Source organism: Paenibacillus xylanivorans, from assembly GCF_001280595.1.
Lineage (GTDB): Bacteria > Bacillota > Bacilli > Paenibacillales > Paenibacillaceae > Paenibacillus > Paenibacillus xylanivorans.
On record NZ_LITU01000075.1, the window covers coordinates 73,890 to 131,560 of the forward strand.

54 protein-coding genes and 1 pseudogene (1 of these 55 only partly in view) are annotated in these 57,671 nt (G+C 48.6%); 8 read left to right on the forward strand and 47 right to left on the reverse strand.

The features are described 5' to 3' along the window. Positions 1 to 68: 68 nt before the first annotated feature. From AMS66_RS23655 to AMS66_RS23675, 5 genes are all read right to left on the reverse strand, one after another. Positions 69 to 740: a ferric reductase-like transmembrane domain-containing protein gene (locus tag AMS66_RS23655; RefSeq protein ID WP_053783132.1), complete on the reverse strand. Its 672-nt coding sequence runs from the start codon at positions 738 to 740 to the stop codon at positions 69 to 71. A 33-nt stretch (positions 741 to 773) separates the two neighbouring features. After that, the gene (locus AMS66_RS23660) at positions 774 to 1,817 is read right to left on the reverse strand and encodes an FAD:protein FMN transferase (RefSeq protein ID WP_053783133.1); all 1,044 of its coding nucleotides are present in this window, start codon (positions 1,815 to 1,817) and stop codon (positions 774 to 776) included. Next, positions 1,814 to 2,209 carry a hypothetical protein gene (locus AMS66_RS23665; protein WP_053783134.1) on the reverse strand — a complete coding sequence of 132 codons (396 nt, stop codon included), beginning with the start codon at positions 2,207 to 2,209 and terminating at the stop codon, positions 1,814 to 1,816. Before AMS66_RS23665 ends, AMS66_RS23660 begins: the two co-directional genes overlap by 4 nt. 182 nt (positions 2,210 to 2,391) lie before the next feature. Then, positions 2,392 to 3,381 carry an MBL fold metallo-hydrolase gene (locus tag AMS66_RS23670; RefSeq protein ID WP_053783135.1) on the reverse strand — a complete coding sequence of 330 codons (990 nt, stop codon included), beginning with the start codon at positions 3,379 to 3,381 and terminating at the stop codon, positions 2,392 to 2,394. A gap of 18 nt (positions 3,382 to 3,399) precedes the next feature. Further along, positions 3,400 to 4,143, reverse strand: a complete 744-nt coding sequence (locus AMS66_RS23675; RefSeq protein ID WP_053783136.1) for a class I SAM-dependent methyltransferase — start codon at positions 4,141 to 4,143, stop codon at positions 3,400 to 3,402. Between the two features lie 313 nt (positions 4,144 to 4,456). On the opposite strand from AMS66_RS23675, the gene AMS66_RS23680 reads away from it, so the two are divergent. Next, positions 4,457 to 5,332, forward strand: a complete 876-nt coding sequence (locus AMS66_RS23680) for a DUF72 domain-containing protein (protein WP_053783137.1) — start codon at positions 4,457 to 4,459, stop codon at positions 5,330 to 5,332. A 123-nt stretch (positions 5,333 to 5,455) separates the two neighbouring features. Here the strand turns inward: AMS66_RS23680 and AMS66_RS23685 are convergent, their stop codons facing one another. The 7 genes from AMS66_RS23685 to AMS66_RS23715 form a co-directional block, all read right to left on the reverse strand. Then, complete coding sequence (locus tag AMS66_RS23685; protein WP_236703609.1) at positions 5,456 to 7,648, reverse strand: glycoside hydrolase family 88/105 protein; 2,193 nt, start codon at positions 7,646 to 7,648, stop codon at positions 5,456 to 5,458. Between the two features lie 89 nt (positions 7,649 to 7,737). Beyond that, a complete protein-coding gene (locus tag AMS66_RS23690; RefSeq protein WP_053783139.1) occupies positions 7,738 to 8,559 on the reverse strand; it encodes a polysaccharide deacetylase family protein in 822 nt (273 codons plus the stop codon). 103 nt (positions 8,560 to 8,662) lie between these two features. Further along, on the reverse strand, positions 8,663 to 11,992 hold the full coding sequence (locus tag AMS66_RS23695) for a glycosyl hydrolase (protein WP_053783140.1): 3,330 nt from the start codon (positions 11,990 to 11,992) through the stop codon (positions 8,663 to 8,665). A gap of 233 nt (positions 11,993 to 12,225) precedes the next feature. Next, entirely contained in the window at positions 12,226 to 13,731 is a 1,506-nt protein-coding gene (locus AMS66_RS23700) for an extracellular solute-binding protein (protein WP_053783141.1), read from the reverse strand. A gap of 18 nt (positions 13,732 to 13,749) precedes the next feature. Next, positions 13,750 to 14,637 carry a carbohydrate ABC transporter permease gene (locus AMS66_RS23705; RefSeq protein ID WP_053783142.1) on the reverse strand — a complete coding sequence of 296 codons (888 nt, stop codon included), beginning with the start codon at positions 14,635 to 14,637 and terminating at the stop codon, positions 13,750 to 13,752. Between the two features lie 56 nt (positions 14,638 to 14,693). Continuing rightward, on the reverse strand, positions 14,694 to 15,623 hold the full coding sequence (locus AMS66_RS23710) for an ABC transporter permease (RefSeq protein ID WP_053783307.1): 930 nt from the start codon (positions 15,621 to 15,623) through the stop codon (positions 14,694 to 14,696). A gap of 337 nt (positions 15,624 to 15,960) precedes the next feature. After that, on the reverse strand, positions 15,961 to 18,363 hold the full coding sequence (locus AMS66_RS23715) for an AraC family transcriptional regulator (protein ID WP_053783143.1): 2,403 nt from the start codon (positions 18,361 to 18,363) through the stop codon (positions 15,961 to 15,963). 230 nt (positions 18,364 to 18,593) lie between these two features. Between AMS66_RS23715 and AMS66_RS23720 the strand changes: the two genes are divergently transcribed. Beyond that, a complete protein-coding gene (locus AMS66_RS23720; RefSeq protein ID WP_053783144.1) occupies positions 18,594 to 19,949 on the forward strand; it encodes a dipeptidase in 1,356 nt (451 codons plus the stop codon). 391 nt (positions 19,950 to 20,340) lie between these two features. Here AMS66_RS23720 and AMS66_RS23725 read toward each other — a convergent pair whose 3' ends face one another. The 4 genes from AMS66_RS23725 to AMS66_RS23740 form a co-directional block, all read right to left on the reverse strand. Next, on the reverse strand, positions 20,341 to 20,712 hold the full coding sequence (locus tag AMS66_RS23725; RefSeq protein WP_053783145.1) for a hypothetical protein: 372 nt from the start codon (positions 20,710 to 20,712) through the stop codon (positions 20,341 to 20,343). 114 nt (positions 20,713 to 20,826) lie between these two features. Further along, positions 20,827 to 22,041 (reverse strand): N-acetylglucosamine-6-phosphate deacetylase, encoded by a 1,215-nt coding sequence (nagA, locus tag AMS66_RS23730; RefSeq protein ID WP_053783146.1) that lies wholly within the window; start codon positions 22,039 to 22,041, stop codon positions 20,827 to 20,829. After that, positions 22,038 to 22,766 (reverse strand): glucosamine-6-phosphate deaminase, encoded by a 729-nt coding sequence (gene nagB, locus AMS66_RS23735; protein ID WP_053783147.1) that lies wholly within the window; start codon positions 22,764 to 22,766, stop codon positions 22,038 to 22,040. Before nagB ends, nagA begins: the two co-directional genes overlap by 4 nt. Positions 22,767 to 22,770: 4 nt before the next feature. After that, positions 22,771 to 23,634: a MurR/RpiR family transcriptional regulator gene (locus AMS66_RS23740; protein WP_053783148.1), complete on the reverse strand. Its 864-nt coding sequence runs from the start codon at positions 23,632 to 23,634 to the stop codon at positions 22,771 to 22,773. Between the two features lie 244 nt (positions 23,635 to 23,878). On the opposite strand from AMS66_RS23740, the gene AMS66_RS23745 reads away from it, so the two are divergent. Next, positions 23,879 to 24,232: a hypothetical protein gene (locus tag AMS66_RS23745; protein ID WP_053783149.1), complete on the forward strand. Its 354-nt coding sequence runs from the start codon at positions 23,879 to 23,881 to the stop codon at positions 24,230 to 24,232. Between the two features lie 507 nt (positions 24,233 to 24,739). Here the strand turns inward: AMS66_RS23745 and AMS66_RS23750 are convergent. From AMS66_RS23750 to AMS66_RS23775, 6 genes are all read right to left on the reverse strand, one after another. Next, positions 24,740 to 24,964 (reverse strand): helix-turn-helix domain-containing protein, encoded by a 225-nt coding sequence (locus tag AMS66_RS23750; RefSeq protein ID WP_017692532.1) that lies wholly within the window; start codon positions 24,962 to 24,964, stop codon positions 24,740 to 24,742. Positions 24,965 to 25,270: 306 nt separating this feature from the next. After that, positions 25,271 to 26,236, reverse strand: a complete 966-nt coding sequence (locus tag AMS66_RS23755) for a YhcN/YlaJ family sporulation lipoprotein (protein WP_053783150.1) — start codon at positions 26,234 to 26,236, stop codon at positions 25,271 to 25,273. A 235-nt stretch (positions 26,237 to 26,471) separates the two neighbouring features. Beyond that, on the reverse strand, positions 26,472 to 27,491 hold the full coding sequence (locus AMS66_RS23760; RefSeq protein WP_053783151.1) for a DUF4340 domain-containing protein: 1,020 nt from the start codon (positions 27,489 to 27,491) through the stop codon (positions 26,472 to 26,474). Further along, positions 27,488 to 28,882 carry a GldG family protein gene (locus AMS66_RS23765; RefSeq protein ID WP_053783152.1) on the reverse strand — a complete coding sequence of 465 codons (1,395 nt, stop codon included), beginning with the start codon at positions 28,880 to 28,882 and terminating at the stop codon, positions 27,488 to 27,490. Before AMS66_RS23765 ends, AMS66_RS23760 begins: the two co-directional genes overlap by 4 nt. Positions 28,883 to 28,886: 4 nt before the next feature. Next, complete coding sequence (locus AMS66_RS23770; RefSeq protein WP_053783153.1) at positions 28,887 to 29,603, reverse strand: ABC transporter permease subunit; 717 nt, start codon at positions 29,601 to 29,603, stop codon at positions 28,887 to 28,889. Next, complete coding sequence (locus AMS66_RS23775; protein ID WP_082350879.1) at positions 29,600 to 30,730, reverse strand: ABC transporter ATP-binding protein; 1,131 nt, start codon at positions 30,728 to 30,730, stop codon at positions 29,600 to 29,602. Before AMS66_RS23775 ends, AMS66_RS23770 begins: the two co-directional genes overlap by 4 nt. A gap of 240 nt (positions 30,731 to 30,970) precedes the next feature. On the opposite strand from AMS66_RS23775, the gene AMS66_RS23780 reads away from it, so the two are divergent. Then, entirely contained in the window at positions 30,971 to 32,044 is a 1,074-nt protein-coding gene (locus AMS66_RS23780; protein ID WP_053783155.1) for a glycosyltransferase family 4 protein, read from the forward strand. 85 nt (positions 32,045 to 32,129) lie between these two features. On the opposite strand, the gene AMS66_RS23785 is transcribed toward AMS66_RS23780, so the two are convergent. Both AMS66_RS23785 and AMS66_RS23790 read right to left on the reverse strand, forming a co-directional pair. Next, positions 32,130 to 33,617, reverse strand: a complete 1,488-nt coding sequence (locus AMS66_RS23785) for a DHA2 family efflux MFS transporter permease subunit (protein ID WP_053783156.1) — start codon at positions 33,615 to 33,617, stop codon at positions 32,130 to 32,132. 241 nt (positions 33,618 to 33,858) lie between these two features. Beyond that, on the reverse strand, positions 33,859 to 34,206 hold the full coding sequence (locus tag AMS66_RS23790) for a hypothetical protein (RefSeq protein WP_053783157.1): 348 nt from the start codon (positions 34,204 to 34,206) through the stop codon (positions 33,859 to 33,861). Between the two features lie 187 nt (positions 34,207 to 34,393). On the opposite strand from AMS66_RS23790, the gene AMS66_RS23795 reads away from it, so the two are divergent. Continuing rightward, positions 34,394 to 35,632 carry a glycosyltransferase family 4 protein gene (locus AMS66_RS23795; protein WP_053783158.1) on the forward strand — a complete coding sequence of 413 codons (1,239 nt, stop codon included), beginning with the start codon at positions 34,394 to 34,396 and terminating at the stop codon, positions 35,630 to 35,632. Continuing rightward, positions 35,629 to 35,802 (forward strand): hypothetical protein, encoded by a 174-nt coding sequence (locus tag AMS66_RS32985; protein WP_170867946.1) that lies wholly within the window; start codon positions 35,629 to 35,631, stop codon positions 35,800 to 35,802. Before AMS66_RS23795 ends, AMS66_RS32985 begins: the two co-directional genes overlap by 4 nt. A 132-nt stretch (positions 35,803 to 35,934) precedes the next feature. On the opposite strand, the gene AMS66_RS23800 is transcribed toward AMS66_RS32985, so the two are convergent. The 18 genes from AMS66_RS23800 to AMS66_RS23885 all read right to left on the reverse strand — a co-directional run bounded on the left by AMS66_RS23800 (position 35,935) and on the right by AMS66_RS23885 (position 50,801). Next, positions 35,935 to 36,651 (reverse strand): glycosyltransferase, encoded by a 717-nt coding sequence (locus AMS66_RS23800; protein WP_053783159.1) that lies wholly within the window; start codon positions 36,649 to 36,651, stop codon positions 35,935 to 35,937. 286 nt (positions 36,652 to 36,937) lie between these two features. Then, entirely contained in the window at positions 36,938 to 37,654 is a 717-nt protein-coding gene (locus AMS66_RS23805; protein ID WP_053783160.1) for a glycosyltransferase, read from the reverse strand. Continuing rightward, a complete protein-coding gene (locus AMS66_RS23810; RefSeq protein ID WP_053783161.1) occupies positions 37,651 to 38,592 on the reverse strand; it encodes an NAD-dependent epimerase/dehydratase family protein in 942 nt (313 codons plus the stop codon). Before AMS66_RS23810 ends, AMS66_RS23805 begins: the two co-directional genes overlap by 4 nt. Next, complete coding sequence (locus AMS66_RS23815; protein ID WP_053783162.1) at positions 38,574 to 39,401, reverse strand: dTDP-4-dehydrorhamnose reductase family protein; 828 nt, start codon at positions 39,399 to 39,401, stop codon at positions 38,574 to 38,576. The genes AMS66_RS23810 and AMS66_RS23815 overlap by 19 nt, the downstream gene beginning before the upstream one ends. Beyond that, positions 39,398 to 40,384: a polysaccharide biosynthesis protein gene (locus AMS66_RS23820; RefSeq protein ID WP_053783163.1), complete on the reverse strand. Its 987-nt coding sequence runs from the start codon at positions 40,382 to 40,384 to the stop codon at positions 39,398 to 39,400. The genes AMS66_RS23815 and AMS66_RS23820 overlap by 4 nt, the downstream gene beginning before the upstream one ends. Next, positions 40,377 to 41,468: a non-hydrolyzing UDP-N-acetylglucosamine 2-epimerase gene (wecB, locus tag AMS66_RS23825; RefSeq protein WP_053783308.1), complete on the reverse strand. Its 1,092-nt coding sequence runs from the start codon at positions 41,466 to 41,468 to the stop codon at positions 40,377 to 40,379. The genes AMS66_RS23820 and wecB overlap by 8 nt, the downstream gene beginning before the upstream one ends. Positions 41,469 to 41,482: 14 nt before the next feature. Next, positions 41,483 to 43,057, reverse strand: coding sequence for a glycosyltransferase family 4 protein (locus AMS66_RS23830; RefSeq protein WP_201782219.1), 1,575 nt, complete (start codon positions 43,055 to 43,057; stop codon positions 41,483 to 41,485). Between the two features lie 82 nt (positions 43,058 to 43,139). Further along, positions 43,140 to 44,279, reverse strand: a complete 1,140-nt coding sequence (locus tag AMS66_RS23835; RefSeq protein WP_236703595.1) for a CgeB family protein — start codon at positions 44,277 to 44,279, stop codon at positions 43,140 to 43,142. 62 nt (positions 44,280 to 44,341) lie between these two features. Continuing rightward, positions 44,342 to 45,436, reverse strand: coding sequence for a CgeB family protein (locus AMS66_RS23840; protein WP_053783165.1), 1,095 nt, complete (start codon positions 45,434 to 45,436; stop codon positions 44,342 to 44,344). Between the two features lie 258 nt (positions 45,437 to 45,694). Next, positions 45,695 to 46,036 (reverse strand): hypothetical protein, encoded by a 342-nt coding sequence (locus tag AMS66_RS23845; protein ID WP_144424594.1) that lies wholly within the window; start codon positions 46,034 to 46,036, stop codon positions 45,695 to 45,697. Position 46,037: 1 nt separating this feature from the next. Further along, the gene (locus AMS66_RS23850) at positions 46,038 to 46,337 is read right to left on the reverse strand and encodes a hypothetical protein (RefSeq protein ID WP_053783166.1); all 300 of its coding nucleotides are present in this window, start codon (positions 46,335 to 46,337) and stop codon (positions 46,038 to 46,040) included. Beyond that, positions 46,334 to 46,672, reverse strand: a complete 339-nt coding sequence (locus AMS66_RS23855) for a hypothetical protein (protein ID WP_053783311.1) — start codon at positions 46,670 to 46,672, stop codon at positions 46,334 to 46,336. Before AMS66_RS23855 ends, AMS66_RS23850 begins: the two co-directional genes overlap by 4 nt. Before the next feature lie 23 nt (positions 46,673 to 46,695). Continuing rightward, positions 46,696 to 46,983 carry a nucleoside-diphosphate sugar epimerase gene (locus tag AMS66_RS23860; RefSeq protein ID WP_053783167.1) on the reverse strand — a complete coding sequence of 96 codons (288 nt, stop codon included), beginning with the start codon at positions 46,981 to 46,983 and terminating at the stop codon, positions 46,696 to 46,698. 120 nt (positions 46,984 to 47,103) lie between these two features. Then, positions 47,104 to 47,856 carry an amino acid ABC transporter ATP-binding protein gene (locus tag AMS66_RS23865; protein ID WP_053783168.1) on the reverse strand — a complete coding sequence of 251 codons (753 nt, stop codon included), beginning with the start codon at positions 47,854 to 47,856 and terminating at the stop codon, positions 47,104 to 47,106. Then, complete coding sequence (locus tag AMS66_RS23870; RefSeq protein ID WP_053783169.1) at positions 47,853 to 48,563, reverse strand: amino acid ABC transporter permease; 711 nt, start codon at positions 48,561 to 48,563, stop codon at positions 47,853 to 47,855. The genes AMS66_RS23865 and AMS66_RS23870 overlap by 4 nt, the downstream gene beginning before the upstream one ends. A 4-nt stretch (positions 48,564 to 48,567) precedes the next feature. Then, positions 48,568 to 49,311, reverse strand: coding sequence for an amino acid ABC transporter permease (locus tag AMS66_RS23875; RefSeq protein WP_053783170.1), 744 nt, complete (start codon positions 49,309 to 49,311; stop codon positions 48,568 to 48,570). A 26-nt stretch (positions 49,312 to 49,337) separates the two neighbouring features. Continuing rightward, positions 49,338 to 50,177: a transporter substrate-binding domain-containing protein gene (locus tag AMS66_RS23880; RefSeq protein ID WP_053783171.1), complete on the reverse strand. Its 840-nt coding sequence runs from the start codon at positions 50,175 to 50,177 to the stop codon at positions 49,338 to 49,340. 294 nt (positions 50,178 to 50,471) lie between these two features. Beyond that, on the reverse strand, positions 50,472 to 50,801 hold the full coding sequence (locus AMS66_RS23885; protein ID WP_024632565.1) for a hypothetical protein: 330 nt from the start codon (positions 50,799 to 50,801) through the stop codon (positions 50,472 to 50,474). A 265-nt stretch (positions 50,802 to 51,066) separates the two neighbouring features. Here AMS66_RS23885 and AMS66_RS23890 point away from each other — a divergent pair, with 265 nt between their 5' ends. After that, entirely contained in the window at positions 51,067 to 51,603 is a 537-nt protein-coding gene (locus tag AMS66_RS23890) for a GNAT family N-acetyltransferase (protein ID WP_053783172.1), read from the forward strand. Positions 51,604 to 51,749: 146 nt separating this feature from the next. Here AMS66_RS23890 and modB read toward each other — a convergent pair whose 3' ends face one another. Continuing rightward, on the reverse strand, positions 51,750 to 52,433 hold the full coding sequence (gene modB, locus AMS66_RS23895; protein WP_053783173.1) for a molybdate ABC transporter permease subunit: 684 nt from the start codon (positions 52,431 to 52,433) through the stop codon (positions 51,750 to 51,752). Next, positions 52,430 to 53,302: a molybdate ABC transporter substrate-binding protein gene (gene modA / locus AMS66_RS23900; RefSeq protein ID WP_053783174.1), complete on the reverse strand. Its 873-nt coding sequence runs from the start codon at positions 53,300 to 53,302 to the stop codon at positions 52,430 to 52,432. Before modA ends, modB begins: the two co-directional genes overlap by 4 nt. Before the next feature lie 328 nt (positions 53,303 to 53,630). Here modA and AMS66_RS23905 point away from each other — a divergent pair, with 328 nt between their 5' ends. Continuing rightward, positions 53,631 to 54,689, forward strand: a complete 1,059-nt coding sequence (locus tag AMS66_RS23905) for a substrate-binding domain-containing protein (protein WP_053783175.1) — start codon at positions 53,631 to 53,633, stop codon at positions 54,687 to 54,689. Positions 54,690 to 54,825: 136 nt separating this feature from the next. Here AMS66_RS23905 and folE2 read toward each other — a convergent pair. The 3 genes and pseudogenes from folE2 to AMS66_RS32470 form a co-directional block, all read right to left on the reverse strand. Next, a pseudogene (gene folE2, locus AMS66_RS23910) lies at positions 54,826 to 55,712 on the reverse strand (GTP cyclohydrolase FolE2). A gap of 104 nt (positions 55,713 to 55,816) precedes the next feature. Further along, positions 55,817 to 56,149 carry a DUF3024 domain-containing protein gene (locus tag AMS66_RS23915; protein ID WP_053783176.1) on the reverse strand — a complete coding sequence of 111 codons (333 nt, stop codon included), beginning with the start codon at positions 56,147 to 56,149 and terminating at the stop codon, positions 55,817 to 55,819. A 25-nt stretch (positions 56,150 to 56,174) separates the two neighbouring features. Beyond that, positions 56,175 to 57,671, reverse strand: partial view of a nucleoside recognition domain-containing protein gene (locus AMS66_RS32470; RefSeq protein WP_144424595.1) — the 3' portion only. Its footprint extends 174 nt past the window's final position; the window shows 1,497 of its 1,671 coding nt (coding positions 175-1,671); its start codon lies beyond the right edge, outside the window — the gene reads right to left on this strand; its stop codon occupies positions 56,175 to 56,177.

Sequence of the window (57,671 nt, forward strand, 5' to 3'; positions counted from 1 at the left end):
TACATTCAAGACGATTCTAATCATGACAAAAAGGCGGCCACCAGGCCGCTTCTTTTGGATATATTCGCTTATTTCGTAATACGCCATTTCAAATACTCCTGTCTTCCCGCTCCCGACAGACGATACACTTCTCTCCAATTCTGTTCGGCTGATGCCGGCTTAGACTGTACACGACTGGGGCCAATCGTAATATCCGGGCCTTTGCGTTCTCGCAACAAACCACGAAGTACCGTAATACCAATGATGCTCAAGCCAGTAAATACATACATCAGACGCATAAGCACATTACCTGAATCAGAGCCGGTAACCATGCCATGAAACAATAAACCGATGAATACGGGATAAGACAACATATGGAATATAAACCACCATTTGCGACCGAGCTTGTTACGCAGGTCACTGGATAGCAGGACGATCACCAAACCATAAAAGGATAACGTGCCCAGTCCGCTGCCAATTGGATGCACTGAAGCAGTAAATGGAATGAGCAATTCACTCCAAGTGAACGGGCTATAGTGATCAATATATAGGGTTAACGCATGCACAAGTCCAAGTCCGAAGGCGAGCCAAGTCGTCCGTGTATGCCATTTAAACATGGCCACTTTGGGTTTGCCTTTGGCCATGGGCATCCCTTGGGCGATTCCCAGAAATACACCCGTAAAAAGCAGCAAATAAGCGGCTATCCCACTAATTCGAATGATATTCCACGTCGGCAGGTCATTTACAATCCATTGTGCCATAGCCGGCTCCCCCATATCTGATAGACTTGTCGTTTATATAAGACTGAAGCGGTGATCCGGATCGAAACCAGGCCAGCGTTCAGCGAGCGTATCGGTATTCCCCCTAAAATAAGTACTCCCATCCCGAGTCATCCACAGGACGTCATGCCGATCGTAATGTCGGTTTAACCAGCCTACCGCTTCGATGCTCCCCAAGATACAAACGGTCTTGGCAATAATCTCACATTGCGATGCATGCTGGCCCAGAACGGTACACTGTAAAACATCCGTATCCGCGGGCTTCATCGTCCGGGGATCAATCAAATGATGCGAAAGGTTACCGTCCGTATTCTGCCACTGTCTTCGCACAATACCAGAAGTGGCAACTGCACCTTTCCTCAACTGAATATTCCCTATCAGATTACGCTCCTCTTGAGAAGGATCGGTGACTTGCACGGACCACATCGGATGATCCGTTGTCCCCCACGCCTGTATATCTCCACCTGCATTAATTAACCCGGCCGGAATATGAAGTGTACGTTGCAACCAATCGGCAATACGCTCAACGGCCCAGCCCTTAACAATGCCCCCAAGGTCCAGCTCAGTTCCAGGGTCCTTATGAACCATTCTACTACCTTCCCTTTGAATCCAACGTGGGCGACTATAGTCATATTCGTCTCTCAACATATCTTTTATATCCGAATGTCGGATGTCCAATCTGCGTTCGGTTCCTGATGGATGAAGCTCTCTTTGTTGCAGTTGCTCGAAGCTGACATCGTAACCAGAAGCTCGCAGAGCCTGAGAGATACCTGGCTGAAAAATCCCTTCCGTCTGACCAATATAACCGTATGCCAAACTTAACACTTCATCCATTGCTGCGGAGATTGGCATCCAGCCTGTGCAACGATTCAGACGATTCAATTCACTGTCTGCCGCAAATCGGCTGAAACGCTGTTCCTGCGTTTCGAACCAATTTTTCACCAGCGCTGCCGCATGCTCAGCCTCTTCCCGTCCCGCAGCCAACTGGACTTCCACGTCCGTGTTCATCGCCCGGAAGCGGAACCTAAGCAGACGGAAGGCTTGCTTCGTGCGGCTCATGATGCACCTGTGCGTGACTGATAGTTGCCACGGCTAAAACCGGAGTCTGTATCCTGATTGCTGCTCTGATCTGATATCCAGCCGCCCGACGATCTGTCTTGATTTGGAATGATGCCGTTGCTTCCATCAGTCGTTCCCTCATCTGGGCTATAGCCCTCAATCGACGAGGCATTAGAACTGCTATCTGTGTTGTTCGTCCATTCGTCCATGACTTCATCCTGGGTATCCACCTGGGTAGAAGCTGTACTGCTTATATCGGAACCATTAGCCGCCGCATAAGCGACATCAAAGGCATCAGAAGTTCTTACATATTGAAAGAGTGCAGCCACGGTCAACGTTGCTGCCGCTGAGGCTTGCCATTTTCTCCATTGGTTTCGTTCTTTCCTGGTCATCGCTCTTCCCTGCTTTCTATGGCGAAGTTCATGCATTTATCATAGAAGTGCTGGCTTAAAAGAAGATGAATGAACCGTTAAGGGAGACTAAAGCTTTATTTTATTTAAGTCATTATTTAAGTCGTTACACGCAAAAAAAAAGACTCTGACCAGGAAGAACTCCTGCCTCAAAGTCTGTAAACCTAAGTATTTTCTATAAATAAGAACACTCCGTCGGGCTGCTGCTTCTGTACAATAACCTCCCGCCGGATCAATTCCTGCAGATGCGCCAACGTCTCGCTCATCGCAAAGCGAAGCTGATGTGTTCCCAATCGGTCGCCGAACATCAATACACAGACATCATACGCATTCGTCGGTGCTTCGCGGATTCGCTCCATCATTTTCTGAAGGCGCTCTTCATGATGAGTGAGCAGATGGACCGTTCGATCGGCAAAATGATTAAATGGATTCCGATGCCCTGGATATGCCACCTCTACATCCAAAGCCCCCAGTCGATGCAACCCTTCCATATAAGATAATAAGGGCTGGTCGTCACTTCCCGGCTGCAGGCTGATATTCGGTGAGATCTGCGGCAATACCGCATCTCCACACAGGATCTCCCTGGAGTCCGGCGCATAGAAGGATAGATGTCCTGGCGCGTGACCACCTGTCTCTACAGCAAGCCACTTTTTCCCGCCCATAACCAGCCATTCGTCATCTTCAATCGGTGTTACAACCGGAAGTGGCGTAATCTGCGAGTTGAATCCTTCCATATGTCCGCCGATCTGCTCCGTCTTGTCTTCCGGCATCCCGTGGCGACCATAGTATTCCGGCAGCAACCTGTTAATCGTCGCATCAGGACCCCACATATAATCTGCCTCCTGGCGGGATCGTGTGGACATTCGAACAGGCGCACCCGTTTGCTGCTGTATCCAGCCGGATAGCCCCAGATGATCGGGGTGATGGTGAGTCAGCACAACTTGCTTAATATCCTGAAAAGTTAAATTCAAACCTGCGAGTGCTTCGTACCACTCCTGTTCCGTTTCAGCACTGCGTGGTCCCGGGTCAACAATCGTTATTGTTCCGTCCGGTTCATGAAGTACATAGCTGTTCACCCAGCGCAGGGGAAAAGCCATAGTAATCTTGACCCGATGCATGCCTACTGGCATGGAAATGGATTTCGTTTGCTTCATTAATATTCTCCTCCAACTCTACTGCACAGGCCGATGACCGACAAAAATCATCCGCGGCGATGTCTGCTCATCGTACTTTTCTTCATCATAACCGCCATGTACCTGATCCACCATAAGCCCTGCCTCGTGAAGCAGATCACGTAGTTGTTCACGGGTGTACAGCTTGACGCGTTCCTGATAGATTCGTGGTTTTTGGCCCGATGCGGTATCGGTGATGTGAATTTCTTTTTGCACAAATCCATCCTGGATCTTGCGAAACTCCTCAATATTCTGTCCTTCGCTTTCACGTGTTGAATGCTGCACCAGATGACGAGTCACATAAGCTGTGTTCATAAAATCAATGATATAACTGCCTCCCGGCTTCAGCATCCGATGAATGGCGCGTAATACTCGAAGTTGCTCTCCATCCTCTCGGAAATAACCAAACGAGGTAAACAGATTGACCACAGCGTCAAATCCGCCTTTCAGTGGAAGCTCGCGCATATCGGCGTGATACCACTCTACACGATTTTCGGTGTCCATGTTGCGTGCTTCACGCAGAAGCACATCAGACAGGTCGATTCCGGTCACATGGAAACCAGCGTCAGCAAGGGCGAGAGAATGTCGGCCCATACCACAGCACAGATCCAGTACCTGGGATTTTGGCTGAAGCTTTAACCAGTTTATCATTTTATGTACTTCCTGATATGCACCTTGTACATCCCGATGTTTGTACACAAGAAGGTAGTCTTCTCCAAAACTCTTTTCATACCATTCCGTCATTACGTATCGCCCTCCACATGGTCACTGGCCCAACTATCCGTAATACGCTGTTATTCCAGCCGGATTATATCTCTATAGTTTTTAGCCATTGTACCGTCTTTATCCTTCAAACTCAAAAATCCCCAAGGATTGTCCGCATTGAACGGCCGCAAACCACACGATATAATGTTAAACATAGTCAAGCCCCTGCGAATCGGTTAACTATACATAGAAGATTAATATCGAAACAATACGCCATTTTTTATATGATGAATGAGATGAATGAAATGAATGAAGAGAACGCTGACAGGAGAAGCAGCAGGAGGTGTTATTTATGATTCGGATTGGACTTACGGGCTGGGGAGATCAGGAAGATTTATACCCGAACCGTACCAAAGCGAAAGACAAGCTCCGTCTGTATGGACAATATTTTACGACTGTGGAGGTAGACAGTTCCTTCTATGCGGTTCAGCCTCGGGACCGGATGGCACGCTGGGCAGCGGAGACGCCGGAATCCTTTTCTTTTATCATCAAAGCCTATCAAGGGATGACAGGACATCTACGGGGAAAGCCCTATTTCACCAGCACCTCGGAGATGTATAAGGCTTTTCGCGAATCGTTGGAACCTGTCATGGAAGCAGGAAAGATGCAAGCAGCCTTGTTTCAGTATCCACCATGGTTTGAATGCAATCGGGACAACGTCAATGAACTGCGTGAAGTGAAGATGAGAATGGAAGGCACACCGTGTGCCCTCGAATTCCGTCATCGTAGCTGGTATGAAGAAGGCATGCGAGAGCGGACGCTGGCTTTTCTGAAGGAGCAAGGCTGGATTCACAGCGTCTGTGATGAACCTCAGGCAGGGCTAGGCTCTATCCCTATTGTACCCGAAGCTACCGACGCAGAGATGACGCTGGTACGTATGCATGGGCGCAATGTATCAGGCTGGCATCAGAATGGTGCACCTAATTGGCGAGAGACCCGTTATCTGTATCGCTACAACCAGGAAGAGCTGCTGGAGTGGAAGGGTTATCTGGAGCAACTGCAAGAGCAGAGCAAGGATGTTTATGTGATTTTCAACAACAACTCGGGCGGCGACGCCGCTGCCAATGCACAGATGATGATGGAGCTGCTGGAGCTGCCCGTGAAGCCCTTCCCCGACCGTACGGAACCGGAGGAGGAAGAGGGACCGGAGCAATTGGAGCTGTTTTAACCACACGTTTAATTCGGAATCTGAATAGAATATTTCCATCCATAAGGAAAAAGCGGCAAGCCTTAGGGCTCTGCCGCTTTATTTGTCGTTAGGCTACATGCAGATGAACTCATGGTTGCTGTATTAGCGTTGTGAGGCTTTAACCGTTGAGTCGAGCGAAATCCGGCTCAACTGCTGGTTCATTTTATATGCCTCAATTCCTGCCAAGAGCACAATGCCGATACCGTGCGTATCGTTCAGAATCCAGCCCAGATCGTCCCGGTAATAGAGTGCGGTAAAGGAATAACCCGAACCCCGGCATACACCGTACACATTGCCTTTGTAATCAATGGACAGACGAGTCATGCCTTCCCATCCTTTGCGCACCGCATCCAGGAAGGCCGCGGGCTGCTCCAGCCAGCCTTCACGAATGCCGCGGGCATAGGCGTAGATGAACATCGATGTGCAAGAGGTTTCCTCATACGAATCCGGGCGGTTCAGCACCTGATGCCAGAGTCCATTTTCACCTTGCAGCGCCAGATATCCCTGACATAAATCCCGGTAGAAGCTCAGCATTTCCGGGCGTTTAACGTGATCACTTGGCAGAATCGATAGCAATTCGGTTAGCGAAAACAGAACCCATCCATTTCCGCGCCCCCATGGAATGCCTGTCGCCCGCCCACGCACAAAATCATACACATGGGACATGATCTGCTGTTCGGGAATATAGAGATATTTGCGGAACATGAGAAACTGGTTGATCGCATCATCCCAATAAGAAGTATCTCCCGTTAACTGACCGTAACGCATCAGAAAAGGCGTGCTCATATACAGGTCATCACACCACATCGTTTCCTGACGCATCTCGCCGCTGCCACGAACACGGTAAAAGGCTCCGTCCTCCAGACGTTCCTGTTCATCTGTAATGTAGTCCGCAATACGATCTGCGGTATCCCTGCCTCCACGAATGTCGCCGAGTTCCATCGCTGCGAGCAGCGTAGAGCCAAATGAACCGCAATCATCCAGACTGTCGATTGCAGACAACTGATTATTGATTCCTGCGGCGCCATACCGTTCCCGATCCCATAGACTATAACGATCAAACGATGTACTCAGGCCGATATGGTCCCGCACATACTGAACATAGTCATCACGTCCCAACTCCTGTCCAATCTGTAGAAGGCCAAGCAGGGTAACACCTAGTGGATAATTCCATTTCCCATAATGGGTATTTTCCAAATAGGGACGAACACTGGTTTCGGGAAGATCTACATGCCAGTACACGCCTTGGGCTCCATCATCAAATACGGTATCTGTTACCACGATGTCATCGGGAGACGGTTCAGAGCCTGGAGAAAATACGCCCGTATACAGCCACGCATCAGGACATCCCGCAACTGGATGAGGAGGTCTCAATCTCCAGCCTTTTGAATCTGAGGTTTCCCCAGTATTCAATGTAAATCCCCAGGAGCCGTTCCCAGCCTTCGTTTCGCCTTTGGCTACGAGATCACAAGCGCCATAACGACGAGGTAGCTCAACATGGAAAGTTCCGGTAGCTCCAGCAGTGTATACTTCCCTGCCGTCCACATATAAAGTCAGTGCACCGTCATGCGTTCCTTGTAAAATTACTGGTGACGATCCAGGCTGGATTACATCGAGCTTGGACCAAGCATAAGCCACCATCGGCTGTTCGTTGTCGGAAGGATCTGCTGAACCTGATTTATCTATCGTATCTGCGATGCCTGTCAGAACTCTGGCGAAACAACCCATGTCCTGTTCCTCTTCTGTCCAGTCCCTGCGAGGATACCAGGAAAGGCCTGTTTCTGCTTCGGTCATACCGTCACGGGGAAGTGACGCTATAGGCTCATCGACGGGTTCCGAGTACAACCAGCCCTCCTGACCTTGGCGATCCACACCCGGGGTGAGGAAGTGAAGCGGAAAATTTTTAAATGAGGCCGTTCCGTAAATCCCGCCGAATCCGACCTCTGTTTTTACAAAACAAAGCAACACATCGTTCCAGCCATATTTCACGGCAATTGGGATCTGGGTTCTTCGCTCGGGAAATAATTCCTGCAACAGCTCGGATTTGAAAATTTCTTCTCCGTTCACATAGACCGTCACCGGACTATAACAGTTCAGTCCCGTATTTAACGCGGCCTCCTGCTGGCTCCACAACTTGCCCCATACGTACACATACTGTCCTGCACGAGCCTCTTTCCACTTGGCATCCAGATTCAGATCATAACGATAATCCCCAAGTCTGCGGAAGCCTCCCCGGTGGTATGCTCGGAACAAAAAGGAGTGTTTCGGATGGTCACCAATATAACGTTGAGCCACCGTAGTCAAAATATCCGGAATTGAATCATACACCTTGCCTGCAATCGCCTCGTTCTCATGAAAATAACGAATGATCTTCAGCTCCCTTCCTATACCTTGATTCGTTCGGTTAGTCGCAATGTCTCTCCGGCTTTCACTTCCACGACTTGCTGATCCACCGTAAACCAGACGGAGATGGCAGAAGGATTATGGATCATCGATCGATCTGCTGAACATTCCAGACGTTTGACCGCTTTCCAGTAAGCCATCACTTCAACGTTCGTTGCGTACCATATGTCATCCCGGCCGCCAATCTGCTCAGCAAACTGTTCTATAATCTCCCAATTATCGTTATCATTGAATTCGTAACTGTGACCCCATACATATAACAACAGTGGCGTACCTGTCTTCGTATGCTGGATAAAACGTTCAGCATGGGCTGCCAAATCATGATTGTGGTGGCAGGTTGGATGCCATTCGAGCGGCCGTTCAGGCAGTGTGTACCTGCCATGGGATTCAACCGTGCGTGCATAATCGATACCGAGCCACTCCAGCTTGGTGCTGAGCGAGCGATCATAACCCCCGTTCGGGTAAGCCATGCCTCGTACCGGATAACCGACAAGCTGTTCCAGCGCTCTCCGATCCTCCATAATCTCTTCGGTCAGCAGCTCATCCGGGACATAGGGCAATGTGGGATGGGTGACCGTATGTACAGCCACTTCATGCCCGGCATACAATTCCGCAGCTTCTGCCGTCTCGATCCGACCAGGCTTGCCCAGAGTACCGGAGTTCAGATTGAATGTGCCCCGCAGCCCATGTCGATTGAAAAGCTCCACCAGTCTGCGGTCATATACTACCCCGTCGTCATAACTGAACGTCAATGCTTTCATCACGCCACCCGGATACCGGTCGAATTGAATGCGATGTCCCATCTTGTTCCTCCTTCTCTTGAGTAGCCAGGATCCCCAGATGAGAAAATGGTAGAGCGTAATCCCGACATACCCGTTTCTCTCGTAATGTTTATTTTTCAGTGGATCACTGACCCACTTCACGCAAGCTATGACTGGCTGAGTCAAAATACGTACCTTCCAGCAATCCAATCAATGTATTGGTAACACGTACTTCAATATCGTTGTCCCCTGCTCGAAGCCAGGAGGCTTCTCCCGGCCAGCGATATGGAGACCAGCATCGAACGCCCAAACTATGACCATTCACCCGTACCTCAACCACATCCTGTACCCGCAAGTCATTGAATTCCAGTTCAAAAGACGCGACCTCTTCAGCAGGCTCATCCAGCCAGAAGTTACGTTTATAACTCATCTCTCCTGCAAAGTAGGGATAAAGCGGTTGGGGTTCTGGCTGAATCCGAATCGCTGTATCCGGTTCAGGAACAAGAGAGATCATCCCCTCATGATGGAATTCCACACCAAATCTCCCTTGCAGATACAGCGGATCAACGATACCTTCTTCATCCCTCGTGACCTGTACGGTAACGGTCATTTCATTCAGACCACTGTGCAACAACTCCGTTATATTGCAGCCCATATTATGGTGATCGGTAATTTCAATCGTCTCGAATTGATCGGGTCCGATCTGTTGACCGTTAATTTCCATGATCCATTCACCCGATATCGCCGCCCTGTCCATGAATAACAGACATTCTGTCAATGCCGTCCTCAGCTCAAATGTAGTCGTATATTGGCACTGGATTGGATAAGCAAGGGAAGCTTTCTTCGGTGTGCCGAATACCTGATTAAACTGGAGCGGCAGATGATGGTTCTCCGATAATTCAGCCGCCTGGTCAATAAACGGTTTGACTGCAACATGATTACGTTCAAAAATTACACCGTTGTCATTGGAAGCTGTTACGTTGAACTGTCCCATTCGAAGTGTGTTGGACTGCAGCGTTTCCAGGCGCCACGGCCCCTCCGATGGAAGTTTAATGGTGTAGGGCTCTTTCTCGCTAACTAAACGACCCGTGCCAGACTTCAATCTTGTTTTGTTCAGAGCAAAAGGACTCCCCTCTGATGCCTCCTGGACGTGTTGTAAAGTAAGCCTCACAGTATGTGCTTCATAGGGTGCAAGATTTAACGAAATGCACCATTCACCACCACTGCTGGTATACGGTAATGGTTCACGCTGTCCTGTCTCCAGATCAAGCCGTTCCGCCAGCAGAGTTGTACCTGTTGAAAGATCCACACTTGTCCATAACCGCTTGGCTACCATTTTCAATTGCCCCTCAAGGTGTTGTCCTTCCTGGTTGGACAAGAAGATCATGAACTCTCCATCCGATAATTGACGGGTCTGCATAAGCAGTGACGCACTTTCTTCTTCCATGATCCAACAGATCGGTTCGGGCAGTACCTGATCCAGCAGCAGGGAGATCAATTCCAAGGAGAAGTCATCCCCGCGACCTGTTCCCGCAGGTAGAAAATAGGCATTTCCCTGTCCCTGTTGCCACATCGATTCGCTGCTGTCGTGACCTGTTTCTTCCGCATTGCCCCAATATGCCTCCTGCGGCTGATTGCCTGCACCAAAGAACTGGGCAGCCTCATTTCCCACAGGACTCCCCGGTTGGATGGCTACATGCGGGGGCATGCCTACGGATATGACCGTTCCCCCCTGTTCCACGAACTGTTTCACCTTCTGCCAGGCCGCTGCCTCTAGGTTCAGCATCGGCGGAAGAATCAGCACCTCATAACGCGCAACGCCAATCTGAATCATGCCCTCGGCCAGCACGGATTCGGCTAACAGCTCAGGGTCCAGATGATCATAGTCACGTCTGTTTTCGAGCAAATGCGAGGTGATCCGCATCCAATCGTTCGTGAGGCGGTCCAGCTTGGCCCGTTCTTTTTCGTCCTCCCCGCCATATTCGAATCCATGTAGTGGATTGCCCATCAGGCTCCAGAATGTGGTGATTGGATCAAGCACAGCAATTCGGATATCCGCTGTCCCTGTGCTCATCAGATAGCTTAGACGTCCCGTGTAATCCCCGAGCTGCCGGAAGTGACGCCAATACGGGTTCTGTATAAACTGGGAAGGTGGTGCATCATGCTTGGCAAGTCCGCCAATGGTAAAGAAAAAAGCATGGAAGTTAAAAAAGTTGGTGCCCATGGCTGCCATCCGGTCAATCATCCACTTAGCATCCTGTAAGGTCATCGACCAGCCTACACTGTGAAAACACTCAATTAGATTGCGGCTTCGTCCCAGCTGTCTGGCAAGCGAGCTGACCATCTTCGGATTGTCGCGCATTTTTTTGCCATACCGTTCCAGAATCCAGGATAAAGGGCGTCCGATTTTCTCATGCGCCGAATCTCCCCCTGGCATGTGGCTGAACAACTGCGTGGTCATCCGAACCCCCGGCACTTCTGCCGCATATTGAATCCCCGCTTCTTCGCACCAGTCATGTACCTGTTTGTGATACGACTCCCTGAGCAGCAAATGCAGCGACTGGTAATAGTCATACCGGATTCGTTCTGCATCTGGAACATCGCCATGTAACAGAGCGGGCAGGGACTCGATCAAGCTGTAACCGCAGCGTTCACTGAAATATTGGGGAAGCTGTGGAGACCACGGGATACGCCCAAGCGGCGCAATCTCATCGGAGAACATACCTTTGATTACGCTTTCAAATTGTTCTCCAACTGCCTCCTTATACCGGTCATGGGTAAGTTCAATAAAACGGCTCATCGCTTCCTTGTGACACGGGTCAACAAAGTTGCCGTAATATTTGAAATCATCCATCTCTTCTTCCTGAAATATAATTACGTCCCATTCCCCAGCGGGAGCTTTCCACAACAGTCGAAAAGCCGTTCGATATGTAAAAAACCGCTTGCGATTATACGACGTGAGTCCTGTCTCCTGATAGACCTGATCCGTCTGAATATTGCCGATATTGTTGCGCAAATCAATGGATTCATGCCACAATCGTTTGCCCTGCGTATCCTTGGGAATTGCCTTTGCGACTAGAATTCTTCCCCATGGCAGTTCATGATCCACAGCTTCTCCGCCATGAACATGGAATTGATGATGAACAAGCTGGCGCTGCTTCGCCTCGGGAAAATCAAGTGTCACTTCTCCGCCTGCCATCCCGCTTGGGTAGGGATACTCGTCATATAACCAGACTTGCATGCCGCAGGCAGCCGCCGCTTCCACTGCAATCCGTACCTTGTCAAACCATGCTTCAGCCAGATAGGGAATCTCCAGCCCCTGACGTGGACAGATGAAAAAACCACCGACGCCCTGTGCAGACATTTCGGCTATTTGCCGTTTGATTTGCCCTTCCTCCATATCCCCATTCCAAAACCAAAAGGGATGAACCCGGTATTGCGCCTCAGGATTTTCAAATGCATCCCCGTTCCACATGTCGCTTCCTCCCTGTATGTTCAAGAGTGCCCATCCATCTACCAATATCGTTCATTTAAGTTCAAATAGGTTTGTTTCGCATTGATTATACATCAAAATCCAAAGACTGGAAGCCATAATTCTCAAAAAAGAGATGAAGCTGGTTTTCAGATGGCCTGAACAATGGATATACGGAAATGCCCGGCTGCCGCCCTTACACTGCGAGCAAGGCTGCCGGGCTCTGGAACATCAATCTATTTCAGTGCAGCGTACAGCGCATTCACTTCTTTGACATAGTCATCGCCACCACTGCTTTTCCACAACGCAACAGCATCCTGGAAGCCTTTTTCATCAATTTGCCCCACGATGAACTTGATACGTGCATCATTCATGATGTTATCCAGCTGTGGACCTTTCTGGGCATACACGTCGGAAATCAGCGGTTCGCCAGGATTCGCAATGACGATTTCCTCATTGGCTTTCTGTACCTGTGCAACCTTTTGGCGAACAGGTGTCTGTTGCACACGCAGCGTTTTGTCCTCTGGAATAAACATCAGGATCTGGTTAAGCCCTTGCACATCACGCAGTGCCAACTTGTCGGTCGTCGGAATGACATAATCCTCTTTCTTCTCATACTGCTTGCCTTCCAGACCGTTCCCCAGGAGCGCCTGTAACTCAGGTTCATTCAACTGATCCAGAAAACTCAGTACCTTTTTCAGGTCTTCTTCCGTTTTGACACTGCTTTTGGAGATGGCAATCATGCCGGAATAACCTGATGTTGGCATGTCACGAAGGCCCTTTGGACCTTCCATCGCTTGAAGTACATCCACATGCCCAGTCGCTGTCGGATCTTTATCCAGTATTTTCTGATCCATGCGCTGTGCATTATCCGCCACATCCACCATGACACCCGCTTGCCCGTTTACAAAAGGGTCAGGCAGTTTCGTCGCATCCATCACGGCAAAGTCCTTGTTGACCAGACCTTCGCTATAGATTTGGCGGAAAAATTTCAGAGCTTCCATATATTCTGGAGTCTCGTGTGCCGGCATTAAACCTCCGTTACCATCATCGCCCCATTTGTTGGGTGCACCAAACCAAATCTGCATATTATCCCAAGGACCCGTGAATTTGCTCGCCACCAGACCGTAGGTATCGTCTTTACCGTTGCCGTCCGGATCATCCTTCGTGAACGCTTTCAATACATTGTAGAACTCGTCAAGGGTCTTTGGCTCTTCCAGACCAAGCTTCTCCAGCCAATCCTTGCGGATCGTGACACCGTTACGTCCCAGAGCACGTGCGCGGTAGATACCATAGGTTTTGCCATCGATGGAAGCATTGTTGGTGATAATTTCATTCATCTGGCTCAGATTCGGATAGTCTTTCAGATAAGGCCCAAGCTCCCAGAACGCTCCGGTACGAGCCGCATTAATGAAACTAGGGGATTTGCCCAGCACAACCATAACATCGGGCAGCTTGCCCGAAGCCAGTGTGATATTAAATTTGTCTTCATAGGAGCTGCTCGGTACCCATTGCAGATTTACATCCATCTTGGTCAATTCCTCAAGTTTCTGAATCACAGGGCTGTTATCCGGCGGATTCTCCGCTTCAAAATTCGGAAGCATAATCGTAATCTGATCCGTGCCACCCGCAGCGGTTCCTGAACCTGCTTTGTCTGTGGAGCAAGCCCCCAGAACCGTACTCAGTACCAATAATGTAGACAGTAGTAGTGCACCTTTTTTGAATCCCGTCTTTTGTCCCATACGTTCTCCCCCTTGGCTTTAGCCTTTGATTGAACCTAACATGACACCTTTGGCAAAATGCTTCTGCAAAAACGGGTACACCAGCAAAATTGGAATGGTGCCGACCACAATGACCGCCATCTTAATGGACTGCTCCGGTGGCTGTACAAAATTGGGGTCCATGTTCGCCATATCTCCGACACTGGCCTGTGAGAGCAGAACAATTTGTCTCAGCATGACTTGCAATGGCCATTTGTCACTGTCGGAAATGTAAAGGAGTGCCGAGAAAAAGTTGTTCCAGTGCCCTACGGCGTAAAATAACGCAAATGTGGCAATCACCGGTTTGGATAATGGCAGAACAATTCGCCACAGCACTCCAAGATCCGAACAGCCGTCGATGCGGGCCGCTTCCTCCAGCCCGGGCGGCAATTGCTGAAAAAAGTTTTTGACAACAATTAAGTTAAAAGCGCTGATCGCGCCAGGAAGCATGAGGGCCCAATAGGAATCCAGAAGTCCAAGTCCACGAATGACGAGATAGGTCGGGATCATCCCACCGCCGAACAGCATGGAGAAAATCACCATGTTCATCATGACATTCCGGCCCCAGAAATCACTTCGGGAAAGCGGGTAAGCCATCGTCAGCGTGAAGAAGAGGTTAACCAATGTACCTGCAACCGTAACAAATATAGAAACCCCTATACTGCGGAAGATGGTCGACGAGGAAAAAATATACTCATATGCACTGAACGAAAACACCTTCGGAATAAGGAAAAAACTGCGTTCGGTAATCTCAGCTTCGGTCGCGAATGAATTTCCTATAATATACAGGAAAGGAAGGACGGTTAATATGCCCAGAATCCCCAACATGACGTAATTGAAAATATCGAATACTCTGCCGGCAGGGCTGTTGTATAGACGGCTGTTCATGGGCGATTTCCTCCTTTTTGGAATGCATGCTCCAGCATTAAATGCTCCATGCTTACTTAATAAATGCCCGGATGACCGAATTTTTTGGCAAGTTTATTGCTGCCCAGCACCAGAATGATCCCGACCACAGACTTGAATAACCCGACAGCCGTACTGTAACTGAATGCACCTTGCGTAATCCCGACGGTGTATACATACGTATCAAATACATCTGCCACATCACGATTCAGCGAGTTGGTCATCAGATAGATCTGTTCAAAACCGGTATCCAGGAAGTTCCCGAGCCTGAGAATGAGCAAGATGACAATGGTCGTGCGAATTGCTGGAAGTGTGATATGCCACATGCGCCGTAGTCGTCCTGCACCATCCACAATTGAAGCTTCAACCTGCTCTGTATCCACACCTGCCAGTGCCGCTAAGAAGATAATCGTTCCCCAGCCCATCTCTTTCCACATCATCTGAACAATAATGAGCGGACGAAATGACCCCGGACTGGCCAATACATCGATCGGTTTACCTGTGATCCAGGAGATCAGGTCGTACAATACCCCGCCTTGCGGAGTCAGGAATACGTAAGTGATACTTGCGATAATGACCATGGATACAAAATGAGGTACATAAACGAGTGTCTGAATCGTTCTTTTGAAGAAAGCGACCCGGATTTCATTTAACAATAAAGCGATAATAATCGGTGCCGGGAAAAAGAATATAAGATCATATAGGGCAAGGACGAGTGTATTCCTCAGCAATCGGAAGAAGTCCGGATTGGAGAAGAAATTCGTAAAGTTCTCCATCCCCACCCATTGACTGTCGCGAATGCCCAGAAAAGGCTGATAGTCCTGGAAGGCAATAACGATCCCCCACATGGGCAAGTATTTAAATATGACAAAGTACAAAAATCCGGGAAGTACAAGCACGTACAGCCATTTATTTCGTTTGATCTGCCTCTTCCAGTTGGACTCCCGCTTCATCGGCAATGCGGCCATTTCCACTTGAGCTGCTGTAGCACCATTTCCATTCCAGTCCGTCTTCCCGTTCATAATGTCTCCCCTCCCTATATATGTAAGCGTTATCAATTAATCTGTTATTCAGACTATACAGCTGCCCTGTTTCCGGCAACCTTCATTTTTTGCATGGTTGCGTAATATGGCCCAAAAGCCCGCTATAACGCCATTTCCGCTTCGACTTGCACATATTTTGGCAGAGGAGATTGCACATTTTTGCAGCATTATCCTTCTTTGTTTCCGAGGTGTTTCCAAGGTGAAACATGAAAAACCGGAGTCCCAATGAAGCGGGATTCCGGATGAAGTCTTATGAACAGGTTTATTTACCTAGCCACTGATCCCGATACTGGCTCGGTGTTAAGCCTTCCTGTTTCTTGAAAATCCGATTAAAGTAGCTGTGCTGGTATCCAACAGCGCCTGCGATATCATTGATTTTCATCGTAGTCTCACGCAGTAATTGCTTCGCCGCATCCATTCGCACCCGTGTTAAATAATCAATGAAATTCATACCGGATACCTGCTTGAATGCCTTGCTTAATGCGTAAGGGATCATCTGCTCCGCATCTGCACAGCTTTCCAGGGAAAGTTCGTTTCGATAATTCTCATCGATAAACAACATCGTGCGTTCCACCACCTGCTTTAGCGGCTCCTGGGATCGCATCTCGATCTCCTGTATATAAGGAAGCAATACTTCTCCAATCATCCATTTCATCATTTGAGCAGGTTCGCGAATCGTGGATAAGCGCTCATACATGTTGCAGCCACCAAACAGCTTGTAAGGCGTTACCCCAGTCTGCAGCATCATATGCTGAATACTTCCCAGCAATTGAAGCATCATCTGCTGCACCTGGAATTCGGAACTGCCCGCTCGGGTGATCTCGGTCATAAATTGCTCCAGTACGCGCTCAGCCCCATCTTTCTTCCCAAGTCTGATCGCCTGAAGGATCTCACGTTCCAGCCCCAATGGGTATGAGGCTTCTTCCTTTCTGCGGAAACATTGCTCATCTTCCAGATCGAGAATCTGGCTCCCAACTTCCACGCTGCGATAAGCAACCGCCTGCTCCATCTCTACGAACAATCCCGGTAATTCCTGCGGAGAGGCCGCGGGACGACTGACCATTACCGTCACATTCATTTTCAATGTTTGACCAATAACCTCCACCAGTTCCTGTCCCCATAACAATGCTTGTGACTTTACAGGCTCGTCCTCGGGAGCAATCACAAGCATGGCTGAAGACAGGTCGTGAAAGTTCATCACGCTAATTTGACTGAAAACATTTTTGGCAACTTCTTCAATAATATTGACTGCCGCAAAGGTAACCAGCCCCGTATCCTGGCTCCCAAATCGACCCTGCAGCTGGGCATATCCCGTAAAATACATCTGAAGCAGCAAAAACTGCTGGCCTTCCACCTCAAAACCAAGATTCCTCATTCGCTGCTGGAGATCCTGCTCGTTATAGGCATATAGATGCCCCTGCACCAGTTGTAATACAAAACTGTCCCGCAAGTGGGGCAGTTGCTCCTGCAGTTGCCGGTGGGCGGTCAGACTTTGCGAAGTCAACTCGTTCCACTGCTGCTCCAACAGCTGGAATTCATCCAGCCTGGTGTCTGTTGTCGCTTCATTCCTGCCCGGCGTCAATAAGTGGAGCATCCTTGCTACTGGGGAGTAAATACGGCGTGAAGCGAACCAGGATAGCACAAGTCCCAGGAGAAGACTGCCTGCGCTCGCAATGACGATGATTTTGGAGACGAGCTTCACCGGCGAGGTCACCGATGTCAGCGGAGCTGCGGAGACGTACGTCCAGTCCGAATCGATCCGGCTCAGAGATCCATAGGATACGGAATAGGTCTCGTCCTCATATTTGAACAGGAAGGAATGGCTGTCTGTATGCAAGGCTACTTCTTCTTTTAGCTGCTGCTCAAAAGCAAGATCAGCCTTCCCTACTGCCGGATTACCAGTAACCAGCGTATTTCCCTCCTGGTCCATGAGAAACGTTAACCCTTCTTCATATGGAGTAAGCGTTTTCAATAAGCTGCCGACTTTCTCATTATCCAGCGTAATGATCAGCGCACCGAATGGATTAATGCTTTCTCCCGGAATCTTATGTACAAGAACCAGTGCATTACCTGAATCGGTATGCAGAATACTATCCTTCGCTTGAGCTGCTTTATCGCTGCCCTGGCTCGCAACCCAATCTGTCCAATACACATGGTTGCCCATCGTCAGATAGCGGTCATAGGCCTCTATTTTCTCATCATCCTTCAACTCGTTATAATCCCGGTTAAACAAAATCGATTTCGGTTCCTGTAAATGTAGCTGCGCGGTTTTGATGAGCGGATGGGAGCCTTGCAACACGTAAAGGGTGGTGACTATCTCCTGTGTTTCGTTGAAATAATACACAAAATCCAGCGTTCGCAGCGCATTGCCAAACCTGGGTTCAAAAGCCCAATGGGACAGGGTCATCTCCAGATATGCGAGTTGGTCGTCCACGTTGCGTGCCCGATTCTCAATCTGGCTTTGGTGCATCTGATTAAATTCATTTTCCATCCGACCAACGACCAACTGGTACATCACGATGCCTGTAATCAGTCCGGGAATGCTGGCAATGAGCAAAATAAGCATCAAACTGTTTCGATAAAAACGCCCCTTATGTTGTCCTGTGGTTATGGCGGGCCAACGCGTGAATCTGCTGGAGGATCTTACCTTCCTAGCTGGTTCCATCAGCACTCACCTGCCTGCTTGCGTATGGTCTGACTGTCATGGAACTCCCTCAACTCCCCTGCGGAAATGGTTTACATGAGAATATATGGATGAAATCCGTTTCTTGTATTATACGCATAATTTCCAGGGGAATGAAACGGTACGTAGCAGATCATTTTTTAACCAATGTTTTATTAACACATCAAAATGGATTACAATAGGGTAAAGCAAAACATGAAGGAGGCCTTTTAATGAAGGAACAAGCTTATTTTCAAGAAAATAGAGAGAAAAACCTGGCAGAATTGAATGAATGGTTATCCATTCCAAGTATTTCAGCCATTTCAGCGCATAAAGAGGACATTAACCGTGCGGCACAATGGGCTGCGGATGCACTCACACGTGCAGGCATGGAAAATGTAGAGGTTATTCCAACGGCGGGACATCCGATTGTCTATGCAGACCACCTGCATGCACCTGGCAAACCAACAGCACTGATCTATGGGCACTATGATGTTCAGCCTGTCGATCCGCTCAACCTGTGGGATACACCTCCATTCGAACCTACCGTTCGGGACGGCAAGCTGTTTGCACGTGGTGCTACGGATGACAAAGGACAAATCTTCATACATATCAAGGCGGTTGAAGCTCTGCTTGCCGAAAACAAGGAACTTCCCGTGAATGTAAAATTCTGCATCGAAGGGGAAGAGGAAATCTCCAGCCCGAACTTGCCAATCTATCTAAATGACAATACGGACAAGCTGCGTGCAGATATGGTACTGATCTCGGATACATCCCTGCTCGAAAAAGGAAAACCGGCCATCTCCACAGGTCTGCGTGGCCTTTGCTCACTCGAAGTGGATCTGAACACAGCCAATACGGACCTGCACTCTGGTTCATTTGGAGGCGGTGTACCAAACGCACTGCACGCACTCGTATCCCTGCTCGCTTCGCTGCATGATGAGCAAGGCCGCGTGAGCGTAGACGGTTTCTATGATGGCGTTCTGCCACTCTCTCCTGAGATGAGAGAAGAGTTCGTGAAGCAGGGCTTCAATGAAGAACAGCTTCGTCAGGACCTCGGACTGGAGCAATTGTACGGGGAAGAAGGTTACTCATTCGTGGAACGTGTTGGCGCACGTCCGACGCTGGAACTGAATGGCGTATGGGGCGGTTTCCAGGGTGAAGGCACCAAAACCGTTATTCCGAAGGAAGCTCATGCCAAAATTACATGCCGCCTTGTTGCGGACCAAGATCCACAGCATGTGCTGGACCATATCGAAGCACATCTGCGCGCTCACGTTCAGCCAGGAGCGACGCTGCATGTGAAACAGATTGAGAAAGCCTTTGCGTTCAATACCGATCCTTCCGATCCGGTACTGCAAAAAGCAGCCGATGCCTATGAGCAAGTGTATGGCGTTCGTGCCCTGTTTACGAAAGACGGCGGCTCCATTCCGATCGTGGAGAAACTTTCACGCGTGCTCGGTATTCCGGCTGTCATGATGGGCTTCGGTTTGCCAGATGAGAATCTGCATGCACCGAATGAGCATTTCAATCTGGAGAACTTTGATAAAGGGTTGTTGACGATTGTTCAGTTTTTGAAGAGTTTGTAAAGTTTAGTTCATTTCAAAATAAGTGCTGGAAAGCGTGCTGAGTTGACGTTCCGGTGCCGAATCGTTCTTTCGATCGCTGTTATCCCCGGATTTCTTTGATTCCCTTTTGACAAAGGTGAAATCCAGGGATAGCATATGCTTCCGAAGTAGCTTTCTTGCAGAAAGCTTTTAGCGAACGCTCCGCTTCTACAGAATCGATTTCGTCCCCTGCACTACTTTGCAGCTTTTCCATGACTAATTTTAAGATTGAACCTACTTTACAAATGATGGGTAGTAGGTAGGTATATAAATAGATAAAGGGGTGTACCGTCCATATTCAAGACGGCACACCCCTTTTGCAATTGGTAGATCTAAATACAATACCTTCCGGTAAATACACTTGTCATCCCACTTAGGAGCGGAAGGTTGTGAAATTTAACATATGCACAAGCTGCATCATGTGCGTGATTTCCTGCTGGACTTCGGAGGTGTCCGTACCTGCCATCGCCAGATTGGCACGTAGCGTTCTACGGGTGTTCAGCATACCGTCGATCAATTTCATGACCGTGTTGCGTCCACGATGATCCACAATCATATACTTTTTGCGGGCATCCAACTCCACCCATACGATATTGCTGAATGAGGTGAACAGGTGTCTGCGGTACTGCTCCATATCGGTCTCATTGTAGTGTTCGCCATAAAAGGCATAATATCCGTGTACGTGCAGCTTTTCCGCCAGCTCTGTGATGAACGGGTCGAATTCGAGCATAGCGTTACGTTCCATGTTTCACGCCTCCGTAATGCGTGATCCGCAGATCCCGGCTTTTTTGAGATCTATTTTAACACATTACGCAAGCTATTGCCTGTTGAGGCACACTACAACACTACAGACGGAGAATTAACCGCCGATTCGTCTGCCTTTCACCCACACTTCCTCAATTTTCAAATCACCATTCAGCAAAACGACGTCCGCCTGTTTGCCTTTAGCAAAGGAACCCGTGCGGTGATCAATCCCGAGCAGACGTGCCGGCGTCAGGCTGGCTGCGCGTGAAGCTGCATTCAGACTCAAGCCCACTTCCTGTACCAGATAGCGGAAACCGCGAATCATCGTGAGCGTGCTTCCTGCCAGTGCGCCTCCGTCTTTCAAACGTGCTACACCTTCCTTAACAATCACAGGCAGATCGCCAATTTTGTATTCACCATCATCCAGCCCGGCAGCAGACATCGCGTCCGTGATCAGCACGATTTGATCGGTAGATTGTTTCAACTGTGCGATGAGTGAGATCGCCGCTGGATGCACATGGATACCGTCCGCAATAACCTCTGCACTAATGCGCGAATCACTGAGTACCGCTCCGGCGGCTCCGGGATTCCGGTGATGCAGCGGTGTCATTGCATTGAATGTATGCACTGCATGATGCAGTCCAGCTTCAACTGCCCGCTCTACTTCTTCATAAGTAGCATCCGTATGACCTAATGCTGCCGTAATTCGCTGCTCTCGCAGCCACGAAATGACTTCCAGCGCTCCCTCACGTTCCGGCGCCAGTGTGACTTGACGGATCAGGCCTGGATATTGTTTTTCCCATGCTTCAAGCCAGGACACATTAGGCAATACGATATGATCCGGGTTTTGTGCGCCAGGCCATTTGGGACTGAAAAAGGGACCCTCCAGATGTACACCTTCCAGCTGTGCATAAGGCATGTCACTGGAACGATAGCTGTTTACTTCAGCCAATACATGATCCAGACTATCTTTGGGCGCTGTCATGGACGTTGCCAGCATTGCTGTTGTCCCCTGCGTGCTGTGAAAAGAAGTGATCTTATCCAACACTTCTTTACTCGCATCCATGAAGTCTTCTCCATTACCGCCATGTACGTGGATATCTATAAACCCAGGGACAATAACGCCATGCTTAGAAACAGGCACAGAAACGGCTTCACGGCGAATGTGTTCAGATAGTCCCTCGGGTGCGCCAGCATAAAGGATTTTCCCTTCTGTCCAGACGAGCACACCATCCTCCATTACACCATCGGGCAGCACGATTTTGCCTCGAAGAAGGGAAATGGTTTTTTCACTCTCTTGCTTATGTCTCTCCGTATGTTCTACGCTCACTTCACCAACCTCCCGGCAGCACGGTCCAGTAATACGACCACATTGGGATGACATTGCAGAAGCGAAGCGGGACATTGTGTCGTAATTGGCCCCATAAAGGCTTCACGAATAATTTCGGCTTTTTCCTCACCACGGGCAACCAACAGGATTTGTTTGGCTTTTAGAATCGTACCTACCCCCATCGTAATGGCCTGAGTCGGAACTTCATCAATACTATTAAAAAAGCGGGCGTTTGCTTTTCTTGTCTCTTCTTTGAGATCCACCACATGTGTCCGCCCTGTCAGCTCGGTTCCGGGTTCATTGAAGCCAATGTGACCATTATGTCCGATACCCAACAGTTGCAGATCTACAGGACCACGATCATCAATTCGTTGTTCATAGGAAACACATTCTTGTTCCAAATCCGAAGCCAGCCCATCCGGCACATGCGTTCTGGCGAGATCGATATCAATATGGGAAAATAATTGTTCATTCATGAAGCTGCGGTAACTCTCGCGATGTTCCACAGGAAGACCTACATATTCATCCAGATTGAAGGAAGATGCCTGCGCAAAGCTGACCAGACCTTTCTGATACAAAGCAATAAGCGATTTATAGATACCTACAGGAGAACTTCCAGTCGCGAGTCCCAGTACAGCCCGGGGTTTCGTCTGCAGCAAACTGGAAATCACGCCTGCACCCGTTGCGTTCAAATCTTCTTCATTTTCAAAAATACGTATATTCATCTTCTTAGGCACCTCCGTTATGTTGAACTCGATAAGATTGTACATTGTGATACGATTGTTCCAATTTGGGGATAAAGCGGTCAAAGTCTGCACTCACCATGCCAGTGAACAAAATATCAACGACATGCAGCAGTGCAATACGTGAAGCCATATCTCCCCGCCTCATGCCTTCTTCCAGTGATGAAGTAAACAGCGGAATATCCGACACCCCCGCAAGTTTGTTATTCCCATAGGAAGTTAGCGAAATTGTTGAAGCTCCAGCCTGTTTGGCACAATGCAAAGCATCGATGGTTTCCGGCGTTTCGCCCGAATAGGATACTGCCATCGCCACATCTCCCTCACTCAGTGAAGAGGCCGACGTAATTTGCATATGTGAATCCGAGAAGGCGGTACAGCTTTTGCCGATCCGCACAAGTTTCTGGTAGAAATCCTGCGTAACAATTGAAGAAGTTGCGACTCCGTAGAGATCAATGCGACGGGCATGACATAATAGCTGAACCGCATGCTCCAGCCTTCCTAAATCCAACAAACGGGTGGTATCCGCAATGGAGGCCAGATGATTGGCTTCGATGGCTTCCACAATTTTGGATAACGGATTGCCCGCCACGATATCCTGATATGCTGTTTCATTGGTGGAATGAGACAATTCTGCAGCAAGCTTCATTTTGAAATCGGGAAAACCTTTGAAATGGAATGATTTGCAAAAGCGGGTTACCGTAGCCGCACTTGTTCCGCTTTGCTGTGCAAGATGGTTAATGGTCCAACCCGGAATATCGGATGGGGACTGCAAAATCACCTCTGCAATTCGTCGTTCCTGAGACGGAAGTTCATTCAGCTCTTGCTGCAACGCATGTAGTATGGCTGCCATGAGTACTCCTTTCCTGAAAATTATTTTTATAAAATCATTATAAATAAAGAAAATTATTTTTATATTCTCATTTTAATCAATACTTTGCTGCAAATCAAGAGGATTCTCACCATGTATTCGCCGTATAAGTGATGAAACTTTGAGAAGGTATCTTCTTGATTAAGGAACCGGATTCAGCTTATATTGGAATTGAACTTTGAAGCGAATTTGGGAATTTCACTTTTAAGGAAGGAGCATACCCTAGATGAATCGACGACAACGTCGAAAAATGATTCCTTCCACCTGGATTATTGCCATAAAACAGACCGAAGCTCGTAAACATTATGCCCTATTTGCTATCGACTGGAGGCGCGGAGGGCGACTAAGCTGGGAAGGCTGGAATAACCTCGCAGACTTGCTGCAGTTTCATATCCCAATCAAACGAAAAGCTGGCGGTACGAAATCCTCCTCCCAACCTGCCGCCAAAATTGCCAAGAGGGCGCTCTATTTATATCTCAATGAAAAACAATACGGTGAATTGGAACGACTCTTTTATCAGCCTTTTTCGAAGAAACAATGGAGAGCTTTTATTAAGGAGCATTCCAATAACAATATGTAGGTGAATCCTTATGCCATATCCGTTTACGATTTCCATCACGCTCTGCCCGTAGCAATCTATACCCTTGGAATTTCTGCGGGCTGAGCCTTTTCCCAAGGGAGCGTGATGATCAATGAAATCTCAGCAAAGAAATCAAGCCTATTACAGGCATCACAGAAGGCGTGTTATTCAGCGTAAAAAACAGCTTGCTATTCGGTACGGTTGGTCCTACAAGTTCGAAGGGATTTTTGCCAAAGGAAAGATACACTGTTCCTGCTGGTGGTGCTGTGAAAAGACAAAGCGGCTAGGCTTTACTAAATCTGATCTAACCAGAATAGTGGACTGCAATCAGCAACTTCTGAATTTAGATTTCTGAAAGTGCATATCCCAAAACAAGCGATACTGAACCATAATGGTTATCGCTTGTTTTTGCTATCCAGCATAAAACAAAAAAGTCTTTCCCCATTCTTCATGATGAAGAATAGAAAAAGACTTTCATGCTGCTTCAATCAACTGTGCAGTATCGCGTCAGATCTTCAGTTCTCCGAGCTTAATCAGCTCTACAACTGCCTGCGAACGACCCTTAACATTGAGTTTTTGCATCACATTCGAAATATGGTTACGCACCGTTTTCTCGCTGATGAATAACTGCCCTGCGATGTCACGCGTCGTTTTGTCCTGAACCAGTAATTCGAATACTTCGCGTTCACGGTGGGTCAACAGAAATTTGCTTTTATGATCGATACCCTTCAATGTTCACCCCTCCTTGCTCGGGTTGTGTTGGTGTAACAAGGTTAAGGGGATACAGTCAACTCATCTTATGTAAGGTCAAGGGCGTTGGTTCAGTTTTATCAAAAAAATGGGCAGTGAATTGCAATTTGAATGAATCATCGCTATATAGGTACAAACGAAGTAAACCTAATTGTCAATTTGGACTCAGTCTCATATTAAGCATACTATGTATCGTTTTCTCAATCGTTATTTTCATATCCCTTAAAACAAACATGCCCTTGCCACTAATGTTAACCATCAGCGCAAAGGCATATTGTTTAATCTAGATTATCGATTCATGCGGTTCATCATGCCATCGTTGTTGTTACGATTCATGATGCCATCATCAAGCACGCCGTCACGGTGATTGGAGTTCAACGCATTCGTTGGAAAAATACGTTCAACCATCGATTGGAACGTGTTTATCATGCCACTAACCGGTTTGCCGTTACGAATATCTGTGGCATAACTCTCCACATGCTGAACAAATTCCGGGTTAGCCGACACGTATACGTTCTCGACGTTAGGTGCAAATTGTTTGATTTTGGCCGAGATTTTGGATTTAATCTCTTCGGATGTATTGTCATCCGTGCTGTCAATTCGCGATGTTTCACTCTTCATGCCATAGTGACCATCGCTCATTGAACGTACTTTGCCATTGCCACTGTTAGTCAGACCACGCATCATGCCATAAGATCCGGTTCCCATGGTTCCATAGATGCTGCGGTCATTGCCCATGTGGCTGCGATCCGTAGCTGCATTGGTGTTCAGTCCCGGAGCAATGCCACTGGTGCTGTATGGAGACATGGTTCCATTACCACCATTTACACGCAAACCACCCATATCCTGACCCATGCTTTCTGTACGCATAGTGCCATTTGCCCGGTTACGCAAAGATTTGCTTTCCAATTTGCCAGTGTGACCATCTGTCAAACGAACTGCAACATACGCGTTACGATCGGTCAGCATAACATGTGCTGACTTCACTTCCTTCATTTCTGAAATACGTTTAGCCAGCTCGTCACTTGATTTCAGGTCAGTGACGTTATGCGTGCGATAGCTTTTCGCACGAATACCATCCATACCATTGGACTCAACACCATAACGGTTAATGCCTTTCACTTCATGACGAACACTTTGGGTGTGCAGGTTGTTATCTTTGGTACTTGTTCCACAACCCGTCAATCCGGCCATTACGAAGATTGCAGTAGACAAAGATAAGCTGATTGCTGTCGCCTTTTTGGCTGCTGGCATGTCTCATCCTCCAATTATGTTGGTTTTGGTCACAAGGATAGGATGCTCTTCTGTACGGAGCGATATGCTGAAAGGATATGGAACATTAGCCTCCTTTATCTGGGCTCAATGGGTTCTCTTCCGCATAAAAAAAATAAAAAAGCGATGCTTGCACAAAGTGCAGCACCGCTCTGTATAACCGCGTATCTCCTGTTCAAGTGTGAACCTTCATTATTATGTTGAAGAAGCCCTTCACTTACTTGGATGAGGATGAGGAATTCGCATCAGCATCATCTCCACTCGAAGAAGATGTTGCATCTGATTCTGATTTTTTGATCGAATTCGGAAATTGCTCTGCTTCCTTCAGACTAGCCGCATCCATCGGATAGGCCCATTGACCGTCCGGTGTGACTACCCAGATCTGATCCGGTTCCGATGGAATAGTAAGTCCCCGGTACACATCCGTAACAGCTTCTCCATTAACCGTCTGCTCAACAGATAAAGTAAAGCGTGGCACGGTTCCTTTCAGTTCAGAAGCTTTGCGCACATCCTCAGCTGTGGACAGGTTTTTAATTTTGCCAATCAGCGATACAGCATCGGTAGCTTCAACCGCTTCACCATTAAGCGTCCACGTCTGCTCTGCCGCACCTGCCTCGGAGGAAGATTTGAGCATCCAGGTGGCTGCTTCGCCTTCCCATTCCAGCATAGTGACATTGGTTTCATCCAGATTAAACGGAGTCGTATCCAGCAGATCCTGCCGTGATTTTTCTATATTACTGATGGATTCCGTCTGTACAGCTACGACAGGTCCGGAGTCTACCCGCACATAACGAGCGTCATCTGCTGGCAGCTGAGCACCGATGCTCAGTTTGATCTCACGGTTATCCTTCAGTTGGATGTCCAGCAACGTTGCATCTGAACCCAATCCATACTTGGCGAGATCCTTCGGTTCTTCCTCCACAACCAGTTCCTGATCCGCACCACTTAAGGCATCAAGCCAACTGCTAACCGCATAACCATTCAGAGGATAAGCCTTGGGTTCCACCATACTCCATACGCCATTCTTTAGTTCCAATTGTGAAGATGAGGATTCTGAAGTACTTGATGTGTCTGTATTGTTATCATGAATCGTGATGGTCTGTATATCGGCTGACTTGATACCGAGCAAATTTACCTTCTCCGCTTCCTCTTCACGAAAATAATTCTGACTGGCCGCATAGACCCAGCCGATAATCAAGACCAATACGACCAGAATCGTTGGGACCCATTTTTTCATACCCGTCTGCGCCTCCACCATAAGAGTACACCTATCATAACAAAGATGAGTGGGAATGCGACAATTGCCACGAAGAAAATAGTTCTGGCTTGTTCACCGTCCAGGTACGCCGTTTGATAACCGGATTGCACCCGTGGCCGGATCGTTACTCCATTTTCTTTTTCACTTAAATAATTGACGGTATTCAGAATAAAATCCCGGTTCCCGCCGTTCACTATTTCCGAGTCCTGCATGAAAATGGATGAACCCAGAATTACTGCCTTCGGTTTGCCATCTGTTGTATCCGCCGCATATCCAAGCTCAACAGGACCTTGTACATCCTGATCCGGATTGTTGGATGTTTCGTTTTGCAATAAGCCTGCAATATTCGTCTCGCCATAACTGTCATCCGATGAATGAATGAGCGGCGACAACGTGTATTTATCCTGCTCTTTGCTCGTCAAAGCAATAGACAAGGATAACATCGGGTACAGTTTGCTTTCTGACAATTTATCCGTGATGGCATGTGTGCCATACTCCGGCACGACCCACAATGGGCCCATTGTGCTGGCCTGCTGATTATCCACCATGACCGCATGCTCATCAACCACGCCATAATCCGTCATGAGTGCATCGATATTTTTCCAAGTCAACTTCATGTCTTCGTGAAAACCGAGGGATAACAGCAATTTCCCTCCGTTACTCAGATAAGTCCGAATAGCCTTCAGTTCAGTATCACTAATATCCCGCTGTGGTCCAATAATCGCGAGCACATCCGCTTCTTCTGGAACCTGACCAGCTTGATTCAGCTGAAGTTCTTCTGTTGTGATATTATTCTGTTCCAGAGATGAGCGCAGCGTAGTCAGTTGATCCAAGCCGAGCTCCTCATGTCCTGTCAGGAAGACCATCTTGTGCATCTCCGTGGAAGATAGGTTCATTAGGGCTTGTGTCAACTTCTCCTCACCTGTGAACTGGTACGATCCATCGCTACCATCCCCGACAGCCGTGAATAGACTGGCGATATCAATGACTTTATGCTGATCGCCCTGTTCCAATACAATGGAACTACCTGTGATGCCATATTTGGAGGCCAGCGTAGGCTCCTGTGTCAGATTGTATTGCTTCATCGTCAGTTTGTTGTTTCGTTTCGTATATTCCTGAACCATATCCGAAACTTCGCGGTTCAAGACCGTATTATTCGCATTTTCTACGGTTAACACCAAAATATTGACGTCTTCTTTTACGTTTTTGATCGCGGTAAGAGACTGGTCTGACAAGGTATATTGTTTATTCGAGGTCAGATCCAGTTGGAAGCCGCCTAGCGAATTCAGAAACAGGGTCAGCAAAATAAAGATGCCAATCACCGCTACAGACAGCACGGTACTGTTGGTATGACTCAACCATTTTTTCATCTTCTCACCTCCACCGCTTCCGTTCCACAATTTGAATGCTTAATAGCAGAAACACACCTGAGAGCGTCACGTAATACAATATATCCGGGCCACTAAGTACGCCCTTTGTAAAGCTGTCAAACCGGTTCGTCAGTGCAAATGGGTCGAGCCATTGCTGTAGGGCAGATCCGGAATTGCCAGCAAATGAATCAAGCATCCAGAATACGAGCAAAATAATAAAACCGGCTACCGCAGACACCATCTGGTGCTGAGATAGCGTGGAAGCAAACAGTCCTATCGCCATCATGCTTCCGCCCAGGAAAAATAGACCCAGTGCAGACAACCATACCGATGTCAGATCCAATTCACCAAAGAAGGACATAATAAACGGATAAACGAGACTGCACATAATAAGTACGACAAGAATGGCCAGTGATGCCAGATATTTGCCGAAAATAATCTCGGTCACCCGTGCAGGTGAGGTCAACAACAGTTCGTCCGTCCCCTGTCTGAATTCCTCTGCCACCAGTCTCATCGTTAGCAGCGGCACTACAAACAGCAGCATGGATAACGTGTCGCCCAGTACCAGGCGATAATCCACAATACTTGGCTGATAGTACACAAAGCTGGAATAGAACAGCAAACTTGTCATCAGTACATATACAGCAAACGCGAAATACGACGTCGGTGAAAGGAAGTATGCTTGCAATTCTTTGTTGCAAACCGCCATCATTCTTCTCATTTGGACTCCTCCCCTGTGCGGGATTCAGATGAAGCGCTCTCGGACAATGCCGATGGCTCTTGATCTGAAGCGATATCCGATTTGGTCTCTGCTTCCGTCGCCGCGAGTTGCACGGTATCCGCTTGAGGCTCCTTCGTTGACAGTTCCATTTCGGATTCCGTTTCCGTTTCCGTTGTCGTAAGCTTCAGGAAAATCTGTTCCAGACTGAGATTTTCTTTCCTCATCTCCAGGATCGGCAAGCCTGCCCCAGACAAAAGGTAAAACAGTTCTTCCCGGAAATCGTCCGACGATTCACCCGTAAGCAGCATTTTGACGGTATCGGGAGAATCGTTGGACGCATGTCCATCAGGTGTATGAACGAGTTCACTCCGCACCTTCTCCCAAGGTTTCAGCAAGTTATGTAATTGCTGCTCTGTAGCCTTCACTTCAATGGATACTTTGAACTGATCACCCATCGCTGAGCCAAAATGCTGAGGTGAACCATCCAATACAAGCTGTCCCTGATTAATGATTAACATGCGATTACAAATTGCGCTTACTTCAGGCAAAATATGAGTACTAAGTAGCACGGTATGGTTCTCACCCAGTTCACGAATCAGATCCCGTATTTCTATAATCTGATTCGGATCCAGTCCTGAAGTCGGTTCATCCAGCACGAGCAAATCCGGTTTGTGAATAATGGCTCCAGCCAGACCCAGACGTTGCTTGTACCCTTTGGAAAGTCCACGAACCAGTTGCTTCTCCCGATCCTGGAGACCCAGTCTGCTCACCATCTCACTGACCCGCAACTTTACTTCACGTGTTGGGACATCTCTTAGATTAGCGACGAATTTGAGATACGACTGCACCGTCATATCGGGATAAAGCGGGGGTGTCTCCGGCAGATAACCAATCTTGGAACGAACGCTCCGCCCCTGATCGTGTACCGATATGCCATCTACCGTTATGGAACCTTCCGTTGGATGCAAATAGCCTGTGATCATTCGCATCGTTGTTGTTTTCCCGGCACCATTTGGTCCCAAAAATCCAACAATCTCACCGCGCTCCATTGTGAAATCCAGTTGATGCACGCCGCGCCGTCCATCAAATACTTTGCTTACCTGTTTCACTTCGAGCACATCATTCATCCTTTCCCGTTAAAATACCCGTGTGCCATCATCGCTTTTCTTCGGATGGTCAACACGGGAAGTTCCTTGTATCTTACGTGTTGTATCCTAAATGCAGCTTAAAGTCACTTAAAAGAGAGCTTAAAAATATGTGTCCAAAATGTGAACAACCCTTCATTCACCCACACCCTGTACTCTGGGGCAACGTACCATACAGTACGGGAGCATGAGCTCCTTTACAAAAGTCAGAGGGTGAACCGTGTGAAAGTACTATTCACATTTTTTGTTCCAAGCGGTGGTGTGAATACATTAAACCGACTTCGTACAGCCGTTCTGCAACGCCATGGCATCGAAGCGCATGTATTGTATCTGTACCCTGGCTCGGGAATGCAGAACAATAACAACACGCCGGTCTTCACAGCTTCCAGCGATGAGGAGATACACAGCTTGATCCATCATCATCGTTATGATGCCATTATTGTCACTTCGGATATTTCCATGCCGGGTAGATTAAGGTCCCTCGGGTATAATGGGCGCATTATCTATGAAGCACAGGGACTAGGGACGCGTGAACATGCTATGGAAACCATTCAGATGGCAGTACCTTATCTGCAAGCCCACTGTAATGCCGCGGTCATTCCTCCTACGGATCATTTACTGGAGCTGTTCATCCATATGTGTCCATGGCTTCATCGGTTTGTCATTCCCAATATGTTGGATACCACTAACTTTGCCCCCATCTCGGTGGATATCCCACCCTATCCGGTACTTGCATGGGTGGGAAGGCTCGAACACAACAAAAACTGGCGGGAATATTTGATGATATCCAGCGAAATCATTAAAAGTGTTCCAGAAGCCAGACTATGGATGTTCCATGATCCCACCTTGGCCAATCCAGAGGATGAGGTCATGTTCCGACACATGCTTGCGGAGTACGGGCTAGAAGATCGGATTGGCATCTTTATCAACGTCCCCCATTCCCAGATGCCCACATTCTACTCCATGATTGCAGCTTCGGGGGGAATCATGCTGTCTACATCACTGCTTGAAGGCTTTGGATACGCTGTTGCTGAAGCCATCAGCTGCGGCTGTCCTGTACTCAGTACCGATTCGGATGGTGTACGTTCCTTTATTACACATAACCGAACGGGAAAATTCTATCCGATTGGAAACGTGAATGCCGCTGTATCCGAAGCAGTAGACCTGATGCACAACATACAGCTGCGGGATTATATACGCATTCAGGGCAGACAGCATATGGCCGTTTCCTTCTCACCTGACCGATACGCCATTTCATTCCGTGAAATGATGACAGCCTTGAGCATTTTCTTTTGAACAAAACAAAAAAGGCAGTTCAGAGAAATCTCTGAACTGCCTTAAATTCAAGTGAAGTGTTTACCTTAATCTCAGCGTATTTGAATCAGTGTCCCATCATCATCGCTGGATCGGGTTTATCCCCTGTTTGAAGGGAATCTTCTTCCATCCGTTTCGGTTTGCGCAGGATCAGACTGAGCAGACATCCAAACAGGGCAATGCAAGCCGCCAGGAAGAAGGTGTCGTTAAAACCAGCCACTAATCCATTCACCATACCTGCAGCATCAGTAGCTCCAGCTGTATTGCTTGCAATATGGGAGGTCAGGAATCCGGTCAGGCCGGCAACGGCAAAGGATACGACTACTTGTTGTGCAGCCGCAGTAAGCGGGGTGACCCGACCTACCAGCTTACGTGGAGCAGCATTCAGTACGTGCGTATTAAGAGGCATCATGGAGAAGCCCATACCCAAGCCCATCATGACAAGACTAAGAATGATTAGACCCAGACCGGTTTCCGCCGTAATGGAAGACAGAATAAACAGTGCACCCGAGATGATACCCAGACCCACAAAGGCCAGTGGTCTTGCACCAATTTTATCAAACAATCGTCCACCAAGTGGCATACCCACACCCGAAGCCAGCGCCTGTGGAAGCAGAATGAGTCCTGTTTCCAGTGCAGTGTAGCCTTTAATCTGTTGCAGATAAAGTGGGATCAAAATCATCGCTCCGAACAAGGCAACTTGTGATACCCATGCCAGAATAATACCACGTGTGAAATCGGAGGATTTGAATACCCGAAGTTCCAGCAGCGGATTTTTGTGACGAAGCTCCACGATAATGAACAGAATCAGTGCCACGCCCCCGACAATCACACCCGTCAGTGCTGTTGCAGAACTCCAGCTTGTTCCACCCTCACTTACACCGTATGCAAGCATCGAGAATGCAATTGGCGCCAGAATCATCCCAAGCAGATCTAGCGCAGGTGTGCGTCCCCGATCCGTATCCGGCAGGAATTTGATACATAGAATAAAAGCGGCAATACCAATCGGCAGATTGATCAGGAAGATCCAGTGCCAGCTGAATGATTCAATGAACCAGCCCGATAATACCGGACCCAGCGCAGGGGCCAACAGCATCGGAATTCCGAGCATCCCCATGATGGAGCCTCTTCTTTCAGGAGGAGCCAGACGGAACACCATCGCCATACCAATCGGCGCAACCATGCCTCCGCCAAGTCCCTGGATGATCCGGTAAATAATCAATTGTTCAGGAGATTGCGCGATCGAGCACAATACCGAACCCAAGGTAAACATCGCAATCGTGAACAGAAATACTCTTTTGGCTCCAAATCGGTCGGTCAACCATCCCGCCAGCGGAATGACAGCTGACAAGGCCAACGTATAACCTGTAACGGTCCATTGAATGGTCTTCAGATCCGTCTCAAAATATTGAACCAGATTCGGAATCGCCACGTTAACCACCGTGCTGTCCAAGATGACCATAATCATCCCGACGATAATAGCCAGTAGCGGCAAAATAATCGTTTTAATCGAAAACTCCGCCGGGTCCTGGGGCACTGCTGTTTGTTGTTTCACTCTCTCCACTCTCTTTTCCGGCCTGGAGGCGTTATCTTTGTATCTGCCTCTCCATTGGCCTTATATTCACGACGTTTTAAACCGTCGTTTTAAACTTTTGTTTAAGCATAGGTTAATTCTAATGAAAATACCTTTGCTGTCAAGCTATTTTTGTTGGGTAAGGAATTAAGTGTGCATGCCAAAAAATGGACCAGGTCTTCTCCTGCTCCATCCGTTTGGAGAAACTCGTATGTGAGCTTTACTAATCTGCCATCTTGATCATCTGATGCTCCGAAAGTATACCCAGGGTCTGACCCTGGTCACTTCTGCAGTATATGCGAATAACCAGATGGCTTGGTGAAGAACTGTTGCTAATGATACGCAGCTCGCACGGATCGGATGAGACCGCCAGATTATGAATAATATAGTTCCCTGTATCTGCCCCTATCCGAAAAAGGTAGCGATATAGCTCCCCTCGGGTAGGACTTACTCCTCCAACAAATATATCCACATCGTCGTTCCCTGCAAATGCCAATTCAATGTCCATGTATCTCACCGGAACTACGGTTTGCAGCAGGTTTTCGTGAATCTCCAACACAAATGCGGCCACTGTACATCCCCTCCTATAAAGCGAGTTGAACCTTTCTCCAGATATGTTATGCCATCTCTCGTCCATTGCTATTTAAAATCACCCATTTTAACTAATTCCACGGAAACGCCCACCCTTTCGTCTGCCTTTTTTCATAGACTAACAGGATAGAAGATCGGCCTGTGCAGGCCGTGACAAGGAGGTACCTATGAGAGTTCTGCTCGTGACCTATTGGGAGCTTACACAGATGGGTGGAATATGGACATATGTGAAACAGCTGGCTGACAGGCTGATGGCTCTTGGTGTAGAGGTGGATATAATGGGCACCAACGGAGCCAAAAATGAAGTGTACATTCGCAATCTCAATCGCTCCTTCTCCAAAGATAAGGTATGGCCCATGCTTCAAGCCAAACTTAATCCGACAGATTTGCCTCAGTTTACTGCCGATGCTCTCGTGGCTTATTATGAATTGAACAGGTATGCCTTTGAAATGGGAGCCGCCTATCTCGGCGTTGATCATTATGATGTCATCCATGCCCAGGACCCGGTAGCAGCCGTCGCAATGAGACGCATATTGAACCGCAACACACCCATGGTAACGAGTTATCACGGAGCGCTCGCGCGCGAAGCCTTTTACGATGCTCAAAACTCTAACGCGCAGCTCACGCTTCCCGAATATTTGCAATCCAAACGTGGACGTTACTTCCTGTCATTGGAAGAGCGAAGCGCTGAACAATCCGAGCTTATTCTGGTCTCCAGCAATTGGATTAAGAGCACACTTACGGACCTCCGTGTTCCCGAGTCCAAATTTCGAATTATTCCTTATGCTGTGGATATTCCAGCCTACCGTGCCCAAGCAAGGGTCAAGTTCCGTCAACGCAAGCCAGCGGGCAAAAAAGTGATCGCCTTTACGGGCAGACTGGAGCACATCAAAGGGGTCCATATTCTGATCAAAGCGCTCTCCGGCCTGAAGAAGTTTCGCTCGGATTGGGTCTGCTGGATTGCTGGAGAAGGTAATCTGATGGAGGATTTGCGCTCCCTAGCCAATGATCTTGGAGTAGGTGCTGACATCGTTTTCTGGGGTAAACTGGACAATATCCCTTCATTCCTACGCCATGCTGACATTTATGTACAGCCTAGCTTGCAGGATACGCAGCCTTTCTCGGTCACAGAGGCTCAACTCGCTGGATTGCCTGTCATTGTAAGCGGTACGGCAGGTATGCCTGAGATGGTGCAGCCTGAACATACCGGTTGGGTCGTGCCACCGCAGGATGTCGAAGCCCTTAGCTCACTGTTGAATGCCCTTCTGCAGGATGATGCCACCCTTGCAAAGGTAGGAGCAGCAGCCAAAGCATGGGCTGAACAACATCGATCACTGGAGGAGATGGGATTGCGCACGCTGCATGTCTACCAGGAAGCCATTCAGTTGGGAGGTCAGAGGATATGACATTGCTCGTACCCAGTGATTTGTATAATCGTTGGTTCTCCACCCCTGTGTCGACGACGCATATCGAGGTGGATTACGCTGTAATGAACGAATTAATGAGGAAGCTGCCCAAAGGTTACGTTTTCCCTGATCCGGCAACCATGCACATTCTCACTTCTGAGAAAAATTAGAGTTAAATAACTTTACAAACAGGATCAAATAAGAGGATATTCGTTGATGCCGCATTTACTTAACGGCAACCGAATACCCTCTTTTTCTTGCGGTTCACTATCTAATATTCGTGCTTCCACGTCTTTTAGCCTCTACTTCCAGTAACCGCCAACCTGCAGTAGATTGAGTAGTACGGGCCGATGCTTCGATTGAACAAGTTCCATCTCGGCTTTCAATGCCTCAAAGTGTTTCTTGGTTCCCATCGATTCATGAACCCGGTAACACATCAGAGGCTCATTGTAATAGAACAGCTCATAGAGCGGAAACAGTCTCAGCCACATCTCATAGTCATGCGTGTAGCGAAAATCGGTGTCAAACATGCCGAACTTTCGAAATGCATCCATCTCTAGCATCACGGTGCAGCCGTTGATTGGGCAACCTTCGGTCAGCACCTGAAGCATCTCCAGACGACTCCCTACTTCTGGTCTGACGGTGTCCATCCATTCGCTGTTCGCATCTACATAATGATAGGCCCCGTGACAGAACGATGCCTTAACGTCTAGCATGAACTTCAGTTGTTTCTCTACCCGGTCCAGCAACATCACATCATCGGAGCTGAGCCAGACAAAGTAATCACCTGTCGCCTGTTTGATTCCCTCGTTTAACGCTGTTGCCGTTCCACCATTCTCTTTTCGAATATAGCGAATGCGATCCATGAATGGTTTCAGCCGCTTTACATGCTTCGTAGAGCCGTCATCCACCACAATGACCTCAATATGCGGATACGTCTGGTGAATGGCGCTGTGAACAGCCTGCTCGATGTACGCGCAATTATAAAAAGGAATGACAATTGATACTTTCGGCTCCATTTGGTCCTCCCCTTTCTCCGCGTAAATAATCCCCATTCTCCCTATTATATGAGGATAGATCCGTTAGGTATCAGGCATCTGTTGCATAACTACGGATAAATTCCGCACATGAGCATTTTGCATAAATCCAAAGAGTGACTTTCAATCAGTAAGATATAGATCGAAATGCTTCTATTCGTCTATATCTTGTCCCGGGAGCGAGTTAAATCAAATTATGAAAAATGCTTATAAACAAAGAGGGCGTTATTCGGCCACCTTGCGGCCTCCATAACCCCCACCAAGTTCTTTATCCTCCCATGGCAGCAATTCGCTGCAACAAAGGCTCCCGATATCTGGACCATACCATGGAGGCCTCCCGGCCGATGGCATCTGCATGGCGTACCGTTCCCATTCCTCCGTGCCGTCGATATGCCGTAAGCGACTCGTTCAGATATGGAAAACGATGTCCGTTCAGCAGAATACGCATCCATAGATCCAGATCATGCGTATAAGGCAACAGTTCATCGAACAGACTCACCGCACTGAACAGATCCCTGCGGATCATCACGGTACAACCGTTCACCGGATTGCCATTAACGAAGAGACGCAGCCAATCTGGCTCAGGCACAGGTTCAGCCCCTCCGTTCAGCTTGGTCACCGCAGAATGTTCATTAATGTAATTAAAGTTGGTATGGGAGATAAGCACATTCTCCCGTTGCATAAATTCAACCTGATGACGAATCTTATCCGGGTATAGAAGATCATCCGAACTCAGCCAGGCGATATAGTCCCCGGAGGCATGACGGATGCCGTGATTCAGAGCCGAAGCTGTGCCGCCGTTGCTTTTGCCAAGAACATAAATGTAGGGAAGATAAGGCTTAAGCAGCTCTTCATGTTGGGTAGAGCCATCGTTGACGATAATGATCTCCACATCGGTATATGTCTGGCTCAGTGCACTCTGGATCGCTTGAGGCACATAGGGACAATTGTAAAACGGAATAACAATGGACACTTTCGGATTCATTCAGTCGCCCTCCCATGCTGGGTACGAACATCACTTAGAATGTCCTGAAGAGATTGGGCAAATGGAATCAGTGGCTGCCAGCCCAACTTGCGCAGCGCCGAGAATTCCTCCTGATCTCCAGCCCCGTCCGGACCGGAAGAAGCACCATCCCAGCGTACAGGTATCTCCGCTTCGGTCATGGTTAACAGCGTATCCGCAATCTCTCCCAGGCTGCGCTCCGTGCCGGACACAACCGGATATACGTTCCCCGTCGTGCCTTGAACAAGCAGGGTTGCATAAGCTCTGACCGCATCCCGCACATCCAGAAAATCACGGGTATTATCCCTGCCGGATAGACGAAAGGCCTCCGTCTTTCCTTCCTGTTCACAGGCGACAACATGACGTGCCAGCAGCGAACATATTCCTGTTGAAGGACCAGCCCCGATCAGATTACCCGGCTCTGCCAGCATAATCTGCTGTCCAAAGAGGGACATCCACGACAGCGACACCATCTCCTCCAGTGCTTTGCTGAGGCTGTACGGGTGGGGAGGCTGCGGAAGCCGGCCGGGTTCAGGGGTATATTTTAACCGGGAACCTACAATAACGGTCCGTGCCGCTGGACAGCTCCGGAGAGCATCCAGCAGATACAGGACAGCCATCACATTGGTCTCCAGTACAAGCAGCGGATCAGACCAGGAATCCGGCACCGAATTTTTGCCTGCGAGATGCAGCACATAGTCCGGTTGCACCTCGTCAATCAGATGACGGACTTGCTGTTTATCGTTAAGATCACAGACATGTACAGCTACGCCATTGTCAAACGAATGTACACCGACTCGCCTGACCACTGCTGCAACCACCGCACCAGCTGTCCGGAAATAAGCGACCGCATGCCGTCCGGTAAAACCGGACGCACCTGTGATCAGCACCTTTTTGCCTGTCAGCTCTGCTCCATCCATAATGCCAGCTCCTTCAGCATTGTAGAATAATCCGGAAGGTCTGTCTTCACGTCCTCACGTGTGGACACCAGCGTACGATCCTGCACTACGCTATCATCCGGTAAGACAACAACATCTTGCTTATCCCATGTCTGTTGGAACAGGATAAGCAGATCATGCTTGCTGACAGGTACCGGATGAGCCAGATGAATGAGGCCGCTAACGGGGGACGACAGATAATGATCTACCCATTTGGCCAGTTCAAGAGTGGTCACCCCATTCCAGAAGACACGCGTATACCCGCCAACTTCGCCTGTACAAGACATGAACCAGTGCATCAGACCGATACCGCCCTTCCGAATTTCAGGTCCAATTATGGACGTGCGGATCGTCAGATGTCCAGCATCCAGGACTTCACCCAGTGCTTTCGTGATCGCATAAGAAGATGTTCCATCGGTAACATCGTCCTCCCGGTAGCCCCCCCGGTCCCCACTAAACACACAATCTGTACTGATGTGAATCAGACGTGCACCGATCGTATCAGCGACCCGCCGCAAACGATGCGGCAGAAATCCGTTAATGTGATAAGCGGTAATTCTGTCTTCATCTGCAAAGCTGTTCAAGACACCTACAGCGTTAACGATGACATCCGGATGTACCGCCTCCACCAGACGGTCGACCATAAAGCAGTCATTTACATCTAGTAGAAGACCGTTAGAATCCGAGACATCCCGGCTCGTGTAAAAGACGCTATGCACGCCTTGACGGCGGAAATAGTCGACCAAGACATGGCCGGCCATTCCGTTCCCCCCAAGTATCAGCAGTTTCATGACAGAAATCCTCCGCGGTGCAGAATGTCACGAATCTCCCGTTTGGTCATCAGCTGATGTTCCGAACTAAAACTACTGAAAGAAACAGGGGGACAATTGGTGTAATGCTCCTTCAGCCCCGGAATACCCAGTGTAGGCAAAATCACCAAATATTGCTCATCGTATACAACTGTAGTCATGCTCTCGAATTCACTCATCAAAATTTCATGAATCTTCTCACCAGGTCGGGTGCCACGCTCCACAATGGACACATTCTCCACACCCGAATCCTCAATCAGTACTTCTGCCAGATCCACGATTTTGCAGGTTGGCATCGTCATGACAAAAATCTCACCACCGACACTTTCCACCGAAGCTTTGAACAGCAATGTGATCGCATCTTTCAGGGTAAGAAAGAATCGAGTCATTTTCATATCCGTGATGGATACTTGACCTTTGGAACGAATCTGATTCTTGAATAAGTGTACGACACTGCCATTCGTTCCAAGTACATTCCCACCACGTACAGTGACAAACCGCGTATTGCTATGCAGCAGATTGGCATATACGATCAACTTCTCGCCGATCGCCTTCGTCATGCCATAGAAATTGGATGGATTGGCGGCCTTGTCAGTGGAGATATATATGACCTTTTCTACCTGATTTTCAATTGCGGCTTCAATGACATTCTGTGTGCCGATCACATTAGTTTTGAGTGCTTCATACGGTTGGTCTTCACATACCGGCACATGCTTAAGCGCTGCGAGATGAAATACATAATCCACATGCTGACAGGCAACGGTTAAGGCATCCTTGTCTCGAATATCACCAATGCGAAAATGAAGACGCGGGTCTTCGAATTCACGACTCATTGCCACTTGGCTGGACTCATTCCGGGAGTAAACAATAATCTCCTTGGGCTGCTGGGGCAGCAGTTGAGCCACAAGTTCATAACCCCATGATCCCGTACCGCCAGTCACGAGTATACGCTTATTTTCAAACATGCATTTTCCCTCCAAGCAGAAATTTGACCACTTTACTGGATACATCTGTTGCTTTGTAACCCTGCGGGCATTCCCAGTCGTTTGGCATTTCGGTCATCACTTTTACACAGCCCGCAATACGCTCCGCATCCAGACCCGAGACCACATTACTGCCGCAATCCACCGTCTCTGGCCGTTCCGTCGTACGACGCATGGTCACTGTAGGCACCCCCATGATGCAGCACTCCTCCTGAACGGTACCGCTATCCGTGAGTGCACAGCGTGCATGTCGTTCCAACATGACGAAGTCGAAAAATCCGAATGGCTCGTGAAATTCCACCAGCGGATTCATCTCCAGTTGCAGATGCTCGGCAATGCGAATAGCCGTTCGAGGGTGGATGCTGCATATGACTCGCATGGCATGTTCCTCAGCAACCTGATTCAAGCCTTTCATGATCTCCAGCAAATGAGGGGGATGGTCGACATTCTCCGCCCGATGGGCCGTAACCAGAAAATATTGCCCGGACTTCAGCATCAATTTTTTCAGTATTTTGCTGGAACTTACCTGTGTGTCGTAGTGACGCATCACTTCATAGATCGGATTTCCTGTCAGCACAATTCGGCGACTGGGAACCCCTTCACTAACCAGATGTTTCTTGCTCTGTTCGGTATATGGCATATTAATGGTAGAAATGGCGTCGATAACCCTGCGATTTTTCTCTTCGGGCACATCCAGGTCAAAGCATCGATTGCCTGCTTCCATATGAATGACGGGTATGCCCATCCGTTCAGCCAGCACAGCGCATAATGCACTGTTCGTATCACCGAGCAGCAGCACTTTATCCGGTTTCTCCTGATTTAATAAATCTTCCATTTGCGTAAACATCGAGGATAACTGTCGACCCAACGAGGCTGCTTCGTCCTGAAGAACGTAGTCCGGCGCCCGCAAGCCCATTTCCTTGAAGAAAAGACCGCTGAGACTTTCCGTGAAGTTCTGTCCCGTGTGTACCAGAATATGTTTGGACGCGTACTGGTCCAGCTTGGAAATGATCAGGCTGAGACGTATAATTTCAGGTCGCGTACCCAGCACCGTCATGATCTTCATCGTCATCCCTGCCTTCATCGTCTATTGGATGCTCTCCGGCGAACCAGGCTTCGTCTGGTTTTGCCAGGTGCACGTTTGCGAGCAGACGGTTGCCCTATGCGCACACGCTTCTTTTTGCTTACCTTCCGCTTTCTCCTGCCTGTTCCCGTCCCCCGTTTCCCTCCATCACGAATCCTGCTGCGATGAGACGGTCGCCGGTGACGACTCCGTCCCGTACTGCTGCTTGAGCGGGAATCTGTTGCTTCGTGGACAGACTGACCTATCACAATCGGAGGTAACGGTGAGAGCGGAAACGCCTGGAACACAGTCAGTGGAAGTAAAAGCGCCCGAACCGTAGCTGATTCCAGAACCAGCACGGTTCGCAATCCCCCCTCACCCCATGCGTACACTGGACCATTCGGAGGCTGAATATACGGAAACCATCCGGGAAAACGCATTAACCACTGTGTCACCATCGTATGCAGCTTTGCCCTGTAGGTTTCAATACCGTACAGCTTTTCCGCTTCTGTCCGATTACGCCATCCGGTATCGGAGGCAAGTTCGGGATCATTCAGCAAGGTTGTTGCCAGCGTGACCAGCGCTTGACTCTCACCAGGCGGAGCCAGAAATGCGCCACTGCCTACGGATTCCAGCAATTCCTTCAGTCCGCCTTGAGCAAAAGCGATAACCGGTTTGGCGAAATAAATTCCCTCCAGCGCGGTCATTCCAAATCCTTCTTTGACCATACTCGGGATGACAACGATATCCATGGCCGTATATGCCAGCGATACGTTCTCTTCGAATTTGGTAAAGGTGAACCTGCGATAGTAACCTGACTTTTTCACCCGTGACACACACTCGTCATAGTACTTTTTGTCCGCTGATGTGCCAATGATCCAGAAACGGCAGCGTGAATGGACCTCACACAATTGCAGCGCCATATCGATAAACGGTTTTAGACCTTTGGCATCATATATAAAAGAAGAGATATAACCGATACAGATTTGCGATGGCTTGAAACCAAGCTCTTTGCGTTTGCGTTCCCGCAAGTGCACCCATCGGTCCGGGTCCGGCAGAGACGGGTCCCAGGTTGGAGAGATCACGGTGAGTTTATCGCTCATGCCAGCTTGTTTGAATGGAGCTGCCGCCGTTTCGGATATGCCTAAGATCCAATCCGAGTAACGACCAATCATCTGTACCGCCTCGGTTGTATGTTCATTCGCCTGAATAATTTCGGTAATCTTCCAGATGACCGGAATTTGCAGAGACTTCGCTGCTACAGCTGGCATCACATTGACACAGGTATTCGTTAACACCATTTCAGGCGCAGTCTCCCGGATCAGGGAGACCACCTCCTGGAAGGCTGGTGAGTGGCGAAGCTGTTCTGCATCCATTGCGATCCCCCGGTAAGGTGTGTACACACCGTGAAGCATCGGCAGGAAACATATTTTGACCTGGATATCGAATCTCCGCGCAAGTCCGGCGAGCTTTCCTTCCTGAGGGACCACAAGTACACAATCGAAGATGGTACCCATTTCCCTCATAAAATGAAGCAGCAGTTTCTCCGCCCCCGTAATGCTGCGGGTGTTGCACACATGTGAAAACAACATGAGTTTAGGTTTAATCGCCATGGCCGCACGGACCCTGAATACGAATATGCAGGGTGCTGTGCACACCTCCTTCCGGACAGGATTAAGGGAATATAATACTCAGCAGTTCGTTGATTCTTTTGCCATACGTGTGATCCTTCAATGTCCGTTCCAGCCCGCGAAGTGCAATCTCACGGCGCTCTTTCTCATGCGAGAGATAGTATTCAACCTTATCGAGCAGCTCCTGAGGGGAAGAGTAGGTCTCGATCTCCACACCCGGTTTATAGAAACGTGCCAGATCATCCCGCGCATCGGTCAATTGAAGGGTCGTGGAAGCCGCAATTTCAAATGTTCTCGGATTCGGGGAGGCTGGTGGAATTTTAACATGGTTGTTGTTAACAGAATCGTCTTCGTGGGAGCGGTGAAGGTTGATGACTATTTTGGTACCGTTATAGACATCGTTCGTTTCCTGGGGACTCATCCAGCGACCCAGTTCGATCTTCTCACCGTAAGCAGCATAATCAGGCAGGCGATCCCACCAGATGCCGTTAAATACGGTATTGTGTGACATCAGCTGTGACATAATTGGATTGAAGAAATATACCCGGTTCCAGTAGGCCGAACCGATAAAGCTGACTTCCCGGTGGAGTGAAGATGGCGTCGTAATTGGGAAGTAGTGATTAGTGAATGCAGCAAAGGGCAGGTAGTGAACAGAAGGACAGCCGTTTTGTCGATACAACTCGACACAGTTCAGTTCCAATGTGAACACATGGTCGAAATGCTGAACTGTCTCAAGCGTCATATCCGTATAGTACGGATCATCCGTGAGCCAAATTGCCGTCTGAATGCCTGCTTGGCGAATCGCATCGAGATGCTCCAGCGGAATATCCATGCCATCCAGCACAAGCACCAGGTCAGGGCGGGTTTGCAGCGCAATTTCAGAAACAGGTTGACGCGGATCGGAAAGGGTTACCTGTGCAACCATGCCCTGCAATGTTGCCATGATGGCTTCGTCCAGTGGGGAATATGGGAATCCCTTACCCGAAGATACATACAGCACGTGAAGCTGCCGGAAAGGCAATGGCTCCTGTGCACAATTGACGATATAGTTGGCACGGCCGCGCAAATATCCTTCTTCCTTGCCCGCATCATATCCGGCATGCTGCCCGTTTTTGCGTGCTTGGTCAGCCAGACTGAGCACTGGTGCATGAAACTTTCTCGTTTTACGGTGTTTGAGAGACATACCGCCACTCCTTTTATTTTTAGGATAGGGTTCTCTAACTCTGCTGTCTTGCAGAAAGAGATTTACACGTGCTCCAGCAGCTGAGCAATACGACGGGTGAACGTATGCTGGTTCAAAGTGGTGAGCAGCCCACGCCAAGCTAGGGCTTGCCGTTCCTCTTCATGGTGCAGATAATATTTGATTTTGTGCTGGAGTTCAGCCGCCGTTGTAAAGGTCTCGATGTCATATCCAGGCCGGTAGTAGCGTGGCAGATCATTGCGTGCATCCGTTATCTGCATCGTGCCGCAAGCACTGATCTCATACGTCCGCGGATTAATGGAATGACCTTCGAGATGATGTGTATTGCGATTGTCCTCTCCATTTTCGCAAGTTCGGTGAATGTTAATGACGATTTTGGCGCCGTTGTAATAATCCACTGTCGCTCCGGGATCAATCCAGCCTTCATGGATGAAGCGACCAAGAACATCGGAACGTGCCAGTCGGTTCCACTGACTGCCGGCAATAAACACCTTTTTGTCTGCCAGAAAAGGAGCCAGCTCGTCGAACAGCGCAATGCGGTTCCAGAACCCGGTGCCGATAAAACAAATGTCGTACTGATGCTGAGGAGCCGTACGCCTTGGTTGAAACATCCCCGGGTTCACTGCCAGCGGCATATAAATCACTCGATTCGCTCCATGTGCCGTATAGAAAGGTACGGCCGCCTCCTCATGCGTGAACACGACATCATAATGCTGGCAGATGGTTGTCGTATCTTCGGTAAAATACGGGTCATCCACAAACCATACTGCTGTTCGAATTCCCAGTCCCCTTATGCCATTCACCTGTTCCAGATGATCGGGGGGAAATACGTGTAATCCATTCATGACCAGCACCAGATCGGGCCTGTGCTGGCTGGCATCCTGCAGCATGGTTGCCGGCGATCCCACAACACACTCACGTACAGATTGCTGCAATGCCAAAGTGACGCCTTCATCGATGGCATCGAACCCCTGCGGAATGTACAGCACTTTCATATCCCGCACGGTCGGCTCAAACATTTCCACTCGCTCCATCATGGCTTGACAGCCGCCAAATCTGCGGCCTTCTGCATATCCACCGCGATACGCCGTCTCCGCTTCTGTAGGCGGTCGGTGTCGTCTTTTTGCCACATCCTTCACCCTGTCTTCCTTCAGGAGATCCGATTTCAGATTCTCCCCGAGATTGGTGTTCCCTCTAAAGGATATGCCCCGGGGTCAGATGCATCATGGACGGGTGTCCTGCAAGGCGCAAAATTGGCGTCTGCCCTCCACATCCGCCTGCACGGGCATGTCCGCTTTTGCGGTAAAGCAAATAACCCGGAGGGATCTGTCCCCCCGGGCAATCGTCACACACTGGACATGCATCTATAACCATCAGGAAAATGCACACTTATTCTGTTATTGCGCTTTGTAAGCCAGCTGATGTCCGTCCTCGAATCCCTTGGCGAAACCCGCGTTGAATCCCTCGTTGTACGCCTCGTTGTAGCCCTGGCTGTATGCACTGTCCGGGTTCGGATCGGTAGGGGTAGCCGGGACGAAAGGTTGTGCGGGCTTCGGACTCCGGTGCCGTCGAACCGCACGTTTCTTTTTTTTAAGCCACGCACTACGTCCTTTAAGAGTACGTTTGTGCAGTATGCGCTTGCCTTTAACAGCACGCAGTTTACGAATTTTACGCAGACGGGCCCCGCGGGCAAGCAAAGCTCTTTTGGTTCTCAGACGTATTTTTTTCTTCTTTAACATGTCAACACTCCTCCTGTATGTTCCGGACCATGCGTATCGCATATCCAGAGTCTTTGAGCCATGGCGTTCCAGGCTCCCCATGCTGGATTTGGGCCAGTTGAATGCCCGTAACCATCCGGGACATCTCCTCTTGATAACGGCTCAGCAAACGAATATTCTCGGCCAGACTTCGGGCAGATACTTCCGAGTGGGCAGACACGCTCGCCACACTGTCCAGAATACGGGCGAGCGCCTGCTGACTGTGTGCAATCGATTCAATGAGGGCCAGTTTCGCTTCCTGCTCACGCCGCAACAAACTCATTTTCCGAGATCCCCCATATCCATACCGCCAAACATGCCGCTGTCCATACCGCCCTCTTCACCATCGTCCTGCACCATAATGGCTTTCAAGTTGTTGCACAGTCCGGTTTCCATCCGGGTCAATCCTTCCAGTATTTCTACCAGCTGATCATGCATTTTGAGTGGCTCCGCTACCTGATCGCCATGGGTCAGAAAAGCTTCACCATTCAGATGATTCAGCGCCCAGTTCCTTACCTTCTCGGCTTCAATCGCCTTAGCCTCCAGAATGAGGGCAATATTCCACTGCATTTTGGCGGCTGCATCCAGCATAAGGATGAGGCTTTGTTCTCTGCTCATGTCCATTCACCCGCCTTCCGGGCTTATTCTTCCTCTTGTCCCGCCATCTCCTTCATCACCTGGGTAAGCGTTTCGGCTACGGCTTCCTCCAGGTCTGCAAGGCCTCCCAAATAGGAGATGATGCTTTTGTTGATTTGTCCCGAGCTATCCAGCAGACCGTCAACGCCATCCAGCTCCGGTTCGATATCCGGCAAATGATTGATGATTTCAGACATGCGCACAGCGACTTGACGTTTGGCATCCAGTACACGTGCAATCTGCTGGTGAGAATGTGCAATATGTGTGAGTATTTCATCGATTTTGCTCTGCATGGTCCTCCTCCTTACCGTTACGGCCTGCTTCACCCATAGAAAAACCGGCCTATCAGCATTTGCCTGCTACAGCATATGCCGGGCCGGGATCGTCAGTTACTCCAGTTTGAGCCTATATCGTCAGATGACATAACTCCAATCGGATGAGTATCGGCTGAGAAATTGGCGGGTACGTTCCTGTTTGGGCCGCATAAATACTTCCTCCGGTGTTCCTTCTTCCACTACGGAACCCCCATCCATGAATACAACTCGATTCGCCACCTCGCGGGCAAACCCCATTTCATGGGTGACGACAATCATTGTGATGCCTTCCTGGGCAATCGATCGAATGACGGACAGCACCTCACCTACAAGTTCAGGATCAAGCGCCGAGGTAGGTTCATCAAACAGAATTACCTCTGGATTCAGTGCCAGCGCCCGAGCAATGCCTACCCGCTGCTGTTGTCCACCTGACAGCATGCTGGGATACTCATTAATTTTGGCGGACAGTCCCACTTGTTCAAGTACACGCAAGGCTCGTTCACGAGCATCTGCTTTGGACATTTTCTGGGCGATGATTAACCCTTCCGTTACGTTATCCAGCACCGTTTTATGTTTGAACAGGTTATAATGTTGGAACACCATCGCCGTTTTTCGCCGTAACTGCACAATGTCATGTTTGCGGGCATGCTTGCAGTCTACGGTTAATCCGCTGATCTGAACCTTGCCCTCATCGGCACGTTCAAGAAAATTCACACAACGCAGCAATGTCGTTTTGCCGGACCCACTCGGTCCAAGAATGGCAACAACATCCCCCTGCTCTACAGTCAGATCGATACCTTTCAACACTTCCTGCTGACCGAAAGATTTGTGTATATTCGTCAGTGATATCATGACACCCCTCCTTTGCTGTACACGGCAACTCTGCGTTCCAGCAAAGCTGTAATCCGTTCGGCAATCACCGTCAGACCCCAATAGATCAATGCGGCAGCAATGAAAGCCTCCAAAAATTTAAGACTGACTGAAGCCACCACATCCGCTTTGCCGAGAATATCCATCTGTGACACGGTAAACGCAAGTGTTGATCCATGCAGGAAACCAACAAACATGCTGCACAGATTTGGCAGAACCGCACCAACCGCCTGAGGTAAAATAATGCGTCTCAACGCCTGAGAGGTACTCATGCCCACGGCATGTGCAGCTTCCATCTGCCCGGTATCCACCGCCAGAATGCCGGAACGGATAATCTCAGACATATAAGCTCCCGCAGTTAACGAGAAGGCGAATAGCACAAACACCAGAATCGGAATGGAAGACGACTGAAAGGCCCAACCGTACCGGGCAGCAAGCTTGTCGATGATCAGCGGAATCCCGTAATAGATTAGAAACAAGTGCATCAGCATCGGTGTCCCCCGAAAAAACGAAACATAGAAATTAGCGATTCGGTAGACCCAGGGAACCTTATAAATTCGAACCAATGCAGTAACCAGACCAATGCCAAAGCCTGCGATCAACGGTACAATCGTAATGACGAGTGTCAGTGGCAATGCCTTTAGAATCTGGAAAAAAGATGTGTAGATAAAGTTGAAATCAATAGACATTTGCTCACCCCGCTATTCGTTTCAGGCGTTCAGCTCTTACCGCTGGCCCACGGACTTCTTTCTTACGTTCGTGACGCTGGAGTCTGCGTTCTGCGATAGCAAACCCTTTTTCAAGTACAAGCACGATAACATAGTAGACAATCGAGAGACTGATATACACTTCAAGTGCATGCGATGTAGCCGAGATCAGCGTTTGCCCCCTGCCCACCATGTCCATGACCCCAATCGAAAAAGCCAGTGACGTATCCTTTAACGAGCCAATTAACGTATTTGCCATATTTGGAAAAGCAACAATGAGTGCTTGCGGAACCACAATGCGCCGAAACGACTGAAACGTGGTCAAGCCCGCAGCATAAGCTGCTTCTGTCTGGCCCTTGTCCACACTGCGTACAGCTCCGCGAAAGATTTCGGCAAAGGACGCTGCATCACTTAGCGCATAAGTCACGATGACAAATACCAGCGGATCGGTCCTGGACAGATCGATCCCTATAGGCTTGAGTAATTCAGGTAATCCGTAATAGACCAGAAACAACTTGATGAGAATCGGTGTGCCCCGCATGAAAGAGACGTACAGGATTGCGAACTGGCTCAGCCCCGGAATCCGGTATAACCTCGGAACCGCCAGAAGCACACCGCCCACCAGACCGAGCACAATGGAACCACCCAGTACAATTAGTGTAATATGCAAATATCGCAGCAGTTCAGGGACGAAATCCAGAACCAATGACAGATCGAATGATTTACCCATAACCGTCGCTCACCTTTCTCAACGAACTATTCCTCAACCGTGTAATCGGCTCCCAGCCACTCTGTGCTCAATTTGCTCAATGTTCCATCTTCCTTGATTGATTTGAGTGCTTCATCAATTTTCGTTTTGAGCTCTTCCTCATCCTTGTTCAGAATGAAATACACTTTGGAGTTGGAAAGAGCCTCTCCTACAGTCTTTAACTGTGCATCTACCACTTTGTTCTGATAATCGATGGCAAACTGCGTGCTGATGGTTGCATCCACCCGGCCTGTTTTGATCTGGGTATTCGTATCTTCTCCTGCTCCGGAATAAACAATGTCAATTGCTTTGCCATTCGCTGCATTCCATTTTTCAGCCAATACAGCTGCATTACTTGTCGCGCCAACAATCAGCTTCTTCCCTTTCAGATCCTCAATGGACTTTACATCCTGGTTTTTCTCGCTCACAACGATTTTATTAGGAAAAATATTATACGCCTCGTCATTAAAAAGGAACTTGGCTTGTCTCTCTTCATTCACTTCCATCTGGTGAGCGATCAGGTCTATTTTCTTCGTTTCAAGACTGAGCAGCAGGTTTTTGAATTCCATCGTACTGAACTCGAATTCATATTCGGGCAATCGTTTATCAATCTCGCGAATCAGTTCTACATCGTATCCCGTCAGCTTGCCATTCTCATCAATAAAGCAAACATTCGGGAATTGAGTGCCTGTACCCACAATAATTTTCTTCACTTTATCTTGACCGGACGTAGATGCGGTATCCGATTCATTCGCTGCATTGCCTGAGCTGCAACCCGCCAATACCGCCAACATCGTAATGAACAGCAATGCTGTCCGGAATTTCTGAATCCCCCATTGATTAACCATTCCCGATCTCCTCCACAGGCTGTCATTTCAGCCAATATGATGTGTACTCCCATTCCTCACCTTTGATTTAACTAACCATTCACACTTGTATAGTCGGAATTAGGTTGAACAAAGAATAGCACCGTATGTCATATCCAGGCAATATATATGTTAATAGGACATCCTGATAACGTTATAGAACTTCTCTATGCTTCACCAGCGATATGATCCAAAAGTAAACCAAAAGAAGCGATCCACCAACCAGGTTGGGGATCGCTTCTTCAATTCCAGATCACTTTAAATCCAAATACGCATCTATCTGCGACTGGCCCATTTAATTTTACGAGCCACTTCTATACGCTGCAGTTGCAACAGTCCAATTCGTTCTTCAAACTTCTTGCGTTCATCCGTTGAATGGGCCGCGTGAATCTGGTGGCAGAGACCTGTCAGTTTGCTGTTTATATAGTCAAATCTCATCCATAATTCTTCTTCAGGTGTGCGCTGCTCCGCTTCCGGCTGAAATATTTTGAGCTGGTGGATAAGGGACTGCTGCCATTCCTGATCCTCGATTTGGATGGCAAAATGCAAAAGATCCAGATAGTCGTCGATTTGCAACGATATACCGCAATCAGATTTCGTATTCATTAGTCGTCTCTCCTTATTTCAGTTCTTGGCTGGAATCAGTTAGTTCTATTTTACAGGATAGAGCATGGTTTAGGCGAGTCCTGAAACGAGTAAAATTGGAAAAAGTTTTGTCATTTTTACATATAGAAGCTTTCGATGGACTTATAGACAGATCTGATTCGAGAATTATATTCCAACCATGAATTTCATGATAAAATAACACCAAAATATTAAACCAACTTAACAGGTTGGAATAGTTAATTTTTGTAGAAGGGATTGATCGACTATGACCGAACAATACCGATTGGCAACGCTTGAAGATGCCGAACCATTGCTGGCTGTTACCGTGGATGCCTATGAGACGATTCGGGCCCTGAACATTCCTTTCCCAGCCGGACATGCTACACTGGAAGTCATCCAGAATAATATTGTACAGCATGAATGCTATATACTTGAAAAAGGGGGAGAGATTATTGCCACGGTTACCCTTGACCGAGCAGAAGATCTACAGCGGCAGGCCATCAGCCCCTACCCTTTCATTCGCTGGTTCGCGGTAAGTCCAGCGCATAAAAGCCAGGGTTACGGCTCCAAGCTGCTGGATTGGGTGGAGCAACATATCATTCTGCATAAGCTTGATGCTCCTGCCGTATTCCTGGCAACAGCGACCCGCCATCCGTGGCTTGCTCCCATGTATGAACGGAGGGGATATGAACCTTTTCACATCAAAACGGTACAAACACCTGAACGGCAGGAAGAGATTGTATTTATGGTCAAAACGCTGGACCCTTCCCGGTATAAGACCCCTTCTGTACAAACCGGATAAGCAAAGAACAGCTTGGTTGAATGCAAACATACATGATATCCGATATACGCAGCCTGTGCAAATGAAAACCCGCTCCAAGGAAAGATTCCTTGAGCGGGTTTTTGAATGGTCATTCATTGCTGTCTTATTCACATTGACGGTTTAAATCATGCCTTGCCGTCACGCGGCTGCCTGGTTAAAAGCAACATGATAAATGAGATGATAATAATAGAGCCGGTCCATACCCAAGCCATCGTCTGATTGCCCGAATCCACAGCAACATAGATCGCAGTGGGTACAGTTTGCGTTTTGCCCGGGATATTACCTGCGATCATGAGCGTGGCCCCGAATTCCCCCAGTGCACGAGCGAAACCCAGGATGAAAGCCGTCATCAACGCTCTCCCCGCAAGCGGAAGCGAAATATAACGAAATACCTGCCATTCATTCGCTCCTATGGAGCGGCCTGCATCTTCCAAATCCCGATCAATCCCGCTAAATCCGGATTTCATCGTCTGATATACCAATGGGAAAGCAACCACTACGGAGGCAATCAGGGCAGCCCACCAGGAGAAAATAACAGGCGCGGAGAAGATGGCTTCGATCCACCGTCCCAGCAGGCTCTTACGCCCCAATAATACGAGTAATATGAATCCAACTACGGTCGGCGGCAGCACGAGCGGAAGCATAAATGCCGTTTCTAGAAAAATCTTTCCCGGGAACGACTTACGCGACATCTTCCAGGCCACAGCAATGCCCGCCACCGCTGCAATCACACTGGACAGCAGGGCAACCTGAAGGGAAAGACGAACCGGCGGCCAGAATACCGCCCAGTCTATTGCGCTCACATTCATTCCGGAATGGAGAACCCGTATTTGGCAAATACATCAAGCACTTCAGGGGTTTGCAAATACGTGTAGAATTGTTCGGCTTCTGTCCGGTGTTTCGTCCCTTCAATAATCCCTACTGGATAATTGGCAGGTGTATAACTGTTCTTGTCTACTTCAAATGCAATTTTCACCTGATCCGAAGTGAGTGCATCCGTTTTGTACACAAAACCCGAATCCGCATTGCCTGTCTCTACATATTGCAGAACCTGTCTGACATCCTTGCCTTGTACAAGCTTACCTTCCAACTTTTCCCATAGTTTGGCATTGGTCAGTGCTTCCTTGGCATAGGTTCCTGCAGGCACACTTTCGGGTATACCAATCGCGACTGTCTTGATGGAATCGGCCGTCAGATCCTTCTCGCTTGTTACGGTATTTGAACTATCTGCTGGAATAATGGCTACCAATGAATTTTGCAGCAAATTCTTCTGATCACCGGATGCAATCAATTTCTCATCCACGAGTGCGTTCATATTTTTGGTCGCAGCCGATACAAAAACATCTGCTGGCGCACCTTGTTCAATCTGCTGTTGCAATGCTCCTGAAGCACCAAAGTTGAAGTTGAGTTCAATGTAGGGATGAGACTTCTCATAATTCGTCTCAATCTCCTTCATCGCATCGGTCAAACTGGCTGCTGCAGAGATCGTCAACTCCACTGTTTCCTGCGACTCGGTATTTTCAGTTGATGCGCCCTCGCCTAATGCCGCTGGTGTTGAACCCGTTTGTTCCGTTGCTGTGGATGTATCCGTACTACCCGTACTTGCACCACAACCGGCTAATACGAGTGCCAGGCCAAGTGACATACTCCCCAACACATATCCAATACTCTTTTTCATCTACTTCTCCCCCGATGTTATGTTTAGTTATAACTAGATATAATTAATTATATTTCATTATACATAAGATCATTGAAATAGGAAGGTCGTCTTTGACGTCTCCATTGAAGATCAGGCCATCTATAGCTGAATTCCGGTGGGCGAGTTTATACCCTCTGGCTGTTAATGGTATAGTACAAGAGACCCCAGCGTTTATCTGTCATAAAGGGATCAAAGAAATCTGGGGATAACAGCGATCGGAAGAGTGTTCTGTCATCGGAGTGCCAGTGTAAATGTTTAGTTGAGGTTATATAGTTATGATCTGCACCTTGAAGGAGGATCTTCACTGATGACGGAGGAGCAATCCTATACCACCGAAGAAATATCCAAGCTGCTCAAAATATCCAAACTGACGGTCTACGATCTGATCAAAAAGGGAGACCTCGTCGCTTATCGCGTCGGCAAACAAATGCGTATTGACGCCACCGATCTGGAAGCATATAAACAACGCTCCAAGCAGCTACAATCGCCAGCACACCGGGCCGCTGTGGATTCAGTTCAACCTCCTGAGTCTGATTACGGAACGGGAATCAATCCATCTAATTCTGCCACGCACCCCGCTGCAAATGTTTCTTCTCCATCCAGTGGCACATTCGCTGCTTCATCTTCCATGACGGGCAACAGATCGTCAGCCCATTCGGCTCGTCATCTGGTCATTACGGGACAGGATGTCAGCCTCGATATTCTCATGCGATATATGGAGAAACAAACACAGGATGTTCGACCGCTGCGTTCCTTCATGGGCAGTCTGGACGGCTTGATCTCCATGTACCGCGGGGAGTCTGATCTGGTCAGTACCCATCTGCTCGACGGAGATACAGGAGAATATAATCTGCCCTATATACGCAAAATCCTGATTGGTTGGTCGTATGTCGTCGTGAATCTGCTGTCACGGCCTGCCGGACTGTACGTACAACGAGGTAACCCGCGCGGCTTGCAGAACTGGACAGATCTGAAGCAGCCCGAGCTTCGATTGGCTAACCGGGAGAAAGGTTCAGGAGCACGTGTATTGCTGGATGAACAATTGCGTCTGCACGGTATCCCTACTGCCCATCTGATCGGGTATGACGTGGAAGAAACCAGTCATATGGGCGTAGCCGCCAAGGTCAGTTCCGGCGAAGCCGATGTTGGAATCGGCAGCGAGAAAGCTGCACGACTTGTCGGTCAGGTTGATTTCATTCCACTTGTCCAGGAACGTTATGATCTGGTGATGCTGAAGAAACCAGGAAACGAAGCGTGGACCGAATCGGTATTACGTATTCTTCAATCAACGGAGTTCCGGCATGAACTGCAATCGTTTGAGGGATATGATGTATCCCGAACTGGCGAAATTTTATACGAAGTCTAGTACGATTGCACCTGAATTGCTCATGGGAATGACAGAAAAAATAAAAGAAACGCCTCTGGAACTCTGACGACGTTTCTTCTATTTTTCATCATATTGTACCGTGATATAAAATGAATTCCGTAGCCATCAGGCATTGCTATCTCGACTTATCATACACGATGCGGGCCACCGCATCATGCTGATGGATGGACTCTTCATTCCTGCAATCCACCTTAAATTTGCGTACCCAATGTTTCTCATACAGGTCTGCCGCCACCAGCCTGACGATGTCTTCCACAAACCGCGGGTTCTCATATGCACGTTCCGTGACCCGTTTCTCATCAGGTCTTTTGAGTACGGGATAAAGGCAGCTGCTTGCATTGGATTCGGCCACATTCAGCAGCTCTTCCTTCCAATAGCCCGGCAATGCATCTCCCGGTTCGCCTTGCACCTGGATACGCAATACACCTCGCTGGTTGTGCGCACTATATTCGCTGATTTCTTTCGAGCATGGACATAACGTCGTGATCTGTATATGTAAACCCGTTCTCAGAACGGGGGATTTTCAGCTTCCCAGATGACATGAACGGTAGCCAAAGAATGATTTAGTCCAGACAAACCGGTTACGGGCGCGGATCGCTCGTAGAACCAGGGATAGGTTACTTTCAGCTCCGCCTTCGGTTGATTCATCTGTTCAGCTATCTGTTGCGTCAGCGCAATCAGATCCGGAATCCGGTCACTCAGTCCTTCACTGCGACTCTTCTGAATCTGCTCCATCAGGCGGCTCATGTTAATGCCTTTGGATTCTCGATCCAGCGAAGTCGTCAACCGAAACGTTCCGATGCTGGACAATTTCACGGGATCTTTGGCCGAAATGACATCCAGAGGATACTTCACCTGATCAATACCGACTTGTTGCAGTTCAAACAGAAAATCATTTTTGCTATTCTGCAAATCCTGCATCTCTTCTTTTAGCACAGGCTTATCTCCCTGTATCGGATCAACAGAGCCGAATAACCGCAAGCGTTCAGATTTATCCGGCATGATGAAACAATCGCTCGCCACTCGGTTACTCCTGTTAACCAGCTGTTCCTTTTGCATTTTCCAATCCCTCCCTCCATCACATATTTCCGTTATCCGCTGCGCATTCAGCGCCAGAACAAACCTGCCTCGTCCCGCTCAACCTGCTCCAGCATGGCTTCAAAATCAGGACAAGGTTCAATGACGTCTACCTCATTCCAGCCACTGTGTTCACCTTTCGCATATACCTTCCACTGATTCTCCTCCCAGTGAAATCGGGCAATCGGCAGCTTATCCCACTGATAGCGTTCCTCAGCAGGCCTTTCCTCGGTCAAAATTAGTTCATTGTTATTCAACTCATAGGTCAGCTTCACCATCGTTCGCAGGGGAGCAGGCACCTTCTCCTGAATATAACCGTCCAGCACCGACTGAATTCTCCGAATAGTAAACGAGTCCAGCATGGAGATCCCCCTTTTATCCACATCGTTACGCAATCCAGTCCCACACCCATGCCAGTACAAATGCACTGCCCAGTGACATTAGCAGCTGTCTGCCTGTCAGTTGTGCGGCAAAGGCTGCTCCCAACTCCTTGCGTATTGTCCACATCGTCACCAGACATGCCGTTAACGTGGAAGCCAGATACACAAGGACAAATAACTGTCCGCCGCTCAATTCTGCAATAAAGGAACCCTGATCCTGATTCAGCACCAACAACCCGTCTTTTCTTAAAATAGAAAATAAAATGCCACCTGCCGCATCGCCCGGCAGATGAAAGATCGCGAGCAACGGCGTAAGCGTGCGGGTCAGGACAGACAATACCTCCGTCTGCTCCAATAGTGTGGCTACCACACAAATACCAATGAAAATGGGCATCGCCTGCACAAGAAACTGTTTCATGACAGACCGAACGCGCCAGCTGACGGAACGCCATGAAGGCTTTTGCAGAAATGTACGGTTGACATGTAACGGGAGCATGTCATCCATCCGATTTCGATTCCACAGACGAGTATGAAGCGCGCCCGCAAGTACCAGTACAAGCATATAAGGAAAAAACAGCCACGGCTTGCCACCGGAACTGAATATCGATAGAGAAGCACCAATCTGGTAGCTGCATGCAGAACCGAAAGAGATCATCGAAACACAGGCTTTTCGCGTGCAGGAACTGCATGTACGACTCTGGAACACAGCCACGACATTGCAGCCAAAACCGCTGAGGACCGGAATCAGATCCTTACCGTTTAGGCCGATTTCCCGCATCCAGCCATCCAGCGAATCGGTAATCCTATCTTTCAGTCCGCTCTCCTCCGTCACCGCCACACTGACGCCAATCAGGAATACGACCGGGAAAGCCCAGATAAACGAATACAAGCCCAGACTGATCATGCCGTAATCCCCGAGCATCATCGCTTGTAGTGGGTTCCATAATCCCATAGACATTCGATGGAGTGGTTCAAGAATCCAGGCATCCGCGAGCGGTTGCACCAGGCCGGAGAACAGATAGGCCACATATACCGGAACTGCAAATAATAAGATGAGTGCTATCAAAGCCGCAAAACGCCCCCAAACCGTGTGTTCAAACATCGTTGTTTGCGGTTCGATCACAGGGGAGGCATGTGGTGATTCCAACTGTATATGCCTCTTCATCGGTCTGGCAGCAACGATCGCGCGACATAACAGGCCTTGGGCGTTTTCATCCATATACCTTGTATTGAAGGGCAGGACGGAAATACCCAGGCCTTTACGATAATAGTCGACCTGAGCCGTTAATCCCGATCCGCATTTGTCGGCAAACGTAAGCACTATCACAGCATTTTTGCCCGTAATATCCAGCATGCCGAGCAGTAAAGGCAGTTCCAGTACGACATCCGTGCCGCGTACAACCAAGACAACCGTGTCACCCGCTGCGAGTTGTTTTAGGGCCAGCATGGTCGTGACACTGTCATCCTTCAACCGGATTCCAGGCGTATCGACCAGCTCAAGTTG

Bases quoted from the DNA above. Each gene is read 5' to 3' on its own strand.
- AMS66_RS23655 (WP_053783132.1), bottom strand. From the start codon at position 740: ATGGCACAATGGATTGTAAATGACCTGCCGACGTGGAATATCATTCGA.
- AMS66_RS23660 (WP_053783133.1), bottom strand. From the start codon at position 1,817: ATGAGCCGCACGAAGCAAGCCTTCCGTCTGCTTAGGTTCCGCTTCCGG.
- AMS66_RS23665 (WP_053783134.1), bottom strand. From the start codon at position 2,209: ATGACCAGGAAAGAACGAAACCAATGGAGAAAATGGCAAGCCTCAGCG.
- AMS66_RS23670 (WP_053783135.1), bottom strand. From the start codon at position 3,381: ATGAAGCAAACGAAATCCATTTCCATGCCAGTAGGCATGCATCGGGTC.
- AMS66_RS23675 (WP_053783136.1), bottom strand. From the start codon at position 4,143: ATGACGGAATGGTATGAAAAGAGTTTTGGAGAAGACTACCTTCTTGTG.
- AMS66_RS23680 (WP_053783137.1), top strand. From the start codon at position 4,457: ATGATTCGGATTGGACTTACGGGCTGGGGAGATCAGGAAGATTTATAC.
- AMS66_RS23690 (WP_053783139.1), bottom strand. From the start codon at position 8,559: ATGGGACATCGCATTCAATTCGACCGGTATCCGGGTGGCGTGATGAAA.
- AMS66_RS23695 (WP_053783140.1), bottom strand. From the start codon at position 11,992: ATGTGGAACGGGGATGCATTTGAAAATCCTGAGGCGCAATACCGGGTT.
- AMS66_RS23700 (WP_053783141.1), bottom strand. From the start codon at position 13,731: ATGGGACAAAAGACGGGATTCAAAAAAGGTGCACTACTACTGTCTACA.
- AMS66_RS23705 (WP_053783142.1), bottom strand. From the start codon at position 14,637: ATGAACAGCCGTCTATACAACAGCCCTGCCGGCAGAGTATTCGATATT.
- AMS66_RS23710 (WP_053783307.1), bottom strand. From the start codon at position 15,623: ATGGCCGCATTGCCGATGAAGCGGGAGTCCAACTGGAAGAGGCAGATC.
- AMS66_RS23715 (WP_053783143.1), bottom strand. From the start codon at position 18,363: ATGGAACCAGCTAGGAAGGTAAGATCCTCCAGCAGATTCACGCGTTGG.
- AMS66_RS23720 (WP_053783144.1), top strand. From the start codon at position 18,594: ATGAAGGAACAAGCTTATTTTCAAGAAAATAGAGAGAAAAACCTGGCA.
- AMS66_RS23725 (WP_053783145.1), bottom strand. From the start codon at position 20,712: ATGGAACGTAACGCTATGCTCGAATTCGACCCGTTCATCACAGAGCTG.
- nagB (WP_053783147.1), bottom strand. From the start codon at position 22,766: ATGAATATACGTATTTTTGAAAATGAAGAAGATTTGAACGCAACGGGT.
- AMS66_RS23740 (WP_053783148.1), bottom strand. From the start codon at position 23,634: ATGGCAGCCATACTACATGCGTTGCAGCAAGAGCTGAATGAACTTCCG.
- AMS66_RS23745 (WP_053783149.1), top strand. From the start codon at position 23,879: ATGAATCGACGACAACGTCGAAAAATGATTCCTTCCACCTGGATTATT.
- AMS66_RS23755 (WP_053783150.1), bottom strand. From the start codon at position 26,236: ATGCCAGCAGCCAAAAAGGCGACAGCAATCAGCTTATCTTTGTCTACT.
- AMS66_RS23760 (WP_053783151.1), bottom strand. From the start codon at position 27,491: ATGAAAAAATGGGTCCCAACGATTCTGGTCGTATTGGTCTTGATTATC.
- AMS66_RS23765 (WP_053783152.1), bottom strand. From the start codon at position 28,882: ATGAAAAAATGGTTGAGTCATACCAACAGTACCGTGCTGTCTGTAGCG.
- AMS66_RS23770 (WP_053783153.1), bottom strand. From the start codon at position 29,603: ATGAGAAGAATGATGGCGGTTTGCAACAAAGAATTGCAAGCATACTTC.
- AMS66_RS23775 (WP_082350879.1), bottom strand. From the start codon at position 30,730: ATGAATGATGTGCTCGAAGTGAAACAGGTAAGCAAAGTATTTGATGGA.
- AMS66_RS23795 (WP_053783158.1), top strand. From the start codon at position 34,394: ATGAGAGTTCTGCTCGTGACCTATTGGGAGCTTACACAGATGGGTGGA.
- AMS66_RS32985 (WP_170867946.1), top strand. From the start codon at position 35,629: ATGACATTGCTCGTACCCAGTGATTTGTATAATCGTTGGTTCTCCACC.
- AMS66_RS23800 (WP_053783159.1), bottom strand. From the start codon at position 36,651: ATGGAGCCGAAAGTATCAATTGTCATTCCTTTTTATAATTGCGCGTAC.
- AMS66_RS23805 (WP_053783160.1), bottom strand. From the start codon at position 37,654: ATGAATCCGAAAGTGTCCATTGTTATTCCGTTTTACAATTGTCCCTAT.
- AMS66_RS23810 (WP_053783161.1), bottom strand. From the start codon at position 38,592: ATGGATGGAGCAGAGCTGACAGGCAAAAAGGTGCTGATCACAGGTGCG.
- AMS66_RS23815 (WP_053783162.1), bottom strand. From the start codon at position 39,401: ATGAAACTGCTGATACTTGGGGGGAACGGAATGGCCGGCCATGTCTTG.
- AMS66_RS23820 (WP_053783163.1), bottom strand. From the start codon at position 40,384: ATGTTTGAAAATAAGCGTATACTCGTGACTGGCGGTACGGGATCATGG.
- wecB (WP_053783308.1), bottom strand. From the start codon at position 41,468: ATGAAGATCATGACGGTGCTGGGTACGCGACCTGAAATTATACGTCTC.
- AMS66_RS23830 (WP_201782219.1), bottom strand. From the start codon at position 43,057: ATGTTGTTTTCACATGTGTGCAACACCCGCAGCATTACGGGGGCGGAG.
- AMS66_RS23835 (WP_236703595.1), bottom strand. From the start codon at position 44,279: ATGTCTCTCAAACACCGTAAAACGAGAAAGTTTCATGCACCAGTGCTC.
- AMS66_RS23845 (WP_144424594.1), bottom strand. From the start codon at position 46,036: ATGTTAAAGAAGAAAAAAATACGTCTGAGAACCAAAAGAGCTTTGCTT.
- AMS66_RS23850 (WP_053783166.1), bottom strand. From the start codon at position 46,337: ATGAGTTTGTTGCGGCGTGAGCAGGAAGCGAAACTGGCCCTCATTGAA.
- AMS66_RS23855 (WP_053783311.1), bottom strand. From the start codon at position 46,672: ATGAGCAGAGAACAAAGCCTCATCCTTATGCTGGATGCAGCCGCCAAA.
- AMS66_RS23860 (WP_053783167.1), bottom strand. From the start codon at position 46,983: ATGCAGAGCAAAATCGATGAAATACTCACACATATTGCACATTCTCAC.
- AMS66_RS23865 (WP_053783168.1), bottom strand. From the start codon at position 47,856: ATGATATCACTGACGAATATACACAAATCTTTCGGTCAGCAGGAAGTG.
- AMS66_RS23870 (WP_053783169.1), bottom strand. From the start codon at position 48,563: ATGTCTATTGATTTCAACTTTATCTACACATCTTTTTTCCAGATTCTA.
- AMS66_RS23875 (WP_053783170.1), bottom strand. From the start codon at position 49,311: ATGGGTAAATCATTCGATCTGTCATTGGTTCTGGATTTCGTCCCTGAA.
- AMS66_RS23880 (WP_053783171.1), bottom strand. From the start codon at position 50,177: ATGGTTAATCAATGGGGGATTCAGAAATTCCGGACAGCATTGCTGTTC.
- AMS66_RS23885 (WP_024632565.1), bottom strand. From the start codon at position 50,801: ATGAATACGAAATCTGATTGCGGTATATCGTTGCAAATCGACGACTAT.
- AMS66_RS23890 (WP_053783172.1), top strand. From the start codon at position 51,067: ATGACCGAACAATACCGATTGGCAACGCTTGAAGATGCCGAACCATTG.
- modB (WP_053783173.1), bottom strand. From the start codon at position 52,433: ATGAATGTGAGCGCAATAGACTGGGCGGTATTCTGGCCGCCGGTTCGT.
- modA (WP_053783174.1), bottom strand. From the start codon at position 53,302: ATGAAAAAGAGTATTGGATATGTGTTGGGGAGTATGTCACTTGGCCTG.
- AMS66_RS23905 (WP_053783175.1), top strand. From the start codon at position 53,631: ATGACGGAGGAGCAATCCTATACCACCGAAGAAATATCCAAGCTGCTC.
- AMS66_RS23915 (WP_053783176.1), bottom strand. From the start codon at position 56,149: ATGCTGGACTCGTTTACTATTCGGAGAATTCAGTCGGTGCTGGACGGT.